This window comes from Empedobacter brevis (assembly GCF_965118635.1).
Classification (GTDB): domain Bacteria; phylum Bacteroidota; class Bacteroidia; order Flavobacteriales; family Weeksellaceae; genus Empedobacter; species Empedobacter brevis_A.
On the sequence record NZ_CBCPHV010000001.1, the window covers coordinates 346,029 to 403,699 of the forward strand.

Annotated in this window: 56 protein-coding genes and 1 pseudogene (2 of these 57 cut by a window edge); 33 read left to right on the forward strand and 24 right to left on the reverse strand. The window is 28.5% G+C overall.

The annotated features are described in order from the left end of the window. The 11 genes from ACMHJW_RS01595 to panB all read right to left on the reverse strand — a co-directional run. A protein-coding gene (locus tag ACMHJW_RS01595) for a TonB-dependent receptor (protein WP_413531681.1) crosses the window boundary here: on the reverse strand, positions 1-2,050 show its 5' portion. 698 nt of this gene lie to the left of the window's left edge; 2,050 of the gene's 2,748 nt are visible here — the first part of the coding sequence; its start codon is at positions 2,048-2,050; the stop codon falls past the left edge of the window. A gap of 95 nt (positions 2,051-2,145) precedes the next feature. After that, positions 2,146-2,922: a GLPGLI family protein gene (locus tag ACMHJW_RS01600; protein ID WP_413531682.1), complete on the reverse strand. Its 777-nt coding sequence runs from the start codon at positions 2,920-2,922 to the stop codon at positions 2,146-2,148. A 152-nt stretch (positions 2,923-3,074) separates the two neighbouring features. Further along, a complete protein-coding gene (gene pncA / locus ACMHJW_RS01605; RefSeq protein WP_413531683.1) occupies positions 3,075-3,677 on the reverse strand; it encodes a bifunctional nicotinamidase/pyrazinamidase in 603 nt (200 codons plus the stop codon). Between the two features lie 97 nt (positions 3,678-3,774). After that, the gene (locus tag ACMHJW_RS01610; protein ID WP_413531684.1) at positions 3,775-4,557 is read right to left on the reverse strand and encodes a GLPGLI family protein; all 783 of its coding nucleotides are present in this window, start codon (positions 4,555-4,557) and stop codon (positions 3,775-3,777) included. Positions 4,558-4,627: 70 nt separating this feature from the next. Next, positions 4,628-5,404, reverse strand: coding sequence for a GLPGLI family protein (locus ACMHJW_RS01615; RefSeq protein ID WP_413531685.1), 777 nt, complete (start codon positions 5,402-5,404; stop codon positions 4,628-4,630). 25 nt (positions 5,405-5,429) lie between these two features. Further along, positions 5,430-6,092, reverse strand: coding sequence for a DUF6624 domain-containing protein (locus ACMHJW_RS01620; protein ID WP_413531686.1), 663 nt, complete (start codon positions 6,090-6,092; stop codon positions 5,430-5,432). A gap of 105 nt (positions 6,093-6,197) precedes the next feature. Next, a complete protein-coding gene (locus tag ACMHJW_RS01625) occupies positions 6,198-7,190 on the reverse strand; it encodes a glycosyltransferase family 2 protein (RefSeq protein WP_413531687.1) in 993 nt (330 codons plus the stop codon). A 1-nt stretch (position 7,191) separates the two neighbouring features. Further along, a complete protein-coding gene (locus ACMHJW_RS01630) occupies positions 7,192-8,052 on the reverse strand; it encodes a lysophospholipid acyltransferase family protein (RefSeq protein ID WP_413531688.1) in 861 nt (286 codons plus the stop codon). Between the two features lie 24 nt (positions 8,053-8,076). Beyond that, positions 8,077-8,760: an RluA family pseudouridine synthase gene (locus tag ACMHJW_RS01635; RefSeq protein ID WP_413531689.1), complete on the reverse strand. Its 684-nt coding sequence runs from the start codon at positions 8,758-8,760 to the stop codon at positions 8,077-8,079. Positions 8,761-8,817: 57 nt separating this feature from the next. Then, entirely contained in the window at positions 8,818-9,177 is a 360-nt protein-coding gene (locus ACMHJW_RS01640; RefSeq protein ID WP_413531690.1) for a four helix bundle protein, read from the reverse strand. A gap of 127 nt (positions 9,178-9,304) precedes the next feature. After that, entirely contained in the window at positions 9,305-10,120 is an 816-nt protein-coding gene (panB, locus tag ACMHJW_RS01645) for a 3-methyl-2-oxobutanoate hydroxymethyltransferase (protein ID WP_413531691.1), read from the reverse strand. A 247-nt stretch (positions 10,121-10,367) separates the two neighbouring features. Here panB and ACMHJW_RS01650 point away from each other — a divergent pair, with 247 nt between their 5' ends. The 18 genes from ACMHJW_RS01650 to ACMHJW_RS01735 all read left to right on the forward strand — a co-directional run bounded on the left by ACMHJW_RS01650 (position 10,368) and on the right by ACMHJW_RS01735 (position 28,799). Further along, positions 10,368-11,534, forward strand: coding sequence for a nucleotide sugar dehydrogenase (locus ACMHJW_RS01650; RefSeq protein ID WP_413531692.1), 1,167 nt, complete (start codon positions 10,368-10,370; stop codon positions 11,532-11,534). Between the two features lie 16 nt (positions 11,535-11,550). Beyond that, positions 11,551-12,597 (forward strand): dTDP-glucose 4,6-dehydratase, encoded by a 1,047-nt coding sequence (gene rfbB, locus ACMHJW_RS01655; protein ID WP_413531693.1) that lies wholly within the window; start codon positions 11,551-11,553, stop codon positions 12,595-12,597. Between the two features lie 51 nt (positions 12,598-12,648). Continuing rightward, complete coding sequence (locus ACMHJW_RS01660; RefSeq protein ID WP_413531694.1) at positions 12,649-13,494, forward strand: ABC transporter permease; 846 nt, start codon at positions 12,649-12,651, stop codon at positions 13,492-13,494. A gap of 2 nt (positions 13,495-13,496) precedes the next feature. Beyond that, positions 13,497-14,687: a polysaccharide ABC transporter ATP-binding protein gene (locus ACMHJW_RS01665; RefSeq protein WP_413531695.1), complete on the forward strand. Its 1,191-nt coding sequence runs from the start codon at positions 13,497-13,499 to the stop codon at positions 14,685-14,687. Position 14,688: 1 nt separating this feature from the next. Then, positions 14,689-15,774: a DegT/DnrJ/EryC1/StrS family aminotransferase gene (locus ACMHJW_RS01670; RefSeq protein ID WP_413531696.1), complete on the forward strand. Its 1,086-nt coding sequence runs from the start codon at positions 14,689-14,691 to the stop codon at positions 15,772-15,774. Beyond that, complete coding sequence (locus ACMHJW_RS01675) at positions 15,767-16,240, forward strand: GNAT family N-acetyltransferase (protein ID WP_413531697.1); 474 nt, start codon at positions 15,767-15,769, stop codon at positions 16,238-16,240. Before ACMHJW_RS01670 ends, ACMHJW_RS01675 begins: the two co-directional genes overlap by 8 nt. A gap of 2 nt (positions 16,241-16,242) precedes the next feature. After that, positions 16,243-17,157 (forward strand): 1-aminocyclopropane-1-carboxylate deaminase/D-cysteine desulfhydrase, encoded by a 915-nt coding sequence (locus ACMHJW_RS01680; RefSeq protein ID WP_413531698.1) that lies wholly within the window; start codon positions 16,243-16,245, stop codon positions 17,155-17,157. A gap of 1 nt (position 17,158) precedes the next feature. Further along, entirely contained in the window at positions 17,159-18,106 is a 948-nt protein-coding gene (locus ACMHJW_RS01685; RefSeq protein ID WP_413531699.1) for an ATP-grasp domain-containing protein, read from the forward strand. Then, a complete protein-coding gene (locus tag ACMHJW_RS01690) occupies positions 18,103-19,044 on the forward strand; it encodes a glycosyltransferase (protein ID WP_413531700.1) in 942 nt (313 codons plus the stop codon). Before ACMHJW_RS01685 ends, ACMHJW_RS01690 begins: the two co-directional genes overlap by 4 nt. 375 nt (positions 19,045-19,419) lie before the next feature. Then, the gene (locus tag ACMHJW_RS01695; RefSeq protein ID WP_413531701.1) at positions 19,420-20,247 is read left to right on the forward strand and encodes a glycosyltransferase family 2 protein; all 828 of its coding nucleotides are present in this window, start codon (positions 19,420-19,422) and stop codon (positions 20,245-20,247) included. Between the two features lie 223 nt (positions 20,248-20,470). Further along, entirely contained in the window at positions 20,471-21,358 is an 888-nt protein-coding gene (locus ACMHJW_RS01700) for a glycosyltransferase (RefSeq protein ID WP_413531702.1), read from the forward strand. Then, complete coding sequence (locus ACMHJW_RS01705) at positions 21,358-22,479, forward strand: glycosyltransferase family 4 protein (RefSeq protein ID WP_413531703.1); 1,122 nt, start codon at positions 21,358-21,360, stop codon at positions 22,477-22,479. Before ACMHJW_RS01700 ends, ACMHJW_RS01705 begins: the two co-directional genes overlap by 1 nt. Continuing rightward, complete coding sequence (locus ACMHJW_RS01710; protein ID WP_413531704.1) at positions 22,476-23,348, forward strand: glycosyltransferase family A protein; 873 nt, start codon at positions 22,476-22,478, stop codon at positions 23,346-23,348. Before ACMHJW_RS01705 ends, ACMHJW_RS01710 begins: the two co-directional genes overlap by 4 nt. A gap of 576 nt (positions 23,349-23,924) precedes the next feature. After that, positions 23,925-25,292, forward strand: a complete 1,368-nt coding sequence (locus ACMHJW_RS01715) for a phosphoethanolamine transferase (protein WP_413531705.1) — start codon at positions 23,925-23,927, stop codon at positions 25,290-25,292. A gap of 8 nt (positions 25,293-25,300) precedes the next feature. Further along, on the forward strand, positions 25,301-26,092 hold the full coding sequence (locus tag ACMHJW_RS01720; RefSeq protein ID WP_413531706.1) for a glycosyltransferase family 32 protein: 792 nt from the start codon (positions 25,301-25,303) through the stop codon (positions 26,090-26,092). Then, entirely contained in the window at positions 26,089-26,760 is a 672-nt protein-coding gene (locus ACMHJW_RS01725) for an NAD-dependent epimerase/dehydratase family protein (protein WP_413531707.1), read from the forward strand. The genes ACMHJW_RS01720 and ACMHJW_RS01725 overlap by 4 nt, the downstream gene beginning before the upstream one ends. Continuing rightward, positions 26,753-27,679: a glycosyltransferase gene (locus ACMHJW_RS01730; protein ID WP_413531708.1), complete on the forward strand. Its 927-nt coding sequence runs from the start codon at positions 26,753-26,755 to the stop codon at positions 27,677-27,679. The genes ACMHJW_RS01725 and ACMHJW_RS01730 overlap by 8 nt, the downstream gene beginning before the upstream one ends. Further along, entirely contained in the window at positions 27,669-28,799 is a 1,131-nt protein-coding gene (locus ACMHJW_RS01735; RefSeq protein ID WP_413531709.1) for a glycosyltransferase, read from the forward strand. The genes ACMHJW_RS01730 and ACMHJW_RS01735 overlap by 11 nt, the downstream gene beginning before the upstream one ends. Here ACMHJW_RS01735 and ACMHJW_RS01740 read toward each other — a convergent pair. Next, complete coding sequence (locus tag ACMHJW_RS01740) at positions 28,787-29,797, reverse strand: glycosyltransferase family 2 protein (RefSeq protein ID WP_413531710.1); 1,011 nt, start codon at positions 29,795-29,797, stop codon at positions 28,787-28,789. The two genes, ACMHJW_RS01735 and ACMHJW_RS01740, sit on opposite strands and share 13 nt — an antisense overlap. A gap of 103 nt (positions 29,798-29,900) precedes the next feature. Here ACMHJW_RS01740 and ACMHJW_RS01745 point away from each other — a divergent pair, with 103 nt between their 5' ends. Genes ACMHJW_RS01745 through ACMHJW_RS01755 form a run of 3 tightly spaced genes read left to right on the forward strand, consistent with a single transcriptional unit; the run spans position 29,901 to position 32,294 of the window. Next, the gene (locus ACMHJW_RS01745) at positions 29,901-30,458 is read left to right on the forward strand and encodes an acyltransferase (RefSeq protein ID WP_413531711.1); all 558 of its coding nucleotides are present in this window, start codon (positions 29,901-29,903) and stop codon (positions 30,456-30,458) included. A 1-nt stretch (position 30,459) separates the two neighbouring features. Beyond that, positions 30,460-31,269 carry a glycosyltransferase family 2 protein gene (locus ACMHJW_RS01750; RefSeq protein ID WP_413531712.1) on the forward strand — a complete coding sequence of 270 codons (810 nt, stop codon included), beginning with the start codon at positions 30,460-30,462 and terminating at the stop codon, positions 31,267-31,269. Continuing rightward, positions 31,266-32,294 (forward strand): glycosyltransferase family 2 protein, encoded by a 1,029-nt coding sequence (locus ACMHJW_RS01755; RefSeq protein ID WP_413531713.1) that lies wholly within the window; start codon positions 31,266-31,268, stop codon positions 32,292-32,294. The genes ACMHJW_RS01750 and ACMHJW_RS01755 overlap by 4 nt, the downstream gene beginning before the upstream one ends. Positions 32,295-32,365: 71 nt before the next feature. Here ACMHJW_RS01755 and ACMHJW_RS01760 read toward each other — a convergent pair whose 3' ends face one another. From ACMHJW_RS01760 to nusB, 6 genes are all read right to left on the reverse strand, one after another. Next, positions 32,366-33,061 carry a response regulator transcription factor gene (locus ACMHJW_RS01760; protein ID WP_019974263.1) on the reverse strand — a complete coding sequence of 232 codons (696 nt, stop codon included), beginning with the start codon at positions 33,059-33,061 and terminating at the stop codon, positions 32,366-32,368. A gap of 4 nt (positions 33,062-33,065) precedes the next feature. Next, on the reverse strand, positions 33,066-34,619 hold the full coding sequence (locus tag ACMHJW_RS01765; RefSeq protein ID WP_413531714.1) for a sensor histidine kinase: 1,554 nt from the start codon (positions 34,617-34,619) through the stop codon (positions 33,066-33,068). A gap of 77 nt (positions 34,620-34,696) precedes the next feature. Then, positions 34,697-35,302, reverse strand: coding sequence for a dephospho-CoA kinase (gene coaE, locus ACMHJW_RS01770; RefSeq protein ID WP_413531715.1), 606 nt, complete (start codon positions 35,300-35,302; stop codon positions 34,697-34,699). A 70-nt stretch (positions 35,303-35,372) separates the two neighbouring features. Next, positions 35,373-35,729: a preprotein translocase subunit YajC gene (gene yajC / locus ACMHJW_RS01775; protein ID WP_413531716.1), complete on the reverse strand. Its 357-nt coding sequence runs from the start codon at positions 35,727-35,729 to the stop codon at positions 35,373-35,375. A gap of 24 nt (positions 35,730-35,753) precedes the next feature. Next, positions 35,754-36,245, reverse strand: a complete 492-nt coding sequence (locus tag ACMHJW_RS01780; protein ID WP_413531717.1) for a DUF1573 domain-containing protein — start codon at positions 36,243-36,245, stop codon at positions 35,754-35,756. A 44-nt stretch (positions 36,246-36,289) separates the two neighbouring features. Next, positions 36,290-37,312 carry a transcription antitermination factor NusB gene (nusB, locus tag ACMHJW_RS01785; protein WP_413531718.1) on the reverse strand — a complete coding sequence of 341 codons (1,023 nt, stop codon included), beginning with the start codon at positions 37,310-37,312 and terminating at the stop codon, positions 36,290-36,292. On the opposite strand from nusB, the gene ACMHJW_RS01790 reads away from it, so the two are divergent. Further along, entirely contained in the window at positions 37,303-39,060 is a 1,758-nt protein-coding gene (locus ACMHJW_RS01790; protein ID WP_413531719.1) for an ABC transporter ATP-binding protein, read from the forward strand. The genes nusB and ACMHJW_RS01790 overlap by 10 nt on opposite strands. 116 nt (positions 39,061-39,176) lie before the next feature. Beyond that, positions 39,177-39,557 carry a PUR family DNA/RNA-binding protein gene (locus tag ACMHJW_RS01795; RefSeq protein WP_413531720.1) on the forward strand — a complete coding sequence of 127 codons (381 nt, stop codon included), beginning with the start codon at positions 39,177-39,179 and terminating at the stop codon, positions 39,555-39,557. Positions 39,558-39,771: 214 nt separating this feature from the next. Here ACMHJW_RS01795 and sucC read toward each other — a convergent pair whose 3' ends face one another. Continuing rightward, positions 39,772-40,965 (reverse strand): ADP-forming succinate--CoA ligase subunit beta, encoded by a 1,194-nt coding sequence (sucC, locus tag ACMHJW_RS01800; protein WP_413531721.1) that lies wholly within the window; start codon positions 40,963-40,965, stop codon positions 39,772-39,774. Positions 40,966-41,261: 296 nt separating this feature from the next. On the opposite strand from sucC, the gene ACMHJW_RS01805 reads away from it, so the two are divergent. Both ACMHJW_RS01805 and ACMHJW_RS01810 read left to right on the forward strand, forming a co-directional pair. Continuing rightward, positions 41,262-41,936 (forward strand): ABC transporter ATP-binding protein, encoded by a 675-nt coding sequence (locus ACMHJW_RS01805; RefSeq protein WP_413531722.1) that lies wholly within the window; start codon positions 41,262-41,264, stop codon positions 41,934-41,936. Next, positions 41,937-42,701, forward strand: a complete 765-nt coding sequence (locus ACMHJW_RS01810; protein WP_413531723.1) for a TIGR02757 family protein — start codon at positions 41,937-41,939, stop codon at positions 42,699-42,701. A gap of 96 nt (positions 42,702-42,797) precedes the next feature. Here the strand turns inward: ACMHJW_RS01810 and ACMHJW_RS01815 are convergent, their stop codons facing one another. The 4 genes and pseudogenes from ACMHJW_RS01815 to ACMHJW_RS01830 form a co-directional block, all read right to left on the reverse strand. Further along, positions 42,798-44,051 (reverse strand): efflux RND transporter periplasmic adaptor subunit, encoded by a 1,254-nt coding sequence (locus ACMHJW_RS01815; protein ID WP_413531724.1) that lies wholly within the window; start codon positions 44,049-44,051, stop codon positions 42,798-42,800. A gap of 1 nt (position 44,052) precedes the next feature. Beyond that, positions 44,053-45,342 carry a TolC family protein gene (locus tag ACMHJW_RS01820; RefSeq protein WP_413531810.1) on the reverse strand — a complete coding sequence of 430 codons (1,290 nt, stop codon included), beginning with the start codon at positions 45,340-45,342 and terminating at the stop codon, positions 44,053-44,055. A gap of 42 nt (positions 45,343-45,384) precedes the next feature. After that, a pseudogene (locus tag ACMHJW_RS01825) lies at positions 45,385-48,316 on the reverse strand (efflux RND transporter permease subunit); the annotation flags it as partial. A 222-nt stretch (positions 48,317-48,538) separates the two neighbouring features. Then, on the reverse strand, positions 48,539-48,859 hold the full coding sequence (locus ACMHJW_RS01830) for a DUF6660 family protein (protein WP_413531725.1): 321 nt from the start codon (positions 48,857-48,859) through the stop codon (positions 48,539-48,541). A gap of 257 nt (positions 48,860-49,116) precedes the next feature. Here ACMHJW_RS01830 and ACMHJW_RS01835 point away from each other — a divergent pair, with 257 nt between their 5' ends. Further along, on the forward strand, positions 49,117-49,767 hold the full coding sequence (locus tag ACMHJW_RS01835) for an alpha/beta hydrolase (RefSeq protein ID WP_413531726.1): 651 nt from the start codon (positions 49,117-49,119) through the stop codon (positions 49,765-49,767). 10 nt (positions 49,768-49,777) lie between these two features. On the opposite strand, the gene ACMHJW_RS01840 is transcribed toward ACMHJW_RS01835, so the two are convergent. Next, positions 49,778-50,293, reverse strand: a complete 516-nt coding sequence (locus ACMHJW_RS01840) for a hypothetical protein (RefSeq protein WP_413531727.1) — start codon at positions 50,291-50,293, stop codon at positions 49,778-49,780. Between the two features lie 105 nt (positions 50,294-50,398). Here ACMHJW_RS01840 and ACMHJW_RS01845 point away from each other — a divergent pair, with 105 nt between their 5' ends. The 7 genes in view from ACMHJW_RS01845 to ACMHJW_RS01875 are tightly spaced (at most 36 nt apart) and all read left to right on the forward strand, a layout consistent with a single transcriptional unit that may run on beyond the window. Continuing rightward, positions 50,399-51,583, forward strand: coding sequence for a glycosyltransferase (locus tag ACMHJW_RS01845; protein ID WP_413531728.1), 1,185 nt, complete (start codon positions 50,399-50,401; stop codon positions 51,581-51,583). Beyond that, positions 51,570-52,484 (forward strand): glycosyltransferase family A protein, encoded by a 915-nt coding sequence (locus ACMHJW_RS01850; protein ID WP_413531729.1) that lies wholly within the window; start codon positions 51,570-51,572, stop codon positions 52,482-52,484. The genes ACMHJW_RS01845 and ACMHJW_RS01850 overlap by 14 nt, the downstream gene beginning before the upstream one ends. After that, positions 52,484-53,518, forward strand: coding sequence for a glycosyltransferase (locus tag ACMHJW_RS01855; protein WP_413531811.1), 1,035 nt, complete (start codon positions 52,484-52,486; stop codon positions 53,516-53,518). The genes ACMHJW_RS01850 and ACMHJW_RS01855 overlap by 1 nt, the downstream gene beginning before the upstream one ends. Beyond that, positions 53,505-54,650, forward strand: a complete 1,146-nt coding sequence (locus ACMHJW_RS01860; protein WP_413531730.1) for a glycosyltransferase — start codon at positions 53,505-53,507, stop codon at positions 54,648-54,650. Before ACMHJW_RS01855 ends, ACMHJW_RS01860 begins: the two co-directional genes overlap by 14 nt. Before the next feature lie 36 nt (positions 54,651-54,686). Beyond that, positions 54,687-55,739, forward strand: a complete 1,053-nt coding sequence (locus tag ACMHJW_RS01865; protein WP_413531731.1) for an acyltransferase family protein — start codon at positions 54,687-54,689, stop codon at positions 55,737-55,739. A 1-nt stretch (position 55,740) separates the two neighbouring features. Then, on the forward strand, positions 55,741-56,616 hold the full coding sequence (locus tag ACMHJW_RS01870; protein ID WP_413531732.1) for a UbiA prenyltransferase family protein: 876 nt from the start codon (positions 55,741-55,743) through the stop codon (positions 56,614-56,616). Beyond that, positions 56,606-57,671, forward strand: the 5' portion of a protein-coding gene (locus tag ACMHJW_RS01875; RefSeq protein WP_413531733.1) for an FAD-binding protein. Its footprint extends 257 nt past the window's final position; 1,066 of the gene's 1,323 nt are visible here — the first part of the coding sequence; its start codon is at positions 56,606-56,608; its stop codon lies off the right edge, out of view. The genes ACMHJW_RS01870 and ACMHJW_RS01875 overlap by 11 nt, the downstream gene beginning before the upstream one ends.

The window sequence follows — 57,671 nt, forward strand, 5'->3', positions numbered from 1 at the left end:
ACGTATAACTCAAATTCGCGAAAATATTGAAGAAAGTGAACGAATTAAAATGATTAAAATTAATACTTGCAGTATGCGTTAAAGCTTGTCTTAAATTTCTATTTCCGTAGAAAATCGATTGGTAACTTTGAATTGTGTACGAATCATTAAAATCTTTTGTGTAAGGATAGCTATAGTCTTGTGAATAACTTGCACGAACACTTGTTGCATTGTTAAACTTGTATTGTAAAACAGCATGTGGTAAAACTTTAGTTTCCGAACGATTTAACTTTTCTCCATCTTGATATTTTGACTTTTCATTGAAGAACGAAACTCCTGCACCTAAATCGGCTTGAAAATTACCGAATTTCTTTGTGAATGTTACATCTGCAAATGTTTCATTGTAATCTAAATCTGTATTGCTGATTAATGAATTATCATTCATTAAATTTTTGAAATCATAGATTTTATTATCAAAATCTTGCGTACTAAAACTTGTTCCAACTTTTATTTTAAGATTAGATGTATTTGTCAATAAGTGATTATAAATTCCGTATAATTGAACTGTATTTAAAACAAAATTTTGATCTTGATTAATATTAAATTGATCATTTATTTTTGATAAATTTTTGAAAAAATTGAAAGATGAGAACGGATTAGCTGTTGATAAAACATTGTAATCTGGCGTATCTTTTTGATATTGATGACGGAAATATAGCCCAACATTATCATCGCGCCCAACTTTTCTGATGTAAGATAAAGTTTGTGACAATGAATAATTCTTTTGATCCGAATTTACATTTCTAAAGCTATTTTTTTGATCGTTATAATAACTATCAACCAATTGTTCGTTTTGGCTATCTAAATAATTAAAGTTTAAACGATATTTAATTTGTCCTTTATCATTTGGATTATAATCCATACGAAAACGCGACATTCCCATTAAAACATTGCTCTTATTTTGTTCTTGATCGACAGTTGTATAAGGTGTTGAAATGTTGTTATAATATCGTTCGGATTTAGAATCGTAACGAATATTATTTGTGTTAAGTAAACCAAATCCAGAGATTTTTAGTTTCTTATTTGGTTCAACACCAAAATGAATTGCACCATTATATGTATTCATACTCGGCGCATCATTTTTTGTCATTAAGTTCAAATTATTCGAATTTCCTCTTAATGAATAAATACTTCCTTCAGAATTAAATTCAGAATATCCACCAAAGAAACTGATATAATCATCTTGATCGAAAACTTGTTTTCCGAATGTATTAAAATCGTTGATTAATGTTGCATCTGTTTTTTCTGAGAAGTAAAAAATCTTAGCTTGCGCATCTGTATGTTTATCTGCATCTCCACCTAAAGTAACATTCCCAAAAGCAAGACGTTTCATATCATCTTTCAATTCGATGTTTAGCGAGAATTGTTCGTCATCTTCTTGTAATGAAGAAGCAAAAGGATTTGATTTGAATTTTGTGTTTAGTTGAATTTTAGAAACGGCATCCGAAGGTAAATTCTTATTCAATAATTTTTCATTTCCACCTAAAACTTCACGTCCACCAACAGTAACTTGTGCCATTGGTTTTCCTTTGTACATTACTTTTCCGTTTTGTACTTCAATTCCAGGAAGTTTTTTTAAGATATCTTCTAATGTTTCTTCATTTCCAACTTTGAAAGAATCTGCATCAAACTCAATTGTATCACCTTTTACTTTGATAGCTTGTTGAGCTTTTACAATTGTTTCTTTTAAGGAGATTTCTTTTCCTTTTGCAAGTTTTATTTTTTTGTTGATATTTTCAGTTAACTCAACATTTTCAACATATGTTTCGTAACCAGCTTGTTCAATTTCGATGTCGTATTTTTCACCACAAGGCAATTTGAATTCGAATTCGCCAGTGTTACTTGTAAATACGAAACCTTTTCCTTCGTTTTTGCTATCAAAAATAGAAACGGAAGCATCTGTTACAGGAATACCGCTGTCATTTGCTACAGAACCTTTTATTTTACATTCTTGTGCAAAAGAGATTTGAGCGCTGGAAATAAATAAAATAAGATAGAGTAATTTTTTCATATGCATTTTTGGTTGATGCCTTAATAGAGATTTTTGTAAAAACACATCTGTTTATGTGTTAATGACAGATGTGTTTTATGTATTTTTTTGATGAACTATTTGGTATCTATACCGCTGTTCATTTGTTCTTGCATTTTTTTCTGAATATCCATTACGATTTTCATAAATTGTTCTTGCGTAACAATTTCTCCTTTTGAAGGTAGATTAATTTTTAATTCTTTGTCAGAAATTTTTATATCCTTCAATGTATAAATTAAATGAGCTCCGTTGGCTTCAAATTCAGCTTTAATGATTAATCCTGGTAATCCTGCCAAAGAAGTTGGTCCATCTTTTACAGGAATTTCTGGTGCGTACCATGCTGTTACAGGAATAGAATCCATCATAACGCCTTCTGCTTTTGTAACTTTGTATCCTGCGATATCTGTTTTTTCACGAGATATTTTCCATTTATAATCTGGAATTTGATCTTTAATCAAGTATTGTTTTACTCCTAAGTCAACTTCTTTGTAATACAAATTTGGTGTTGAGGTAAAATCTTTATAGGTTGGTTTGTTGTCCATAGCAGCCATTTGTTGTGCTATAAATCCTAAACCACCTTGTCCGTTATTTACTTTTTCTTCTAATGTGAAGGTTGAATATTTAGAATTACTTTTAAAGAAATAAGTCATAAAAATTCCAGCATCTATTTCAGCTTTTAGCATTCCACCAACTTGAGCACGATATGCTTCTGGAATTGTTTTCATGGTTTTTTCGTAATCCATTTTTACTTCCATTACATAAGTTGCATCAATGTTTTGTGTTTTATTATCTTGTGCTAGAGAAATTGTAGTTGTGATAATTCCTAATGCGAATGTTAAGATTGCTTTCTTCATAATTTTTGTATTTAATAAGTTAGTCTACTTTTATAGATGAATGTTACAGATTATTTCAAAATTTATTGAAAAAATAAAATGTCATTCAAAAAGTTAAGGCTTTTCAAATGACATTTTTAGGTATCGATTTATTGTTCAATTATATTATTTGATTATAATAAATACGTTGATACATTACCTCCTTTTTTAATAAAATCTTCTTTCAATTCATCAAAAAGTTCTTGGTTAATTGCCTTTGTTGTACCTTCTAAAATATAGGTTGCGTAACCCAATGATAAAGCATCTTTTGCTGTGTGATAAACACAATAATCAGCAGCTAAACCACAAACATATACGCTTGTTACATTATGATCTTTTAAAAATCCATTTAAACCTGTTGGATTCTTCTTATTGACATCGAAAAAAGCACTGTACGAATCTACGTCGGGATTCATGCCTTTTCGGATGATTGCACTTATTTTGTTTTGCTTAATATCTTTGTGTATTTCTGCACCTTTAGTACCTTGAACACAATGATCTGGCCATAAAACTTGTTGATTTCCGTCTAATTCGATTACATCGAAAGGTTGTTTTTCTGGATGTTGAGAAGCAAAACTTTTGTGATTTGCAGGATGCCAATCTTGTGTGGCTACAACAACATCATATTTCTCTTGTAATTTATTTATACGTTCGATAATTTTATCTCCATCATTCACAGCCAAAGAACCTCCTGGTAAAAAATCGTACTGCATGTCTACGATGATTAAAGCTTTCATAATAATTTATTTCTAAGATTAATTTTAATTAAATATAAGTGTTATTATATGAAATCAAATCAATTATTTAGGAAAATTAATTGAATTTTAAGAAAGGTTAATCACGTTTATTTACGCCTGAATTTCGCATTTCTTCAAAACGAGATCGTTGATCTTGCATTAATTTATTAAATTCTGTTTGCGAAATACTATTTTTGTCTTTTGGTTTTTCGATTGGTTTTGTATTGGTTGATGTTTTTATATCGGTCAAAGAAATAATTTTTGAACCTTTAAACGTTCCTCTGTTTATTTCTGTTTCTACTTCGGCAATCAAGCCTGGTAATCCCCAATAATTTTCTGGTCCTGTTTTATATTTTAATGTCGGAATGTACCAAACGGTTGTTGGAATACTGTCAATAATAGCTGTTGCTTTTTTGGCTTCGTTTCCTAATATTGTTTTTGTTTCGCGTGTTAATTTCCAATCAAAATTTTGCAGAGAATCTTTTACAACATAGTTCTTTCCCATCATGTTTTGATCTTTTAATAAGAGATGAGTTGTACTATTTTTATAAATATTATCTCCATTCATCGACATTGTTCGCATTCCACCTCTCATTCCTCTTGAGTTTTGGCTTTGATCGTTAGAGATTTTTTCGATCATTTTATACAAAGATTCATCTCCCAAAATTGTCAATGTTGCTTTTTGTGGTTCTTGAATATTTTTCTTGAATTGTTTTTGCATTTCTTTTGACATTGTACGTCCATTTCCTCTATTAGAAGATTGAAAACTAAAATCGTCTGGCAAAATAATACGAGTTGTGTAAGAAACTTCTACTTTTTCTTGTTGTGCAAAGGCTATAAAGCCAAATAATAAAACAAAAATTGAAATTATTTTTCTCATCTTAAATGTGATTATTGCCTTTAGACAAGAAATAATTGAAAATGTTTAATGAGGGATGAAAATATTTTCTTTAATCCTTACTTACTCCTTCAGAAGTCATTTTTTTATAATGCTCAAGTTCTTTTTTATTAAGAGCCTTATATTCATCATTTGTAATAATATTTTTATCTTTTGGTTTGTCAAAAGGTTTAACAGTAGGAACTTCTTTTACTTCGATAGCGCTGATAGTATGACTTTCAATACCTTTTCTCTTTGTGTTTTTTATATCTAATTCTAAAATTAAACCTGGTAAACCATTGAACATCGAAGGTCCGTCTTTTACAGCGATACTTGGGGCGTACCAAGCTGTAACTGTTGTTGTACTATCGATAACTGCTGTTGCTTTTTTGACATCAAAACCAATAATTTTTTTAGAATCTCTTGTTAAACTCCATTTGTATTCTTTTAATTTATCTTTTATAATGTATGGTTTGCCCATCACTCTTACATTTCTGAAATATTCTTTTGTTGTTAAGTTTTTAAACAAATCCTTTGTAGTACCGCTACCATCAAAATAAAAAGACGAGTTTACCTGTTTATTGTTTAGCTTTTCAATTTTTTTGTAGCTTGTTTCATGATTATAAATCGTTAAAAGATAATTTTTCGGTTCAGTCACACTTTTTAGCAACTCAGAAAATATATCATTAGGAATCGTGCTTTCTTTTCCATCAGCCGAATATTTAACCGAGCTTTTATATTCATCAGGATTTACTTTTAGGGTTTCTTGGTACATAACTTCTAATTTTTGAGCGAATACAATACCAGAAAATATTGTGCAGTAGCTAAGTAATGTAAATAATGTTTTCATTGTAGTTTGATTTTTAAAAAGTTATTTAATATAGTTTTGGTTCGAGAATTCCGCTTTTGATTAATGCTTCTTTATTCATTTCAAAATGCATTTCTGTCATTTCATTATAGTATTCCTTAAAAGTTGGTAATTCATATTCTTTTCGCAAAGTTTCAATATTTAGACTATCTATAAGACCATTTTTAGGAATTGCTTGCCCATATTTATTATACGTTACTTGACTACCAAAGCGCTGTTTTTTATTTTGATTTACATTCACTCTATCTTCTAGCATTGCATATTGAGATTTTATAGCATTCTCTTTTTTGATTTGCTTTCTCATTTTAGTGAGAACTTGTTTCTGGAATTTAATATCATTATCTGCATGTTGAACAATTATCCAAAAATTTCCTGATGTTCTTCTGTCAAAATCTTTTGATCCAATATAACCATATTTTTTGAAATAAGATTTTGCAATTTTTTGATTTGTTAGATTAACACTATCTCTTTTCTGATAGAAAATTTCCCATGCTTTCTTTCTTCCATATTGCTCCATCATTTCTTTGGGCGGAATGCCTGCATAAACTTGATCTATATTTCTCATTGCTTCAAATTCTGCTTTTATCCTAGTTTTATCTTCTTCATTTATTTTTGAAGTTTGGCAACTTAAAGTGATTGATCCTAAGATTATAAATAAGATTTTTTTCATTGTAGTTTGATTTTATTCTACAATTATAGTAAAAGATTTTAATTCTATTATTGTAGAATTAAAAGTTTATAGAAATTTTAAGAAATGATTTAATTTGAGAAATAATTATTTCAAATCTTTAAAATATTGACGTTTTTGTATGAAATATTGAAAAGGTAATAATTCGATATTCGAATAATTTTTGTTTTGATTTTTTTGGCGCTTTTTATACATTTTAAATAAACCACGATAAAAATGCATATGTGATATAAAAACAGCCCAAACATGAGAAAAACCTTGCTTTGATAAAAATGCAATCGCTGCAATTCCATCCATAGAAAGGCGTGTGAAAATTATTGGGAAAAGTTTTTTCGAAGGAAGATTTTTTAGTAGCATCCACAAACTATTACGATAATTTAAGTACCATTTTTTTGGATTTGCTTTATCTAAAGTTGCTCCGCCTAAATGGTAAACAGCCGATTCTCCACAATAATAAATTTTTCGTCCAGCGTTATTTAGTCGCCAACATAAGTCGATTTCTTCCATGTGAGCAAAAAAATCTTCGTCAAAGCCATTTTGTTCAAAGAAATCTTTTTTACGAATAAATAAACTTGCGCCAGTTGCCCAAAAAATTTGTGTTGTATCGTTATATTGTCCGTGATCTTTTTCGAGAGTTGAAAAAACACGTCCACGACAAAAAGGATATCCAAATTTATCGATGAAACCTCCTCCAGCTCCGGCATATTCAAAATATTCTTTGTTTTTGTAATCTAATATTTTGGGTTGAATTGCTGCAATATCGGGATGATGATCAAATAGTTTTTCAATTGGTTCTATCCAATTTTCGGTTACTTCAACATCCGAATTTAATAAACAGAAATATTCTGCATCAATTTCTTTTAATCCTTCATTATATCCTTGTGCAAAACCAAAATTTCTTTTGTTTTGAATAATTTTAACTGAAGGAAATTGAGTTTTCAACAATTCGATTGAATTGTCAGTTGATGCATTATCAATGACATAAATGGTTGCATTTTTAGAATTGTTAATAACTGAAGGTAAAAATTGTGGCAATAATTTTTCGCCATTCCAATTTAAGATTGCAATTGCTGTTTTCATGTTATAAATCGGCATATTTCCAGCGTTTATGGCTCCAAAGCCAATTATCAGGATATTGTTGAATGGTTTGTTCTAAATGATGAAAAAATTGATGAACAATTTCATTTTCTTCAAATTTCTCTTGCTGAGGTTGTATTCGCATAAAAGTTGTGTGATAATATCCGCGTTTTATTTTTTCTGTTTTACAATATACAACACCCATATTTTTGCGTCGCGCAATTTTATCAAAACCGTTAAAAACAGGAGTTCTTTGGTTTAAAAAATTGATAAAATAATGAACGGCAGATTGTTTCGGACTTTGATCGGCTACAAATAGATAGGTTAATTCTCCATCATTTGGAGCTTTCATCATAAATCGTAATACTTCTTTCATATCCAATGCTTTTGTGCCAAAACGACCACGCATTGCATTGATTTTTTCATTCCAAAAAGGATTTCGTATTTTGTGATATACAGCAGCACTTTCTTTCGTAGGCAAATGTTTTACAGTTCCAATAAACCATTCCCAGTTGAAAATATGGCCGCACATCATCATAACATCTCGTTTTTCGGATTTTATTTCATCAAAAATTTCAAGATTAGAATAGGTAAATCGCTTGTCTAATTCTTCTTGGGAAATGGAAAAACTTTTTAATGTTTCAACCAAATAATCACAAAAATTGACATAGAATTTCTTGTGAATATCCTTGATTTCTTCTTGAGATTTTTCGGGAAAAGAATTTTCTAAATTTGTTCTAATTACACGTCTTCTATAACCAATAACAGTATATAACAGAAAGAATAGAAAGTCTGAAAATCTGTATAAAACCGAAAGTGGTAAACGCGAAATTTGAAAAATTATGAAATAAAATAGACTGTTCATTTGAGAAACAAATAAGTGACAAATTTACGAATTAAATTTGTTCGTTGCTTGCCAAATTGCATCTTTCGGAACTGGAGCCACGATTGTCATTTCTTCTTTTTTAACAGGATGTTCAAAAGTAATCTTATGTGCATGTAAACAAATGCTTCCGTCAGGATTAGAGCGTTTTGCACCATATTTTAAATCGCCTTTAATAGGAGAACCAACGGCAGAAAGTTGTGCACGAATTTGGTGAGAACGACCTGTAAATAGTTTTACTTCTACACAATGAAATGTATCCAAAGCACCTAAATAAGTATATTCTAAAATAGCTTTTTTTGCATCGGCAGTTGGTTTTGAATAAACTGTTGTTTTATTATTTTTCGGATTTTTCTTTAAATAATGTTCTAAACGTTCAAAATCTTTTGGCGGTTTGCTTTGTACAATGGCACGATAAACTTTGTCAATATTTCTTTTTTGAAATATTTCATTCATTCGCGTCAAGGCTTTCGAAGTTTTAGCAAAAATTAATACGCCAGAAGTTGGACGATCTAAACGGTGAACCAATCCTAAGAATACATTTCCAGGTTTATTGTCACGTTTTTTTATATAGTCCTTTAGACTATCGATAAGTGGAATATCACCTGTTTCGTCTCCTTGAGCTAGTTCGCCAGCTTTTTTGTTGATAATTAATAAATGATTGTCTTCGAATAAAATTTCTGGATTCATGTTATTGAGAATAAGGTTAAGGCTTAGGGAAAGTCAACCTAATTAATTAGAGTTTATTTAATTTTTTAATGCTTTTTTGAGTTTATTAATCTCAAAAATTGTAGCATTTAATTCTTCAAGAAGAAGATTTATTGAATTTTCGTTAAAATATCCAACTTTCTGACCATAATACAAATGAGATTTTGTTTCGAAAGCAGAACCTTTTGCGATTTCATAATATTTAACTTTATCATTAATACTCGATTTGCCAAAACCTTCAGCAATATTTGCTGATATACTTTCTGAAGAACGTCTTATTTGTGATGTTAATCCATAATCTTCAGTTCGTGGTAAGTTTGAAGTTAATTCAAAAATTTGAACAGCAATATTCATAGCTTTTATCCAAATTGGCATTTCTGTGAAATCGTGATAAGGCATGAGTTAAGATTTAGATTAAGAAATAGACTGAGATAAAAAAAGTTTAGAATCAGGCTAAGATTGAGTTTTGTCTTTGTCTTTGTCTTTGTCTTTGTCTTTGTCTCAACCTTAACCTCAACCTTAACTTCTAATATTGTTCATTCATATTTGGAAAATCACCTGATTTTACATCAGCAACATATTGTCCAATTGCTTGATGAATTTGATCTTCTAAGTTTAAATATTTACGAACAAATTTTGGTTTGAATTCATTATTTAGTCCTAACATATCGTGTACAACTAAAACTTGACCATCACAACCAGAACCCGCTCCAATTCCTATTGTAGGAATATTAACAGAAGCTGTTACTTTTGTTGCTAAATCTGCAGGAATTTTTTCCATTACCAAAGAAAAACATCCTAATTCTTCTAATAATTTAGCATCATTGATTAATTTTTCTGCTTCCGTATCTTCTTTTGCACGAACTTTATATGAACCAAATTGATAAATAGATTGAGGAGTTAAACCTAAATGTCCCATTACAGGAATACCAGCATTTACAATTCTTCGGATAGATTCTTCAATTTCTTTTCCTCCTTCTAATTTTATTGCATGTGCACCAGATTCTTTCATGATTCGAACTGAAGATTCTAATGCTTTTTGTGGATCAGATTGATAAGTTCCGAAAGGTAAATCAACAACGACTAAAGCTCGTTTTGCACCACGAACTACACATTGCGCATGATAAATCATTTGGTCTAAAGTAATAGGTAAAGTCGTTTCGTGACCAGCCATTACATTTGCCGCAGAATCACCTACTAGAATCACTTCTGTTCCAGCTGCATCTACAAGAGAAGCAATGGTATAATCGTAAGCCGTTAACATCGAAATTTTTTCTCCAGTAAATTTCATGTTACGAACAGTTTCGGTAGTGATACGTTTGATTTCTTTATTTACAGACATTACGTTTTATATTTATAACTTTTGTAAAGTTAATTTGAATATTAAAGTAGAACTAATTTTGTTCCATTTTTTTCGAGAAGACATTCTATTTAGATTTATAATTGATTCGCTGAAAATGAAATAAAAGTTTTTTAATAAAATTTGATTTACTATTATTGTTTATTTACTCATTTTTAGTAAATTGATATTCTTATTGAGAGAATTTTATTAAATTTGTTCTCTTAAACTAATTTATAAACAACCATAAATGAAAATAGCAATAGTAGGAACAGGCTATGTAGGTCTGTCTAATGCCATTTTATTAGCTCAACATAATGAGGTAATTGCGTTAGATGTTGTTCCAGAAAAAATTGCACTACTCAATGCAAAGAAATCTCCTATAGAAGATGCTGAAATTGTAGATTTCTTGCAACATAAAGAACTTCATTTTCGTGCTACATTAAATAAGTCAGAAGCTTATGAAAATGCTGAATATGTTATTGTAGCAACGCCAACAGATTATGATCCAAAGACGAATTATTTCAATACGTCAAGCGTAGAATCTGTTATAAAGGATGTTAAAGAATATAATCCAACAGCAATAGTAATTATAAAATCGACAGTTCCGGTGGGTTTTGTTGAAGATTTAAAATCACGATTAGATTATCAGAATATTATTTTTTCTCCAGAATTTCTGAGAGAAGGAAAAGCATTGTATGATAATTTATATCCATCTAGAATTATTATTGGTGAACAAAGTGAAAGAGCTGAGATATTTGCTAATTTGTTGAAAGAAGGAGCAATTAAGAAAGATATTCCAACATTGTTTACACATTCAACAGAAGCAGAAGCTATCAAACTATTTTCGAATACTTATTTAGCCTTGCGCGTTGCTTATTTTAATGAGTTAGATAGCTATGCACAAACCTTCAATTTAGATAGTAAACAAATTATCGAAGGAGTTGGTTTAGATCCTCGTATTGGTTCGCATTACAATAATCCATCTTTTGGATATGGAGGTTATTGTTTACCAAAGGATACGAAGCAATTGTTAGCTAATTACGATGCAGTTCCAAACAATATTATTCAAGCAATTGTAGATGCAAATAGAACACGCAAAGATTTTATTGCAGATTCTATCATCGCCAAAAATCCAAAGAAAGTTGGGGTTTACCGCTTGATTATGAAATCTGGATCAGATAACTTTAGAGCATCAGCAATTCAAGGTGTGATGAAACGAATCAAGGCCAAAGGAATTGAAGTTGTCGTTTATGAACCAGTTTTGAAAGAAGATACTTTTTTTGGATCAACAGTTATAAAAGATTTTAAAGCTTTTAAACAAGAATGTGATGTGATTATTTCGAATCGAAATGCTCCTGAGTTAGCAGATGTTAAAGAGAAAGTTTACACACGCGATTTGTTTGGAAACGACTAATAAAAAGACCAATACTATGAAAACTATTTTAATTACAGGTGGAGCCGGGTTTATCGGTTCTCATGTTGTAAGAGAATTTGTACTGAAATATCCTGAAACAAAAATCATCAATCTTGATGCTTTGACATATGCAGGAAATTTAGAAAATCTAAAAGACATTGAAAATAATGCAAATTACGAATTCGTAAAAGCAGATATTACAGATGCAAAACATATTTTAGAGATTTTTGAACAATATCAACCAGATGGAGTTATTCATTTAGCTGCCGAATCTCATGTAGATCGATCTATTACAAATCCATTGGATTTTGTGATGACAAACGTAATAGGAACAGTAAACTTGCTGAATGCTGCAAAACATATTTGGAAAGATAATTTCGAAGGAAAACGTTTTCATCATGTTTCAACAGATGAAGTTTTTGGAGCTTTGGGCGATGAAGGCTTTTTTACAGAAGAAACTTCTTACGATCCACATTCACCTTATTCAGCATCAAAAGCTAGTTCAGATCATTTTGTAAGAGCGTATCATGATACTTATGGATTACCAATTGTAATGACGAATTGTTCGAACAATTATGGTCCAAATCATTTTCCAGAAAAATTAATTCCATTATGTATTCATAATATTTTGAATGGAAATCCACTTCCAATTTATGGAGATGGAAAATATACGCGCGATTGGTTGTTTGTAATCGATCATGCCAAAGCGATAGATTTAGTTTTCCATGAAGGTAAAAATGGAGCATCTTACAATGTAGGAGGTTTCAATGAATGGAAAAATATCGATTTGGTAAAAGAATTATGCAAACAAATGGATGAAAAATTGGGTAAGGAAGCTGGAACTTCAGCTCAATTAATCACGTTTGTAAAAGATCGACCAGGACACGATTTACGTTATGCAATTGATGCCACAAAAATCAATGAAGAATTGGGATGGAAACCAAGTGTGACGTTTGAGCAAGGTTTGAGCCAAACAATTGATTGGTTTTTAGAAAACCAAGAATGGCTAGACAATGTAACTTCTGGCGATTACCAAAATTATTACGATAAACAATATAATTAAAATAAGCTTAGGTTCTATTAGAGCCTAAGTATTTTACAACCTAAATTTATTATGAACTTAAAAACAGTTGTTTATACTTCAGATAAAAAAACACATTTTTTTAAAGAAATAAAAGATATTTTCAACGATATAAAAAATTCAAATTTCTTAGCCTATCAAATGGCAAAAAGGGATATTCAAGCTCAATATCGTCAATCTTTTTTAGGGTTAATATGGGCTTTTGTACCAATTATTATAAACTCTGTTGTGTGGATATTCTTAAATTCTTCAGGAGCAGTAAATATAAAATCTCCAGAAGGAATTCCATACAATTTATATGTGGTTATTGGAGCAACTATTTGGAGTGTTTTTGTTGAAAGTTTACAAAGTCCTATAAATTCAATTAATTCAGGAAAAGGTATTATTTCTAAAATTAATTTTCCTAAAGAAGCACTTTTAGTTAGTGGACTCTATAAACTAGGATTTAATTTAGCATTGAAAATTTTAGTCATTTTTGGATTTTTGCTATTATTTGATATTAGTCCATCATTATCTATTGTATATTTTCCTTTTTATCTTATAGTTATTACGATATTTTCAATGGCTATTGGTACTTTACTCACGCCTGTAGGACTTTTGTATACTGATATTGGAAGAATGATAACTATGGGAACTCAGTTTCTTATGTATGTAACACCAGTTGTTTATATGATACCAAAAGAAGGAGCTTTAAAGTTTATATTTGAAATAAATCCATTAACTTATTTAATTACAGACACTAGAAATTCTCTTACAGGAGCACCAGTTCAACATGTCTTATTTGCAATAATATTATTAATAATTAGTATTTTGGTCTTAAGTATTGGTCTAGTTGTTCTTAGAAAATCAATGAACATTTTAATTGAAAAAATATCTTAGAAATGGAAAAAGAAATACTTGTAAAAGTGGAAAATGTTTCTAAGAAATTTACCACGAAATTAAAAGATTCTTTAAAATATGGATTTACAGATATTTTTAAAAGTACGTTTGGATTTAAAGTTTCAACTGAACTTCGAAAAAATGAATTTTGGGCTGTACAAAATGTGAGTTTTGAGCTAAGAAGAGGAGAGTGTATTGGTTTGATAGGTCATAACGGAGCTGGAAAAAGTTCTTTATTGAAAGTTCTAAACGGTCTTTACGCTCCTGACAAAGGAACTATTGTAATGAAAGGAAAAGTTGGAGCTTTAATAGAATTAGGAGCAGGCTTCAATCCAATTCTTTCTGGAAGAGAAAATATATATAATAATGCTGCGATATTAGGTTTTACTAAGGAAGAAGTCAATAAAAAAATGCAATCTATAATAGATTTTGCTGAAATAGATGAATTCTTAGATATGCCAGTACAAAACTATTCCTCAGGAATGCGAGTAAGATTAGGCTTTGCTGTGGCAGCACACTTAGAACCTGATATTCTTATTGTCGATGAAGTATTAGCAGTAGGAGATTTAGGTTTTGTTTTAAAATGTTTTAAAAAAATTGATGAACTCTTACCAAATACAGCTGTTATTTTTGTTTCACATAGTATGCCAATGATTTCTAGAATTTGTAATCAAATTATTTTGATGGATCATGGAAAAGTAGAATATCAAGGAACAGTTATTTCTAAAGGAATTGAATTGTATTATAATAAATTCTCTAATAATGAATCTAATGTAGTTTTAGATGATAAATCTATTGAAATTATTTCTTGTAGTACTGATTTAGAAAATCAGACCTTAGATAGACATCAAGACTTTACGATAGATTTAGAAATAAGAATCTTGAATTCTAAAATAAAAGAAATTCCTAATGTTTATTTTGAAATTAAAGATAAAGATTTAAGACCTATTGCTGGTTTTTCTGCTCTAGGAAAAGATAGTTATAATCAATCAAGTATTCATTATAAAGTAAAAGTTAAGAATTCACTTCTTACATTAGGTAATTATGTGATTGATGTTGGTATTTCAGATTATAAGAATAACGAACCTTATTATCGTGCCAATAATTTAATTAGTTTTATAAGTAAAGGAGAGCGTCAAAAATGGGTTCCATTTGAATTAGAAACTGAAACACAAATCTTAGAAAAAAAATAATATGATTCTCGTAACCCAACCTTTTCTTCCTCCCAAAGAGGAATATGAAAAATATCTTTCTGGTATATGGTCTCGTAAATGGTTGACCAATATGGGACCTTTAGCAAGTCAATTGGAAATAGACTTAAAATCATATTTAGGCTTAAAACACTTGTTATATGTTACCAATGGTACAATAGCATTACAGATGGCAATCAAAGCATTGGACTTAAAAGGTGAAATTATTACAACTCCTTTTTCTTTTGTAGCTACAACAAGTACAATTGTTTGGGAAGGATGTAATCCTGTATTTGTAGATATTGATAAAGATTCTTTAAATATAGATCCGAAAAAAATTGAAGCAGCTATCACTGAAAAAACTTCAGCGATTTTAGCAACTCATGTTTATGGAAACCCTTGCGATGTAGAAGCTATTGATAGAATAGCAAAAAAACATAATTTAAAAGTAATTTATGATGCCGCTCATGCTTTTGGTGTAGAAGTGAATGGTAAATCTATTTTTGAATATGGTGATATTTCAACATGTTCTTTACATGCGACTAAATTATATCATACTATTGAAGGAGGATTAGTGTTTACCCAAAAAGCAGACTTACTAAAGAAATTAGCTCATATCAGAAACTTTGGTATCTCAGGATTTGATTCTTTTTCAGAATTAGGGTTGAATGGTAAAAATTCTGAATATCATGCAGCGATGGGTTTGGTTAATTTAAAGTATATTAATCAAATCATTTGGAAGAGAAGAGAATTAACAGCTCGTTATGATGAAAATCTAAAAAGCTTGAGAGCTTTTCGACCAAAATGGCATAATAATTCTGAAAACAACGCAGCTTATTACCCAATTGTTTTGGAATCTGAAGAACTTCTTATAAAAATTATAGAAAAATTAAAAACTTCCGAAATTGGTACAAGAAGATATTTTTATCCAAGTTTAGCGACGGCTTTACCATATACAAAGTCAATAAAAATGCCAATTACCGATGATATTTCTAAACGAGTTTTATGTTTACCAATGTATTATGATCTTAGTTTTGAAGAAGTAGATTTGATTTGTAGGTTAATATTAAGAATACAAAATAATGAGTAGTCCGAATATTGAATATCAATTAATAATTGGAGATTCTAATTATTTCGATACAATTTTCAATTTATTAAAGGATACAGATCAGGATTTTATTCCTTCTATAACAAGTAAATTTTTCTTAGAGGATATTACGAAAAAATATATTGATCGAGCTTGTCTATATATTGCTTATTTTGATTCTATTCCTGCAGGATTTGTTTCTTTTTATGTTAATGAATACCCAAATAATTCTTATTTAAGTTTAATTGCTGTAAAGTCTGAATTTAGAGGTTATGAAATAGGAAAGAATTTAGAATTAAATTGCATTGAATATTGTCGAAAAAAAAAATCAAAGGGTCTTAACGTAAATATGAGAAAAAGTAATGATCGTCTTTATAGATCTAGGATAAAATTAGGATATATTGTTACTAAAGAATATAAACTAGAATATTCAGATGAACTTATTGTTGATATGTATTTAGAATTTTAATAATGGTAACACATTTCGATTTTTCCCCAACACCTTTAACAAAAATTGAATCTTTATCTTCTCATTTTAATTGTAACTTTTATATGAAAAGAGACGATTTATTTGAATTTGGAGGAGGAGGAAGTAAAGCAAGAATGCTTCAATACATACTTTTCAAAGCAAAGATTGAAAATTATAATTATATTCTTACGGCTGGAGGACCGTATTCAAATTTCAATAGATCTTTAGCTTTGTTGTGTAAGAAATATAATTTCAAAATGAGATTAGTATTATTTGATAAAAATCTACATATTCAAAAAGATTCTCTAAATAAAAGAATTTTAGAATTATGCAATGTTGAGATTGTTCATTGTCAGTCATATGAAGTTGAACGCCGTATTGAAATTGAGAAAAAAAGTATTATAGAAAAAGGGTTTAAACCATTTTATATTTGGGGAGGTGGTAAATCAAATGAAGGAGTTGAAGCATATAAAGATTGTTTTTTAGAAGTTTTAAAATCTGTTTCACCTGATTATATTTTCACGGCCTTGGGTACTGGTACAACCTTTAGTGGATTATTATGTGGTAAATTTAAAACTAAATCAAATACAAAAATAGTAGGTGTTTCAGTTGCAAGAGAAAAAAAAGTTTGTGAATCGGTAATAAGTGAAATCTTAGAAGAATTTGATTCTTCAATTTTTTTAGAAAATAGTTCTTTCGATATTATTGATGACTATCTATTTGGTGGATATGGTTATGTTTCTGAAGAATTAGAAAATTTTATAAATGAATTTATAAGAAGTGAGGGAATAATCCTAGATAATATATATGTAGGTAAAGCTTTGTTTGGAACTGTTGAATATTTGACAAACCTAAAAGAAAACTATAATAATAAAACTATAGTATTTCTAAATACAGGAGGAATTTATAATTTTTGATATGGAATTTAAAGTTTTAGTGACAGCAATAGGGTCTTTTTCAGCACAGGCAGTGGTAGATTCTTTAAAAAGAAATGAAGTTGTAAAGGCTATATATGGTTGTGATATTTTTCCAGCACAATGGCATCATGTTTCTAAAGAATTTGACGATGTTTTTTTGGCACCATATGTTTTTAATGAAAAAGAATATTTTGATTTTATAAATAGAATTATCAAATCAAAAGAACTAGATATAATAATTCCTTTAACAGATATTGAAGTTGATTTTTTTAATAAGTATAGAAGTGATTTTTCTAATATTTTAGTTTGTATTGCAGATGATAATTTCTTAGGTTTTGCAAGAAATAAATTCAAGCTAACAAAATTCTTAGAAATGAATAATTTTAACTTTCCTAAAAGTTATTCTATAGATTTTATCAAAGAAGCTAACTATCCATTAATAGCCAAACCTAAAAATGGAAGAAGTTCTGAGGGGGTTTTTTACCTGAATTCGATTGATGATTTGAATAAAGATTATGACTATTCAAATTATATATTTCAACAATTTATAGAAGGAACAATATGTACCATTGATGTATTAAGAAATAAGTTTTCGGATGAAATTGCAATTATATCAAGAAAAGAGCTTCTTCGTACTAAAAATGGAGCTGGAATGACAGTTGAAATGTTCTATGATGAATATCTAATCTCTGAAGTTATTAAGATATCTCAATTATTAGATGGACATGGTGTGTACAATATGGAATTTATAAAAAGAGGTAATCAATATTATTTGATAGATGTTAATCCACGTTTTTCAGCAGGTATAGGTTTCACAATATTAACAGGATATGATATTGTAAAAAACATGGTAAATGTATTTATGGAAAAACCGATAGATAAAGTTTTAGGGTATAAAAATATGATACTTCAAAAGCATATGGTTGAGGTTATTAATGAAGTTTTATGAATAATGTGAATAAAATAACAGTTTCTATATGTTGTATTACATATAATCATGAACTTTTTATAGAGCAATGTATCGAAGGTTTTTTGATACAGAAATGTAATTTTAATTTTGAAGTTTTAATTCATGATGACGCTTCTACTGATAGTACTCAAAAAATTATAAAAGAATATCAAAAAAAATATCCAGAAATAATTAAACCTATTTTTCAAACTGAAAACCAATATTCCAAAGATGTAGGCGGAATAAACGCTAGATATAATTTTTCCCGAGCTAAAGGAAAATACATTGCCTTATGTGAAGGTGATGACTATTGGACAGATCCGTTAAAACTACAAAGACAGGTAGATTTTTTAGAGGAAAATGAAGAGTATGTAATCCATAGTGCAAAAGCACAAGTTTTGAAAAATGGAAATTTAGAAGAAACTATAGGGAATCCTCTCAATAAAAGTACTTATGATATTACAGACTTTTACACGAAAAATAATTTAATAACATGTACGATTCTCTTTAAAAATATTATTCCAAAATTTAGAGAAATAAATATTAAAGGTCTTCTTTTTGGTGATTGGATGCTTTATCTTCAACTTTTAGATACTCAGAAAGATGCTAAAGCCTATGTAAGTAATGATGTTGTTTCTATATATCGAATACATTCTGGAGGTGTAACTCAATCAATTAAAAAGAAATTTGATAACTGTAAGACACATTTTAAACAAATAATAAGAATAAATGAGTATTATAATCCTAAATATTCGTTGGGTGATATTGAACAAATTAATGATTATGCTATTTTCATAGCAAAACAATATATTGGAAAACGACAGTTTTTTGATTTTATCAAAACAATTTACCAAAATTATAAATTAACAGGTGAGAGTACATACATTAAAAAATATCTGTTTTTAATAAGATATTATAAACAGATAAATATTAATTAATAGAAATTGTAAATTATAATAATTAATTGATGGTATTTATGAGTAATTTTGAGCCAATCAGTATATAATTATAAAATAGGAATAAAGGAAATAACTTTTAATACTTTTGCAATATTTCGTTATAATTCAAGTTAGCTAAATAAAAAAAATAAAACTTTCTAATTCTTATTCAATCAATATACAATTATTGTTTTACGATGCTTTATCGATAACATTTATTTAGATATGAATGTATTAACATGAAATTTAGTATATTTGCTCTTACTTAAACGCTATGTTACTATATAACAAAATTTACCTTAATGTTCTAGTAATAGATTTTTACATATTGATTGTATCTAATAGTTTAAGAATAAAACAAAATAAATAATTGTAATGAATACCAATAATAGTTTGATTTCAGTTATTGTCCCTTGCTACAATCAAGCGCAATATATGGACGAATGTTTACAATCTGTTTTAGACCAAACTTATCAAAATTGGGAATGTATTATTGTAAATGATGGTTCGCCAGATAATACAGAAGATATAGCATTAAAATGGACAAATAAAGATAAACGTTTCATTTACTTGAAAAAAGAAAACGGAGGTTTATCATCTGCACGTAATGCTGGAATCGAAATATCAAAAGGTGAATGGATATTACCACTTGATAGCGATGATAAGATTGGAAACAAATATTTAGAATTAGCGGCGGAACAATTTGGTGAAAATTATACGATTATTTATTGTCAAGCAGAATTTTTTGGAGATAAAAAAGGGAAATGGCAATTGCCAGAATATCAGTATGATAAAATTTTAATAGATAATTTAATTTTTTGTTCTGCATTTTATAAAAAATCCTCTTGGAAAAAAGTAAATGGTTATGATATTAATATGGTCTATGGATTCGAAGATTGGGAATTTTGGTTATCAATTATTGAAGAGGATAGTAATGTCTATCGAATAAATGAAGTCTTATTTTATTATCGAAAAAAGAATGTTTCTATGGTTACAGAATTATATTTAGATATTAATAAAAAAAAGTATTCAGATAGTTATATTTACAAAAAGCATTTACCAAAGTATTTGATATCGAATGATAATCCGATTGAAAATTATAAAAAAAATATAGAAAATTTAAATGCATTAAATCAACAAAACTATATTTTAAATAAAAATATACTAACACGATTATTATTTAAAGTAATAAAAATATTTTAATGTATCATGGGAATGAAAGTGCGCATTATTATAATTTTTGATTAGGGTTAAAAACCTCTTCAGTTATGTGATTTTTCTTATTTAATTCTAATTAGTAAATACTAGTAACATATAAAATTTGAAAGAAAAAGAAGCAAACTATGTAAATAAACAGATTTCTTAAGGTAGATATTCAAAGCATTTTATATTTATTCCCTAATAGTTTTTTCAAAAAATGACTAAGATGAAAAAAATATCCATTATAGTGCTTTCTTATCAACATGAGAAATATATTTCTCAGAACTTGGAAAGTATTTTTATGCAAAAAATAAACTTTCCTGTTGAGCTAATCATTTGCGATGATGCGTCTAAGGATGGTACAGATGCTATTATTAAAAAATGTATATTAAAAGCACCAGAAGGTTTTACAATAAAATATACTCGTCATAAAAGTAATAAAGGAGCCACTCCAAATTTTTACTATGCTTTACAACAGGTTACAGGAGACTTTCTTTCGTTATGTGAAGGAGATGATTATTGGACAGATCAATATAAATTAGAAACTCAATACAATTTTCTAATTAGTCATCCAGAATATGCAATGTGTTTTCATCAAACTATAAATATTTCTTCTATTCCAGAATTGAATGGTAGTCTTTTCTCAATAGTCGAAGACAGAGATTATAGTGCTTTTGAAATTTATAAACATTGGCAAGTGCATACTACAGGGGTTATGATGAAAACTGAAGTATTAAAAGGAAAAGTTCTTAATGAGATGCTTAAGCATCAAGATTTATTATATTTTGATACCATACTATATATGTCTGCCTCGAATTACGGAAAAATAAAAGGTATTCCTCAATTGATGAGTGCTTATCGCAGACATGACATAGGAATTTCTCATGGAATAAATTATAAACGAGACTTAAAACATAATGAGTTAGATGAAATTATTGGAGAGTTGTTTGATATTGATATAAAACATCTCAGTGATTGGTTGATTTTTTCTAGAAGTAGAATAGCTTTTTTTAAATTATTAAAATTAAGGAATTTTTCTTTGGCTTTTAATCATCTAAAATGGATGATTAAGAAAAAAAGAAATCTTAAAATATATCTAAAATCACAATTGTAATGAAAATAGCTTTTTATAGTAATACTCCTTTAACTGATAAAAAAAATTGGTCAGGTACAATTTATAAAATGTATGAGCAATTTCTAAGGTTAGGTTTTGAAGTGATTTGGATAAAAAAAATAGAATTCACGGCAAAGGAGCAAAAAAAATTTACTCTTTTAGAAAAAGTTTATAATAAAATATTCAATAGGGGATATAATAAGCATCTGTTTTATCTAAAAGCAAAGATTGCAGCAAAGAAATTACAAAATCAACTTGAAAAAATTGATTATGATTTGTTTTTCGTCCCTACTTATGTAAATGATACAGTATTCTTGAAAATAAAAAAGCCAATTGTTTATTTGAATGATGCAAATATAGGACAGTTATTAAATTATTATCCATATTATTCTGGATTTGGAATACTTTCTAAAATAGAAACTAAGTATCTAGAAAAAAAAGCTTTAAAAAATTATTCGAAAATTATCTATTCATCTGATTGGGCTGCAGATTATGCTCTTAAAAATTATGGTATAGATAAAAACAAAGTAGAAGTTATTAAGTTCGGTGCAAATTTAGAAGTTCCTAAAAACTGGACTTTTAATAAAGAATTTTCAAATAAAATAATTTTTTTATTTCTAGCTGTCGATTGGGAAAGGAAAAGAGGAGAACTAGCTTATAAAAGTTTAAAGATTCTCAAAGATAAAGGATATAATGTTGAATTATTAATATTGGGTTGTAATCCAGATATTGAAGAAGATTGGGTAAAAATTATTCCCTTTCTAAATAAAAATGAACCTAGCGAATTGAAACAAATTCAAGAATATTTATTAAGTTCTCATTTTTTGTTTGTTCCAACAAAGGCAGATTGTACTCCAATTGCTTTTTGTGAAGCAGCGGGTTATGGATTACCTATTATAACGACTAATACAGGAGGCGTGTCAGCTCATGTTGAAAATAATAAAACTGGAATATTGTTATCCGACAATGCTTCTGAATTAGATTATGCTCACAAAATAGAAAAATTATTTACTCATGATAAAATTAAAGAAATATCAATACAATCAAGGATGAAATATGAAAATGAATTGAATTGGGATACTTGGGGAAATAACTTTTTAAAGTTGATCAAAGGTCTATGATTACTATTTTTACTCCAACTTATAATAGAGCTTATATTTTAACAAATTTGTTTAAATCTTTAAAAGATCAAACTTGTCATGATTTCCAATGGCTTATTATTGACGACGGTAGTACAGATAATACAAAAGAATTAGTTGATTATTTTATAACAACATCAGATTTTAAAATAAAATATCTTTATCAAGAAAATCAGGGAAAACATATTGCTATTAATACAGCTCTGGAAAATATAGAAACTGATTTTTTTGTTACCGTAGATAGTGATGATATTATGCTTTCATATGGAATAGAAATAATAATGCATAACTTACATTATATAAATGAGAAACAAAAAATAATTTGTCTAGCTTTCCCTCGTAAGAAAAAAAATAGTGAAGATTTTCAAGTAAATAAGAAATTACCATTTACTAATATTATTTCAACACCATATGAAATTTTAAATAACTATGGTGTGTTTGGAGAATTTTCGTTCGTTTTCTTGCATCGAATTCATCATGAATTTAAATATCCTTATTTTGAAAATGAAAAATTTATTAAAGAATCTGTCGTTTATAATAGGATATTCAAAAAATATAAATTAATGTATTTTAATACAGCAATTGTCGAATCTGAATATTTAACTGATGGTTTAACAAGTCATTTTAGAAAATTACTTTATAATAACCCAAAAGGAGCATCTCTATCACATATAGAAAAAGCCAATACGAAAAGTTATAGTATAGATTTCAGATTAAAAGAATCCCAAATGTATTGGGATTTTGAAAGCGTTTATAATAAATCTTTTTTTAATAAACTTTCTAAAATAAAGAGTATTCGATTAAAGATTTTAATTATAAAAAATATGTTTGCGAGATATTTTATTAAATAAATTTAAAAAAAAATAAACCTGTTGTGATATAATTTTATATTTTCACTGTTAAATGTAATCTTTTATTAATGATTTAAATATATATGTAAAAAATTATAATAATAAAATACAAGATTAAAAAATAAAACCTCTACCTACCTAATGAGAAATCTACTAATTAACTATTGGTATATGATTGTGAATACAATTTTATACCTTTTCTACTACTTCAAATTCGACCTTTATACACAACTAATAATCTAATTTTATCAAAGACATTATTTAATGTCTTTGATAAAATTATGTAATTAATTCAATCAATTTACAGCTGTTTTTTATTTATAAAAAACAATAACCTCTACCTACCTAATGAAAAACCTATTATCCAACTATTGGAGTATAATAGCAGTTATACTTCTATATTGTATTAGCTATTTTATAGCATATCCACACGTGCCACGTGCATTTATTTATTTTTATTCCTTATTGGATACGTTTATAGATATTTTTGAAAAATTATTCGTAATCGTAATTCTTTTAATTTTCACAGGTATTTTATTCAAAAATAACTATTTAAAAATTATAAGCTTTATGCTTATGTTTATAATTACAATTAATTTTGTATTATCGCTCTACATTCGATTAATCTTTAAAAAAGATTTTGATACAGGATTAGCCTTAAGTTTTGTAGGAACAAATAGCAATGAAGTTCTAGGCCTATTAAAAGAACCAACTATTTATCCCTTCATTTTTATAGCAATACTTTTTTTTGGACTATTAATTAAAGCAGTAAAAAAGATTTCAACAATAAATTTTTCAAGAAATAATTACATTCTTTTTTCCATAAGTTTTTTAGTTATTATAATTTATCATTTTGTAGGATATAAAACAGTATATTATGAAAGAAATATAGAAAAATTCAGAGATGATAAAAGAAAGTACTTTAGTAACTTATATCCAATTTATTATTTAAATGAATTTATAGTTTCAAAAATATTTGTTGAAGACTTAAAGGAAATAAAAAGTACAAAAGTCGATTTTTCAAAAAGAAAATATATAGAAAATGATCTTGAAACATTGGTTTTAGTTATTGGAGAATCTGCCAGAAAAGAGAATATGAGTTTGTATGGATATAAAAGAAATACAACTCCAAATGAAGATAAAGAAAGAGAAAATATGCTTATTTATGAAAATGCGGTATCACCTGGTCCATTGACTTTGATTAGTATTCCTATGATCTTGTCTAATGCAATGCCAGATGATTATTCTTTTTCATCTCCAAAGTATGCAGATAATGTTTTAACATTAGCAAATTATCTTAAATTTGATACATATTGGATCACAACTCAAAAGTTTCCAGGTCAAGAAGTAAGTTTAATTTCAATTTTTGAAAATTATGCAAAGAATATAAAACGAGTTGATGGCGTTTATGACGAGCTAATTCTTCCTGCTTTCTACAAAAGCTTAGAGAATAAGAAGAAAAAATTAATAATATTACATATTAATGGAAGTCATATGACATATTGTGATAAATATCCATCGACAGAAGCTTATTTTGAAGGAAATCCTAATAATATAGATTGTTATGATAATTCAATTCGATATACTGATAAAGTATTAGGGAAGGTATTTGATAAGCTAAGAAATTCAAAAGCTGCAGTAGTCTATGTTTCTGATCATGGGACTTCATTTTTTAATAATAAGATGTCTTTTTCAAACACTAAAGATCAAACGAAAATTCCTATGTACATTTGGTATTCAAATGCTTTGAATCATGAGAAGGATAAATTTAAGACCGGAAAAATAAATGAATTAACCCAATCAACAATTATTTATGAAATTATTTCTAATTTATTAGGTGTTGATAATCATGATTTATTAAATGATAAATACACAGATAATTTAAGATTTGTAAATTCAGATTTGAGCGTGACTAATTATGATGATTTAAAAGATAAATTATAAAAAGAAAAATGATACCCAAAATAATCCATTATTGTTGGTTTGGGAACAACCCAAAACCAAAAATTGTAGAAGATTGTATCTTAAGTTGGAAAAAATATTTACCAGATTATGATATAATAGAATGGAATGAAAATAATTTTGATGTATTTCAAAATGAATTTGTTAAAACAGCTTATGACAATAAAAAATGGGCATTTGTTTCAGATTTTGCAAGAGCTAAAGCCTTATATGAAAACGGGGGGTTTTATCTTGATACAGATATGGAAGTGAAAAATACATTGAATGATTTTCTTCACCATAGAGCTGTTTGCGGTTTTGAAATAAAAGGAATTCCATATTCAGCTTTTTGGGGAGTTGAAAAAGAGCATGTTTTAGCAAAAAAAATAATGGAATATTATACAACTTCTGAATATAAAGAAGAACCTAATACAGCTATTTTTTCAAGAATGTTAGTGAAAGATTTTGGAGCTGATGCAGACAGAGATGAGTATCAAGAATTAAAAGAAGGAATTGCACTATATCCATCAACTTATTTTTCTTTAGATTTACCTATAAATTATGTAACTCATCATTTTTCTGGCTCATGGCATGACAGTTGGACATATGAGAGAAACACTTATAAAGAAATGGTTAATATGTATGGTTTGTTAAACCGATTACTTGAAGATAAATATTCTAAAGAGAAAATAAAAAACGTGGTTTATAATCACCAAATAATAGGAATTAACGAAGTTTTAGATAAAATTCCAACGCGTTACATATTTAACTATCTTGTAAATAAAATTCTGAAAAGAAAATGATAATAGGTAAAGGTTTAATAGCTTCATTATTTACAGAAGTAAATTCTGATGAGGTTGTACTTTTTGCTTCTGGGGTTTCTAATTCTTCTGAAACTAGAGAAGAAGAGTTTCTTCGTGAACAAAATTTGGTAGAAAAAACTTTAACGGAAAATGTTGGTAAATTATTTGTTTATTTCAGCACATGTTCTATTTACGATTCATCTAAATACAATTCACCATATGTGCTTCATAAACTTCATATCGAAGAAATTATAAAACAAAAAGCTAAAAATTATCTTATTCTTCGCGTAAGTAATGCTGTAGGAAAAGGAGGGAATCCTAATTTGTTAATGAATTATTTGCATCATCAAATTATTGATAATAAAGAATTAATAGTACATAAGAATGCAACTAGAAACTTGATAGATGTTGAAGATGTAAAGAATATTACGCTGAAATATATTGCTTCAAAAGATTGGAATAAAATCATCAATGTAGCATACACAGAGAATTTTAATATCCCAGAAATTATAGAAGCTTTTGAACAAACTCTAAATAAAAAAACTAAGAAAAATATTCAAAATAAAGGAGAACATTATTCAATTGATACTCATGAGTTAGATTATGAGTTTATGTTAAAAAATAAGAAGGAATACTTGAAAAATTTAATTGATAAATATTATGAATAATAAATTAGCAATTGTAATTCCTTATTATAAATTAACATATCTTGAAGAAACACTGATTTCATTAAAGAATCAAACAGATCAAAGATTTAATTTATATATAGGTGATGATTGTAGCCCTGAAAATCCATCTGAATTAATTGAAAAATATTCAGACATTATAAAAATATATAAAAGATTTGATACAAATATAGGAGGTATGTATCTTACTAAGCAATGGGAAAGATGTATTGATAATCTTGTTGAAGATGAAGAATGGATAATGTTATTATGTGATGATGATTTATTGGATGTAAATATTGTTGAAGAATTTTATAATCTAATATCTAATAGACCATCATTGAATGAAAATGTTATAAAATATGCTACTCGTATTGTAAATGAAGATGGGTCTAAAATTTTAAGTGAAAATATAAATAATAATTTAGAAAATTCGATCCATTATTTAGTAAAAAAAATATTAAACCAAAAAAGAAGTACACTGAGTGAACATGTATTTAAAAATGAAGTGTATAAGATAAAAAAATTTAAAGAATTTGAATTAGCTTTTGGTTCTGATGATGTTGCATGGGTAGATTTTACATCTGGAGGTAATTTTTATTGTATTAATAATGCCTTTGTTAATTACAGGAAGTCAATATTATCAATTAGTAATAATCAAGATAATAAAATTAAGAAAATTAAGAAAAGGAAAATGAATGGTATAATAGATTCATATACTTATATTTTAAAAAAATATTCAAGAAATATTGATATGTATCAGAGATTAGTAATCTCAAAAAAAATATACCATTATAATAGAGCATTGAATTCAAAAAAATATCAAAACCAATTACGTTTTATTGTTTTTTTAAGTAGAATAATTGGAATGAAAGAAACATTGAAAATTATAATGAATAATAAATTCTATTATGAAAAATGATCAAAAAAGAATAGCAATATTAACATATGGAAAGGATAAGCCTTTAGGAAATTTTTCTAAAGGATATATAGAGGATCTTCCGTATAAAAAAATAGTATTGTTTGGTGGGATTGTACCTTTTCTAGTTTTAGGAACTCCTAAGTGGAAGCAAAAGTTAATTAGATATACAATTACTTTATATGCATTTAATAATCAGCGTAAAATAGATAAATTAATTGAGAAAAGATTAGATTATTTATTAAGAAAATATAAAATAGATTGTGGTTTAGCAGAGTTTTTAAATACTGGAGCTTCTGTATTTGAAATTTTTAAAAAAAATAATATACCTCTTGTCTCTAATGTTTTAGGTTATGAAATTAATGATGATCGTTTTTTTAAGAAGTTTAAAAATAAATACGAAAAATTGAGTTCTTATCAAAGTTTTACAGTTCCTGTAGCAAAAGATATGATACCTAAATTAATCAATTTAGGTTTTAAAGAAGATTCTATTGTATACTCTCCTATAGGTCCTTCGAATGTTTTTTTAGATATTATACCAAATTATAAAAGCAATCAATTTGTATTTATTGGGAGAATGACAGAAACTAAATCACCTTTGAATCTTATTCGTGCATTTAAAATTGTTGTAGATCAATTTAAAGATGCAAAATTAATTATGGCTGGAGATGGAGAATTGATGAAAGAAGTGAAAGAATTAATTGAAAAATTAGATTTATATGATAATGTTAAATTACCTGGATGGATTACAAAAGAACAGCAACTATATTATTACAAAGAATCATTCTGTTATGTGCAACATTCAGTTGTAAGCTCTACAGGAGATAAAGAAGGTACTCCTGTATCAATATTAGAAGCATCTGGAGCAGGTTTACCAGTTGTTTCTACTTACCACGCAGGTATACCAGATGTTATATTTAATAATGAATCAGGCTTTTTAGTTCAAGAAAATGATATAGTAGGAATGGGAAATTACATGTTAAAATTATATAAAGATAGAAATTTAGCTAGAAAATTTGGAGAAACAGGTAAAACGATAGTAACCAATGAGTTTTCTTTAAAAAAACATTTATTTATTGTGGAATCTTTAATTAATAAAGCAATCAATAATCAACCTTCGTAGCGCTTTTTAAAAATTATAAAACCAATATTTGTAGGTAGATTTAGTAATAAATTTTCCTTTTTTTGTTGTTTTGAAAAATCAGATGAAAAATAATCAAATAAAGTAAGAGATGGTGCTTTTTTTAAACGAGTATAATTTTTTTTCCAATATTCTACATCGCTTTTCATTGATTTATATTGCATTTGTAAGGTTAATTTTTTAAAAATAACAAGTTTTTTACGAATTAATTGTTTCTTCTTTTTATTAGCTTCTTTATATGACTTTGTAAACCATTCAATAATAGTTTGATGATTTTCAAAATTAATTTTCTTTTTATTAAAAATCGTTGAAGCAGAATTCATAAAATAAATATAGGTTATATCTTTTATAAAACTAATTGAATCTAAATTCTCTGCACAATGAAATGCCCAAAGTTCATCTTGAGAATAAAGCCCTTTTATAAATCTTAAGTTGTTATCATTAATAAAACTTCTTAAATATAATTTATTAGGCCCAATAACAGGATAAACACCATTTACAAAAGCAAAGAATATATTATCATTACCCTTAATAAGATTTTTACTACTACTTATTTTGAACATTTGTTTTTTTTCCCCAGTATCTTCAAATTCACAAATAGATTCTCCTACGGTTATTTGACAATTATATTTTTCAGAGTTGAGAACTAATTTTTCAATACAATCATTAGTTATATAATCATCACTGTCTAACATGTAAATATATTTACCTGTAGACTCATCAATTCCTTTGTTTCTTACTACAGATAAACCTTGGTTAGCTTCTAAATGAAAAAGTTGAATATTTAAAGTAGAATTCTCTTTTACAAACTGTTCGATAATTTCAACACTATTATCTGGTGTACAATCATTGACTAAAATAATCTCTAAATTTTTATAAGTTTGATTTTTGACAGATTCCAAACATCTAATAATGTAGTTCTCACATTTGTAAACAGGTATGTTAATACTAACAAGAGGAGAATTAATGTTCACATGCATAAGTTTAAGTAATTGGTAATTTAAGAACAAATTTAACTATTTTTGATAAATAATATCAGTGAAAATTTCCAACTTAGTATATTTGTACAATAAACCTATATATATGATAAATAAATTGTTATTACTTCTTGAAAAATTAATACAAAAAGCAAAAAAAAATGAAGCTTATTCTTTTTTTCGAGCGAATAAACAATCTGTTATTCATAATAATTTCAGATTAGGGAACAATAATTACTATGATATTTCTCCAAAAGCAATAATCAATATTGAAGAGAATGTAACTATTAACGAATCAAATTATTTGACAATAAAAGGAAATTCCAAATTTTCTGTAGGAAAGAATACTTACATTACTCGAGCAACTATTTCTTGTTTAGGTTCTATAGAAATCGGTAAAAACTGTATTTTAGGTGAAGGAATGAAACTATTCGATCACAATCATCAATACGAAACAAATCCCTTTTCAGTTTCTAAAACAGATTTTAACATTGGATTTATTAAGATAGGAAATAATGTTTGGACAGGAGCAAATGTTGTTATCCTAAAAGATGTAACTATTGGTGATAATGTAATCATTGGTGCTGGATGTGTCATTCATAAAGATGTTCCAGCAAATTCGATTATTATAAGTAAACAAGATCAACTTATAAAATCAATTTAGGATGAAATTCTCAATATTAATTGCACATTACAAAAACTGGGATTATTTTCAGGAATGTTATCAGTCAATCTTAAATCAAACCTATCAAGATTATGAAATTATAATTGTTGATGATTGTTCAACGGATGACTCTTATGAAAAACTTTTAGAATTATCAAAACAAGATAATAAAATTAAACTTTTTAGAAATCCTGAAAATAAGAAAGTTGGTTATACAAAAAAAGAATGTGTAGAAAAAGCTTCGGGAGAGATTTGTGGTTTTGTAGATCCCGATGATAAAATAACAACTACAGCTTTACAAGAAGTAATAGATGTTTATAAAGCTAATCCAACTTGCATTGCAACTTATTCTAAAATAAAATTGATCAATAAAAACTCTGAAGAAACTGGTAATTTTAATTTAACACGAAGAATAAAAAATAATCAAAAAACTTTTTTTAATATAAATTTTGAAATAGCTCATTTTTTTACTTTTAAGAAAGATGTTTATAATCAAACAGAAGGAATTAATCCTATGCTAACTTCTGCTGTGGACCAAGATTTATATATGAAATTATACGAGAAAGGAACATTTTATTTCATCGATTCTTTCCAATATTTATATCGTTTACATGATAAAGGTGTTTCTCAAGATAAAACTAAAAAAGAAAAGCTAAGCCAGAACTGGAATAAAGTTTTAATTCATACGTGTGAAAGGAGAAATATCAAATTGCTTTATGGGAAAAAAGTGGAGGACATAAAGTCTCTTCCTCAATATATTTTCGCAAAAGAAAATACATTAATTAAAAAGCTTTTACGAAAACTCCTATGATAACAATAATTATCAAATCCTTCAATCGTCCTTATTATTTGGATCGATGCCTTTCTTCTATTTATAACTATGTAAATGGAGATTTTGAAGTAAAAGTTTTAGATGATGGAACGCCAAAACAATATTTAGCTATCATTCAAGATAAATTTCCAACCGCTAAAATTATAACTTCTAATCAATATCAAGAAAAAATACAAGCAATTTCGGATAATATCAACCAAGGCAAAAAAATAGATGGTTTTAAAATACCAACTGATTTATGGTACAACGAAGTCAAATCTTCTTCTGATTATGTGTTAGTTACAGAAGATGATGTTTGGTTTACAGAAACTTTAAATATCGATGAGGTTGTTACTGAAATGAAATCTTTTTCAATTCCATTATTGAAATTAGGTTGGTTAGGTAATTATTCTGATGATAAAAATTTAATCATTAATGATTTAACTAATTATCTAAACAAAACTCAACCGAAAAAAATATTTACATCGAATAAATTTGTGATGGATTTGTTTATGTACAACAAATACAAGTTTTTTACAATTTTGTATAAATTAGGATTGGTCGATAATGGGACTAAGCGTAAATATTTGGCACTAAACTCTATTTTGATGGGATTGTATCAAAAAGAATATTGGCTTTCGATTTGGGAGGATGCTAAAGGAAAAGTTGATGAAAAGCAACAATTAAGAAATGCAGCAGCTTGGTATAACAAAAATAAGAAAGCAATTTTTGCAAGAACTAAACAAGAACTTTTGAAGACAACTTTCAAATCATCTGCAACTGGCTCTTATCACGAATATGGAAATCATTTTGATGTCAATCGAATGAATCACATTCTAAACGAAGCTTGGTTAAACAATGAATTTGATGCAATGCAAAACTATCCGAAAGACTTTTCTGATGATTATATCAAAATCTTTTTAGATAAAGCAAATCACGCCGATGCTCAATATACTGAATGGTTTAAATGGGCTGAAAAATTTCGTCAACAATATAGAAATTTAGGCGCTGAAGTAGATAATTAGAAAATAAATACACAAAAAAAACCTCAACATAAGTTGAGGTTTTTTGTATATTTAAAAAGAATGTAACTTGTTTATTCTTGAATTAAAAGACGGAATCCTTCTCCGTGAATATTCACGATTTCTACTGCAGGATCTTTCTTCAAATACTTACGTAATTTAGCAATGTAAACATCCATCGAGCGCGATGTAAAATAATTATCATCGTGCCAAATACGTGTTAAAGCAATCTCACGAGGCATTAAATCGTTTTTGTAAACAGCTAATAAACGTAATAATTCGTTTTCTTTAGGTGAAAGTTTTTGCGATTTTCCATCGTAAATTAATTGTCTTAATTTCGCATTGAATGTGAATTTTCCAATTTTGAAATCTTCTTGTTCAAATTTTTCTTCTTCACCAGAATTACGTTGTAAAACAGCTTTTATTTTATACAATAAAACTTCTGAATCAAATGGTTTTAAGACGTAATCGTCTGCTCCAATTTTGTAACCATTCAGAACATCTTCTCGCATATTCTTTGCTGTTAAAAATATAATTGGTTGTTCACTTTTTAGTTCTTTGATCTCTTTTCCTAATGTGAAACCATCTTTTTTAGGCATCATTACATCTAGGATACATAAATCATAATCACTTTCTTTAAACTTTGCAAGACCGTCTTCACCGTCGATTGCGTGTGTTACGTCGAAATCGTTTATAACTAAATAATCCTTTAATACACTTCCAAAGCTTGGATCATCTTCTACTAAAAGTAATCGTTGTTTATCACTCATTGATCTATGATTTTAAAGGGATTTTAATGAAAAAAGTACTTCCTTTTCCTGGTGTGCTTTCTGCCCAAACTTGTCCGCCATGTAGCTGAACTATTTTTTTGACATATGCTAAGCCAAGTCCATGACCTTTTACATTGTGTATGTTTCCCGTTTCTTCTCTATAAAATTGTTCAAATATTTTTTTCAGAACATTCTGCGACATCCCCATTCCTTTATCAGAAATCTCTATAAAAAAACTGTTGTCTTTGTTATACGTCTTTACTCTAATTTCTGGTGTATTCGGAGAATATTTTCTAGCATTATCCAATATATTGATAACGATATTCTCTAAATGGAAAGGATCGCCGTTGACAAATGATTGTTCCGCGTTGTATTCTTCAAATATTGTACCATTTCTTTCTTCTACAATAAATCTTATCGGCTCAATACTTTTTTGAACTACACCGTTTAAATTTACTTCCTGGAAATGCATCTCCATTTGATTACGTTCAAGCTTAGACATTCGTAGAACCATTTCAACATGAGCGTTCATACGTTTATTCTCTTGCTTAATCAAATCAGCATAATATTTTACTTTCTCAGGATCTGTATATATCTTTTCATTCCTCAAAGCATCAGATGCAATATTAATAGTCGCAATTGGTGTTTTGAATTCGTGTGTCATGTTATTGATAAAATCTGTCTTGATTTCCGAACTTTTTCGCTGCAATTGCATGTAATAAATTGACAACGAAAAAACCGTAATAATAATCATTGTTAAGATAAATGTCAATGAAATAACAGGAACTGTTGGTGCTACAATTGCTAATTTTCTGTTGACAAAATTCGCAGCTAAATAATATTCGATATGGTCTTTTCTATCCAAAAATAAAGGAACCATGAATTCTATTTTATTACGATCAAAATCTTTCGATTTGATATTTGTTTCAGTTGAATCTTTCTTCAAAACTGCCAAAATAGGAGTTGCTTGGTTGATTCCTCTGTTACGCAATTCATTTTTCAGGATCGAATCTAACATTTCATAAGAGACACGTTTGTCGATAGGTGTTGTTCCTGCATCCCAACGAGCAGCACTTTCTAATGTGAATGTTCCGTCTTGTAAAGCATGTTCAAAGTTTAAATTAAGATTAGGAATTCCTTTTGCCGAAGAATCTTTATCGATCTTGAAAACGCGTTCTTGTGAATAAATATTAGCTTTTGTTAAACTGTCATTATATTTCCCAGAGGAAGGCGACATCGATTTTTCTACGACATAGCGCGTAACATAAGCATATGTAACGCCAAGAGAATCTTTGATCACTTGATTTGTTACAACTTGTGGCTTATCCTTATTCGATTTTAAATCTGACTGAATGTTGTTGAATTTCTTATAATATAATTCTAATTCATTTTTATTTATCTTTTCAGTCGTGTAATTCATCGCTTGGTACACATTGTTGTTGAAACTTTCTGTACCATTCTGAATAGTCAAGTTTAGCCAATAGAATTGAATTATAATCAAGCCTATAAGCGCGACACTCATGATAACGATTAAGATTTTGTAAAATCCTTTTTTCATTTATTTTTTTTATTGAATGATTAAAAATAGTTTAATCTTTTCTATTTTTTTTGATCTTCATCTTAAAGTTTGGACGATTAAGAAATCATTTTTTTTATTTTGATTAATGTTTGTTCTACTTCATTTTTTAAATGAGCTAAATCTCCATTGTTATCAATAATAAAATCTGATTTTTCAATTCGCTCTTCGTCCGAAATTTGATTCTTTATTCGTGCAAGAATTTCTTCTCGTGACAAACCATCTCTTTCTATAGTTCTTGTGATTCTCGTCTCTTTATCGACTATTACACTAATCACTACATCGCAACCTTTGTAACTTCCGCTTTCTATTAAAATAGCAGCTTCTTTCATTACAATGCTAACTTTTTGAGCGTTTTTCCAATTTTCAAAATCATTAAAAACAGCTGGATGAACAATTGAATTTAAAATCTTCAATTTTTCATTATTCTGAAAAACTTGTTTTGCTAAAAACGGTTTATTCAAACCATTTTCATTATAAGCTTCTTCTCCAAAAATTTCTATAATTTTAACTTTTACTTCAGAATTTTCATTCTGAATAGCTTTCGCTCTTAGATCAGAATTATAGACAGGAACGCCTAATTCTTCAAAGAATTTTGCTGCTGTACTTTTTCCAGAGCCTATTCCGCCTGTAATTCCAACTACAAAAGGTTGGTTGCTTTTCATGGTTTGAAGTTAAAAAAATGCCGAAGAATAATTCCTTCGGCAATTAGTTAAACATATGTTAACCTTAAGTTTATTTCTTTTCTTCTACTGCTTTTTCAGCTTTATCAACTTTGTCAGTAGTTTTTGAATAACGTGCAGCTGTTAATTCACGAGAAATAGCAGCTTTTTCGAATTTCATTTTTCCAGCTCCAGTTTCAATAATTACAGCGTCGTCATAAATTTCGTTGATTTTTCCATGAATACCAGAAGTTGTTACCACTTGATCTCCACGTTTAATATCAGTTTGAAATTGTTTTTCTTGTTTAGCTTTCTTTTGTTGAGGACGAATCATGAAAAAGTACATAATTACGAACATTCCTCCGAACATCAAAAGCATAGACATTCCTCCGCCTTGTGCACCGGCTTGTAAAAAGATTGTTTGAATCATTTTTATATTTTATCGATTTAATATTTATTGTCCAAATGCTTGTTGTGCATTTTGCTCATTTGCAGTTGCTCCAATAACGTTTGCAGAAATGTCAAATTTTTCGTGACCGTTTGCTGTGTTAGTGACTAAAGTTACTGTTTTTTGTTGTTTCCCGTTCATGTTTCCAGCTGTATAAACAACTTTGATAGAATCTGTAGCGCCTACTGCAATTGGAGTAGAAGGGAATTCAGGAACTGTACAACCACAAGTTGCAGAAGCATCACGAATAACTAATGGAGATTTTCCATCGTTTTTGAACTTGATATATGTTTCAACTTTATTATTAGCTTGTACATCTCCAAAATCGTGGTTCGCTTCAGCTAAAGTTAAAACTGGAGCAACAGAAGGATCTACTACATTTTCAGCTTGTTGAGCTGATTCTTCTGCTGTAAAGTTATCGCTAGCTTTTTTCTCTCCACAAGAGCTGATTGCGAATGATAATGCAAATGCACCTAAAATAAATAATTTACTTTTCATTTTTATAATTATTTGTCTTAGTCAAAATTAAGAAAAAATAGTGATTATAATAAACCTCTTCCGTATTTTGGTAAATTATTATTGTCTTTTAACTCTTTTAATGTTTTATCTAAGATTCCGTTAACAAAAACACGCGATTTTTCTGTTGAATAACTTTTAGCTAATTCTACATATTCGTTGATCGTAACTTTTGCTGGAATATTTGTGAAATATAAAAACTCTGTTAAAGCCATTTCTAAAATAATCAAATCGATTGTAGCAATACGATCTAGTTCCCAGTTTTGAGCTTTTTCGTCAATAATCTTTCTTGTTTCTGCTTGATGACGAATTGTTTTACGAAATAATTCTTCTGTAAACTTTTTGTCATCCAAATCTTTATAAACTTTGAATAAAGAAATTAAAGGAGAACTGTTTTGACGAAACGATTTTATCGTTGTGTGTACCATCGCATTTGCAATATGTACATCGTCTGCCCAAGTAATTTGAATTCCTTCTAAGTAATCGTGTAAATCTTCATATTCAGCAATAAATTCTACGAAAAAGTTTAAAATAAATTCTTTGTCTTCTTCGAAAGAGTTTTTTTCGCTGCTCATGTATGTTTTATACAATTCGCTTTCTGTCAAGTTTTTAAAGATATTGTTTGGATAAGAATCATAAATATCCCAAAGTAAGAATTTGTTGTCGTTTGAATAACGAGATAATTCAAGATTTTCTTCAATAATTTTGAATACTTTGTTATGAACAAATTTTAAATTTGGATTTAGATCTTCTTTGGTTGGAAAGTTTTTTGATTTTGCAAGTTCAATCTTATGCTCTGCAATGTCCTTTTGAACTTTAATCAAATTTAGGAGATAAATGTACAAATCATAGATTTGATCGATACTTTTCATCATATTTTTCTCGACCGCTCTTTCTTCGCCTTCAGTTCCTAAACTATTGTAAGCATAGATATTCTGCATTACTTTTTCGCGTAGTTGTCTTCTTCCCAACATAATTTCAATGATATAACGTCTAATAAATTGATGCAAAGGTAAAAAAAAGAATGTAATTTTGTTTTGTGAAATCATTACAAAAATTAAATAAATTTTTATGGAAGTATAAATGGAGAATCTTTTTAGGCTTCATTTTTACGATTTGTGCCAATTGGGTACAGGTTTATTCCGTTACATATATCAGAGAAGCAATTAATACCGTTGAAGAATTGCTTCGAAATTTTAAGAAGGAAGGAAATGATAACCTCGATCTTTTGAAAGATGGTTTGATGTATGCCAGCTTGGCTTTTTTCTTTTTTAAAGTTTTGGGAGGAGTTTTAACAATTGGTACACGACAAATGATTATTGTAGCATCGCGCTATGTTGAGTTCGATTTGAAAAACGTAATTTACGATAAGTATCAAAAGTTATCATTGTCATTTTACAAAAAGAACAAAACGGGCGATTTGATGAATCGTATTACAGAGGATGTCGGTTTGGTCCGTATGTATCTTGGTCCAGGAATTATGTATCCTATCGATTTGGTATCAAGAGTAGCGATCATTGCTTATTTTATGCTGCAAATAGATCAACAATTAACGATTTATACATTGGCACCTTTGCCAATATTATCGTTGTTGATTTATAGTGTTGCACGTAATATTAGTAAGAAAAGTAAGCGTGTACAAGAACAACAATCTACAATTTCTTCATCGGTACAAGATACTTTTGCAGGAATTCGTGTGATAAAATCATTCAATTCGGAAGAATATGTAAAAGCTAAATACGAAGTAGAAGCAGATGAATATCAACGAAGAGCACTTAATTTAGCTCAAATTCAAGCAGCTTTTGGTCCGTTGATGGTTGTTGTAGTTGGAGTAAGTAATTTGGTTATTTTATATTTAGGTGGAGTAAAATATATTCAAGGAACAATGGATATTGGTTCTATTGCGCAATTTTTCCTTTACTTAAATATGCTAATCTGGCCATTTACTTCATTAGGCTGGATTACAATGGTTGTACAACGTGCAGAAGCATCAATGTATCGTATCAATGAATTTTTAAATGCTGAAACGGATGTAGAAGAAAAACAATTAGAAAATCATCAAGTTGGAGGAACAATCGAATTTAAGAATGTAACATATATCTACGAAAATACAGGGATTAAAGCATTAGATAATGTTTCGTTCAAAATTGATAAAGGAGAAACTTTAGCCATTCTTGGTAAAACTGGTTCGGGAAAAACAACAATAGCTTTATTGATTGCTCGCTCGTTAGAACCTACTTCAGGAGAAATTTTAATTGATGGAAAAAATATTCATGATATTAATGTTGCATCTGTTCGAGAGGAAATTGGTTATGTACCGCAAGAAGCTTTCCTTTTCTCAGATTCGTTAACAAATAATATTTTATTTGGTTCTGATACAATAGATGAAGAAATAGCTGAGATTTTTGCGAAGAAAGCCGTTGTTCATGACAATATTGATCGATTTAAAGAACGTTATGAAACAGTTGTTGGAGAACGAGGAGTTACACTTTCAGGAGGACAAAAACAACGTGTTTCTATTGCTCGAGCTTTGGTTAATGATCCGAAAATATTAATATTTGATGATAGTTTATCAGCAGTAGATACCGAAACTGAAGAACAAATTTTGAATAATTTATCATCTGAAATCAATGGTAAAACAACAATCATTATAACACATCGTGTATCTTCTGCAAAACGAGCCGATCAGATTCTGGTTTTAGAAGATGGACATGTTTTAGAAAATGGTTCGAACAATGAATTATTAAATAAGCATGGTTATTATTATGATTTGTTCAATAAACAACTATTAGATTAAGCTTATTATTACTGATTGAATAAAATATCAGAAAATATTTGTATAAAATGTTGTTCTTTTCTTAGTTTTTTTTAGATTTGTTAGCAAACATTTAACAATTAAACTCTATTAGACTAATGAATGAATTTGAAAACCGTGAGAAGGTTGATGCAGAAGGAGTCTTTTCTAAGGTATTAAGAGCCGGAAGAAGAACTTATTTTTTCGATGTACGAGAGACGCGAGCTGGCGATTATTATTTGACAATTACAGAAAGTAAAAAAAATACACAGGAAGACGGAAATGTGTATTACAAAAAACATAAAATCTATTTGTACAAAGAAGATTTTGTAAGTTTTAAAGAAATGCTAGATGAAACTACTGATTTTGTTTTTGCTCAAAAAGGACAAGAAGTTATCTCGGAAAGACATCAAAAAGATTTTGATCCAAAGAATAAAGTTGAGACTAAAGATGATACAGAAGTGGAATCTTTTACGAATATCGATTTTGACGATATATAGACTTTACTAAATATGCGTAAAAGGAAAACTCCTCTCAATTATTGAGAGGAGTTTTTTATTTTGAATTCATAATATTAATAATCGAATATTTTTTTGATCTTCTTAATAATATATTATAAGAAACCTTTTTAGAAAATTTATTTATTAATAAATAAAAAAACTCCCAAAGTTACCTTTGAGAGTTTTTAGATATTGTGATTAAACTAATTAATTATTAGTTTAATAATTCTTTTACTTTATCAGCAGCATCTTGTAGTGTAATAGCTGAATGAACTTGCAATCCAGATTCGTCAATCATTTGTTTAGCGATTTCTGCATTTGTTCCTTGTAAACGAACAATGATTGGAACATTGATTGCGTCTCCCATGTTTTTGTAAGCATCTAAGATACCTTGAGCAACACGGTCACAACGTACAATACCACCAAAGATATTAACTAAGATAGCTTTTACATTTTCGTCTTTCAAGATAATACGGAAAGCTTTCTCTACACGCTCAGCATCAGCAGTACCACCAACGTCTAAGAAGTTTGCAGGGTTACCACCAGATAATTTGATGATATCCATAGTTGCCATTGCTAATCCAGCTCCGTTAACCATACATCCTACGTTTCCGTCTAATTTTACAAAGTTTAATCCAGCTTCACCAGCTTCAACTTCTGTAGCATCTTCTTCTCTTGTATCACGTAAAGCAGCAATATCTGGATGACGGAATAATGAGTTGTCATCGATAGTTACTTTAGCATCTACAGCGATAATTTGATCGTCAGATGTTTTAAGAACTGGGTTAATTTCGAACATAGAAGCGTCAATCGCAACATATGCATTGTATAAAGCAGTGATAAATTTAACACCTTCTTTAAAAGCGTTTCCAGATAAACCTAAGTTAAAAGCAATTTTACGTGCTTGGAAACCTTGAATTCCTACAGTTGGATCAATTTCTTCTGTAAAAATTCTGTCTGGAGTAGATTCAGCAACTTCTTCGATATCCATTCCACCTTCAGTAGAATACATAATCATATTTTTTCCTGTTGCACGATCTAATAATACAGAAACATAATATTCCTCAGTTTCTGATTCTCCTGGATAATAAACATCTTCAGCGATGAATACTTGGTGAACTTTTTTCCCTTCTGCAGAAGTTTGTGGAGTTACCAATTGCATTCCGATGATATCATTAGCTCTTTCTTTAACTTCGTCTAAGTTTTTAGCAAGCTTAACACCTCCACCTTTTCCACGACCACCTGCGTGTACTTGAGCTTTTACAACGTGCCAACCTGTACCAGTTTGTTCAGTTAATGCCTTAGCTGCTTCTACAGCTTCTTCTGGTGTAGTAGCAACGATACCGCGTTGTACTTTCACACCATATTTACTAAGAATTTCTTTTCCTTGATATTCGTGAAGATTCATTTTTTTTGATTTTTCAATTACAAAAGTAAAAATATTGTTGATGTATTCTAAATTTTGCCATATTAATTTTATCAGCTTATGTTAAATAAGTAAATAAAATTATTCATTTCAATGCCACAATATACGAATATTATGATATAGAAAGTTAAAACAAATATTATAATAATTTTAAATTTTGCTAAAATTACTAAAAACTAAATAAGTAAAATAAAGATGCTCCAAATAATTAAGAATGATTTAGTAAAAACTTGAAATTTATAACGAAAGACTTACGACTTAATTTATATCTTTACCTCATGATAAAAGCAGAAAATATTGTTAAGAAATTTGGAGAATTAGAAGTTCTAAAAAGTGTTTCTTTATCTATTGCCGGAGAAGAAATTGTTTCTATCGTTGGTGCTTCTGGAGCTGGAAAAACAACTTTGCTTCAAATTTTAGGAACGTTAGAAAAAAGTTCTGAACCCCAAAAATATAATACATCTATTGAAATAGCTGGACAAGATATTACAAAGCTGAATGATCGTGATTTATCTAAATTTCGTAACGAAAATATTGGATTTATTTTTCAGTTTCATCAATTGTTACCAGAATTCAATGCAATAGAAAATATATGTATTCCTGCATTTATCAAGAAAACAAAAAAAACTGAAGCCGAAAAACGAGCTAAAGAATTAATGTCTTATTTAGGACTTTCGCAACGCTTGACGCATAAACCTAATCAACTTTCTGGTGGAGAACAGCAGCGCGTTGCAGTTGCAAGAGCGTTAATTAATCAACCAAAAGTAGTTTTTGCAGACGAGCCTTCGGGAAATTTGGATTCTAAAAATGCTGAAGAATTACATGAATTGTTTTTTAATCTTCGTAATGAATTTGGACAAACTTTTGTTATCGTTACACACAATGAAGAATTAGCGAATATGACTGATCGAAAATTGGTTATGGCTGATGGAATTTTTCAAACAGAAATATAAATGAATCAGCATGAATTAAAGAATTTTTTAGACGAAAAAGTTCTTCAATATAATACATTAGATTTTATTGATTCTGATCCTGTTCAAATTCCTCATCGTTTTTCATTAAAAGAAGATATTGAAATTGCAGGGTTTTTGGCTGCGACAATTGCGTGGGGAAATCGAAAGATGATTATCAATAATGCGGATAAAATGATGCAGTTGATGGAGAATTCGCCTTATGATTTTGTGATGAATTTCTCTGAAGATGATTTAGAAAAATTTGATGGATTTGTTCATCGAACATTCAATAGTGATGATTTGAAATTTTTTATGCAATCGCTTCGTAATATTTATCAACATCATGGCGGATTGGAACAAATTTTTGCAAAACATCAAACAGCAGATTCAATGCAAACTTCAATTTCGAATTTCAAACAAACTTTTTTTGAAATAGAACATCTTCCTCGAACAACCAAACATATTTCAGATCCGCTGAATAATTCGGCTGCAAAACGTATCAACATGTATTTGCGTTGGATGATTCGCGATGATAAACAAGGTGTTGATTTGGGAATTTGGAAATCAATTCCAACTTCTATTCTTTCTTGCCCTTTGGATGTACATTCTGGTAATGTTGCACGAAAAATTGGAATTTTAACTCGAAAACAAAATGATGCAAAAGCATTGAAGGAACTCGATACAAAATTAAGAGAAATGGATGCAAATGATCCGGTAAAATATGATTTTGCTTTATTTGGATTGGGCGTTTTCGAAAATTTCTAAGACAAATTTATTTATATATAAAAACGAAAAAACGCTTGCAATTGCAAGCGTTTTTCATTTTATAATGACTTTTCTCAAACTTAAGATTGAGTTTTATTAATGTTCGTGTCCGCCTATATTGCTCAATTTAGCATTCACAAAAAATGCACCTTTTACAACAATTTGAGCTGTAGGATTGATATCTTGTACAGTCGTTATTGCTGTATAACCCATGTCTGATGTTCCTTTTATAACTTCTATCTTTTCAAAATTCATTGTTTTTTGTTGATTTTGAGAATGATTATCAGCTTCTTTTTCATTTTGATGATCGTGTTCTTCTTCGTTATGTTCTGTAGCTTTTTTATCTGTTTTTACGAAAATGTAAAATTTTCCGTCCGCTTCTATAATTGCTTCATTTGGAACAGCTGGATTTGTCGTGTTACTCAAGCTTACAGCTCCTGTAATATTCATTCCATTTATCAATCCAGTTTTATTTCCTCGAACTTTGCTATGTACAGCAATTGTTTTACTGTCATTTTCAAAAGAAGAACCAATGCTGTAAACAACTGCTTCGTAATTGTTTCCTGGATTATTTGTTAATTCAAATTGAATTACTTGACCAATTTTCATTTTTGGTAAATCTTTTTCGAAAACTTGTAAATCTAAGTGAATAGAACTATTGTCGATAATTTCGGCAACGGGAGATGAAATGTCGACATAGCTTCCTATTTGAGCCATAATTTTACTCACAGTTCCGCTAATTGGAGCAGTAATTACCATTCCATTTCTCAAATTTGTATTGGTTACTTTGGATGGATTAATTCCCATCATTTGTAATTGTCGTGATAAAGAAGCTTTTTGTGAACGTAATGTTTTCAATTCTGAAGATGCATTCTGAAGATTTTTCTTAGCACCAGCATCGTTATTAAACAATTCATTTTGTCGTTTAAATTCTTGTTCAGCAAAAGTAATTCTACTTAAAATAGTTAAATATTGCTCTTGAGCAATTACAAATTCAGGATTAGAAATTGTGGCAATTACTTGTCCTTTTCTCACATAAGAACCTTCTTGTACAGGCAAAGATTGTACAACTCCGCCAAACATAGAAGCAACATTTGCTGTATTGCTATTGGGAACGCTTAAAATTCCGTTTCCTTTGATTATAGAAGTTAATTCTTTTGTTTCGATGTTTCCTAATTTTACTCCAACAGCATTTATCTGTTCTTCTGTTAGCGTAGCAATTGTTTGTGGAGTTTCTTCATGCTCGGCTTCTTCTTTTTCAGTTGATTGTTCTGTTTTTTCTTTTTTAGTACAATTTGTAAGTAATAAAAGAGCGAAAAAACTATAAATAATGATCGTTATTTTTTTCATTTTATTGATTGATGATAGCATTAATATTAACAACAGTTTGATTAACTTGTTGAATTGATTCCAAATATTTCAGTTGAATATCCGTTGCAGTTTGCAAAGCAAAAAGATATTCTACATAAGAAATTTCACCTGATTTATAACCTAATTGAGCGGCTTTTACAATTTTTTCTGCATTTGGAATCGCTTGATTAACGTAATAATTATATTGATCCAAATCTTGCTGATATTGATTAACGGAATTATCTAGTTGAACTTTTAGTTGTTGTTTTTGATAATTGGCAGTGGCTTGTATGGCTTGTTTGTCATATTCTAATGCTTTTATTTTTGCTTTTGTTGCGCCAAAAGTGATCGGAATTGCCACACCAATATTAACCGAAGTAAAGAGATCAAGTCCGTTGTAATATTTTTCGCGTCCATTTTTTTCGTGAATTCCAATCATTGATACGCTACTTATTCCAAGTGAAAATTCTGGTAAACCTTCGGCTTTTATAACTTCTTTATTTCGTTCTGCAATTTCCATTTGTTGATAAAGATTCTTAATTATTGGATGATGATCAATTGTAGAACTTTCCAAAATATCGCTTAATTTTAATGGAATATAACTTGCTTCTTTTGTTATAGTAACTTCCTCATCTATGTTTAAAAGTACATGTAGATTTTTGTACGCATTTATTAAATAAACTTTGTTTTGGTTCAATAATAAATTTATTTCACCTTGTTGAGTTTCTGCTGTACTAATTTCGATTTTCTTAATATCACCAGCATTAAATCGAACAGTAGCAATTCGAATAAATTCTAAATACAATTTATTTAAACTTTCTAATTGCTCTTGATTATATTCTAGATATTGAATTTGATAAAAATACGTTCGCACTTGTTTCAATAACTCGTTTGTCGTTATTTCTTTTTCAATTTTTCTGCTATTTACTTCTTCTTGTAAAAGGGCTTTTCGATGTTTAAAAATTGTAGGAAACGGAATTGTTTGTGAAATGGTTAAACCATAATCAAATTTTGGTCCTCCAGTTTGTCCAAGTTGTGTTTCAGCATTCAATTTTGGTAATTCATTCGCTGTGCCTTGCATAGCTTCGCTTGATGAAATGCTTAAATCATTTGAATTGATTAAAGGATTATTTTCAATTGCAATTTGTTGTGCTTCTTCCACGTTGATAGATCGTATTTGAGCTTGTGAAAATTGTCCGATTAAAAACATTCCTATAATAAGGAAAGGAAGCGCATTTTTAGGTTTTAGTTTAATCTTTGTAAACTTTGAATTGAATATTAAATATAACATTGGTAATACAAATAAAGTTAAGAAAGTGGCTGTAATAAGCCCTCCAATAACTACGGTTGCTAAAGGTTTTTGAACTTCAGCGCCAGCGCCTGTTGAAATTGCCATTGGCAAAAATCCTAATGAAGCAACTGTTGCTGTCATTAAAACTGGACGTAATCTGATATTAGTTCCTTCCATTATACGTTTCAGAATATTTTTTTCTCCTTCTTTTTCCAATTGATTGAAAGTTCCTATCAATACAATTCCGTTTAAAACGGCAACACCAAATAAGGCAATAAATCCAATTCCTGCACTAATACTAAATGGCATATTTCGGATAATTAGTGCATAAACACCGCCAATTGCACTCATCGGAATTGCTGTAAAAATTAATGCTGCTTGCTTGAAAGAATGAAATGTGAAATACAACAACATAAATATTAACAACAAAGAAATTGGAACTGCAATCATTAATCGTTGACTTGCTGCTTGAAGATTTTCAAATTGACCGCCATAGGTGAAATAATAACCAGAAGGTAATTTGATTTCGTTATCTAACTTTGTTTGAATATCTTTTACAACAGATTGTACATCTCGATCTTTCACGTTAAAACCGATTACAATTCGTCGTTTTCCTTCTTCGCGACTAATTTGTGAAGCGCCCAATTTATAACTCACATTTGCTACTTGAGACAATGGAATTTGATAACCTGAATTTGTGGGAATCATTAAATTATTTACATCATCAATATTTTTTCGATGAAGGCTATCAAATCGAACAACTAAATCAAAACGGCGTTCATTTTCGAAGACTTGTCCTGTTGTTTTTCCAGCAAAAGCTGTACTCAACATATCATTTACATCTTTTATATTTAGGCCATAATTTGCCATTCGGATTCTGTCATATTCAACATTTATCTGAGGTAAACCACTTACACGCTCCACTTGAGGCGGAGTTGCGCCTTCTACGGTTTGTATTATGTTGGCTGTTTTGTCTGCATAATAAGATAACGAATCTAAATTTTCTCCAAATATTTTAACCGCAACATCTTGCCGAATTCCTGTCATCAACTCATTAAAACGCATTTGAATAGGTTGATTTTTTTCGAAGAAAACACCAGGAATAACTTCTAGTTTTTCCATCATTTCATCGCCTAATTCTTCATAGGAAATTTTTCTTTTCCATTCATCTTTTGGCTTTAATACGATAATCATATCGGTTGCTTCTGGCGGCATAGGATCTGTAGGAACTTCGGCTGATCCGGTTTTTCCAACAACCATTTTCACTTCATCAAATTGTTTGATGATACGAGAAGCTTGCATAGAAGTTTCTAAACTTTGGCTTAAAGAACTTCCTTGTGGCAAAATACAGTGAAAAGCGAAATCACCTTCCTGTAATTGAGGAATAAATTCGCCTCCCATATTTTTGAATTGGATAATTGAGAGCGCAAAAACGGCAACTGTAATTCCAACTAACCAATATTTAATTCGGATTGCTTTTTCTAATAATGGTTCGTAAATCTTGTGAATTTTAATCATCATTTTATCTGAAAAAGAAGCTTTGAGAGTTGTTTTTTTTGATAAAAAACAAAGCGCTCATCATTGGAATGTACGTTAATGAAAGAATTAATGCTCCCAAAATTGCGAAACCAACTGTTTTTGCCATTGGAGTAAACATTTTACCTTCTACGCCAACCAATGTAAGAATAGGAATGTAAACGATAAGAATGATAATTTCTCCGAAAGCTGCAGAATTTCTAATTTTTGAAGCTGAAAGAAAAACTTCTTCGTCCATTTCTTTTTGTGTTAATCGATGCGTTGATTTTCTTAAACCGAGATGATGTAATGTTGCTTCTACAATAATAACAGCTCCATCGACAATCAATCCGAAATCAATTGCTCCCAAACTCATAAGATTTGCACTAACTCCAAAAACCTTCATCATTCCTAATGCAAATAATAAGGATAAAGGAATTGCTGAAGCTACGATTAATCCTGCGCGAAGATTTCCAAGAAATAAAACCAATACAAAAATGACAATCAATGCACCTTCTATAAGATTTTTTTCTACAGTGGAAATTGCTCGATCAACTAAATTTGTACGGTCAAGAAAAGGCTCGATGACAATGTCATCTGGTAGCGATTTTTGTATAGTTGGTATTTTTTCTTTAACTAAATTTACTACTTCATTACTATTAGCTCCTTTTAGCATCATCACAACACCACCAACAGCATCTACTTCACCATCATAGGTTAATGCTCCGTATCGAATTGCATGACCAAGTCTTACATCAGCGACATCTTTTATGAAAATAGGAACAGTTCCTGTTTCATTTTTTACAGGAATTAATTTGATATCCTCTAAAGAAGTTACCATTCCAATTCCTCGAATAAAATAAGCATTTGGTTTTTTGTCGATGTAAGCACCTCCAGTATTTTCATTGTTTTTTTCTAAAGCGTCAAAAATATCCAATATACTAATTCCCATTGCGCGAAGCTTATTCGGGTCTAAAGCAACTTCATATTCTTTTAATTCTCCTCCAAAACTATTAATCTCTGCAATACCTGGTGTACCGTTTAATTGTCTACGTACAATCCAATCTTGCATTTCGCGCAATTGTTTTGAATTGTATTTTTTTTCGCTTCCTTTTTTAGGATGTAAAATATATTGATAAACTTCACCAAGTCCTGTACTTACAGGTGACAACTCGGGAATTCCTACTCCTTCTGGAATATCTTCTTGCGCTTCTTTCAATTTTTCGTTGACTAATTGGCGCGCAAAATAAATGTCAACATCTTCTTTAAATACTACTGTAATTACGGATAAGCCAAAACGAGAAATACTTCTTGTTTCTTCTATATCAGGAATGTTGGCAATACTTTGTTCAATTGGGAAAGTTACCAACTGTTCTACTTCTTGGCCAGCTAATGTTGGGCTGACTGTAATAATTTGGACTTGATTATTGGTGATATCTGGAACCGCATCTATTGGCAATTTTGTTGCACTCTATACGCCCCAAATAATCCATAATAAAGTCATTATTCCAATAACAATTTTGTTTTGGATACTGAATTTTATGATTTTATCTAACACAGATAATTTGATTAATTGCATTAATATTACTCATTTATCTCTTCGTAAATGAGCACAAAAAAAATGTAATTTCAATTTAAGTGAATTGAAATTATATGTAGACGATAAAAAGAAATCGTCCTATTAAGCAATATTTATTTTGGGAGGTTTCCAAATATCGGCATACAATTGATTTTTAATTGTATTCTCTTTGAATTGTATTTTTGTTGAAATTATAGGATCAAAAACTTTAGGAGTTTTTATTAATTGTATAAACTTCATTGATGAAATTGTAATTTGACAACAATTACAAGCGCACAAAGGACTACATTGATCTTTATGCTCTGAATTATCTTTATCATTATGCACCATAGAAGTCTGTGTTATACTATTATTCGTATCCTGACATGGTACAAATGATAGAACATTGACATATAATGCGATTATGAGAATAATAAATTTCATTCAGACAAAAATAATAAACTTTTTTGTTTCAAGACATATTTTTGATTAAAATTGGAATAACATATGAAGATTACGTTAATTCTTGATCGTTATTGAAGGATAGAATTAAACAAGATATAATATGAATATGTTAAGAGTATTCTCGGAACAAGTGAATAATTATTTTAAATTGTATGAATGTTAGGTTTTCGATAACTTCTGGATTTTATTGGATTATATAAATGAATAGAATTAAATTCGCTAAAAATAAGATTTGTATGAAAGAATTAAATGGAATAAAATATATAGAACGTTTGCCTGTTGTTTCGACAGAAAAATCACCACTTTTTGTATTAATACATGGATATGGAAGTAACGAAGAAGATTTATTTTCGTTTGCTCCAGATTTACCACAAAATGCACATATTATAAGTGTACGTGGATTGTATGATATTATGTACGGAGGTTATGCGTGGTATGACATCAATTTTGTGAATAATGAAAAATGGATGGATGAATCGCAAGCAATAGAATCTCGAAATAAATTGGTTGGTTTTATAGATGCGATTGTTCAACAAGAGAATCTAGATGCTTCGAATGTAACATTGATGGGCTTTAGCCAAGGTGCAATTTTGAGTTATGCGATTGCACTAAATAATCCTGAAAAAATTAAAAATGTAGCTATTTTAAGTGGTTATCCAGAAAGTAAAATTATTGGAGATTTTGATCAATCAAATGATTTTTCGAACTTAAATTTCTTTGTTTCGCATGGAACCGAAGATGTTGTTTTGCCAATTGAAATGGGAAGAATGGGAGAAGAACTTTTAAAATCATTGAATATTAATTTCGAATATCACGAATACCAAAGTCGGCACGGAATTGTTCCTCAAAATTATTATGATTTGATGGATTGGATCAAAAGATTTTAATTCAATAAATTTATATAAACTTTACTTCTATGGCGTCGCCGTGATATTCCTTAAACGAGGCGTCATAGAATTCTATATTCGTATAACGATACAATAATTCGATAATTTCTTTTTTTAAAATTCCTTTTCCATATCCATGGATTAAAATTAACCGAATTTGACTTTCGAACATAGCACGTTCTACTTCGTTTCTTGCAACATCTACTTGCGTTTGTATAATTTGTGCATTATCTAAATCGCGCCAATTATCAACCAAATTCTCAATATGTAAATCAATTTCTCGTGTTAAATAAGGATGATGATGAGATTTTCGAAAAGTTTTAAATTTTGGTTTCGAAAATTCTTTGATTTCATCATCGCGATATTCTTCATAATCGATCTCGATATCTTTTATAATTTCATCTTGATGATATTCATATTCAAAACCGAAAGCATCATTAAAGTAGACAAAATCACCTTTTAATTTGGTAATTGTACCTGAAATATTATCATCAATCACTTTAACTTTTGTTCCAATTTTGAACATTTCCTTCTTTTTTTTACAAAATTAAGAATTATTTTATGAGTTTTTAGATTATTGTATTATTCAATTAAGATTCAATGTTGTACTTTTGTCAACTAAACTAACCAAATGTCAAATCAACCTAGAAAAATAAAAGTACTTTTTAGGCTTCGTTCGTTGGAAATGGGTGGAGTGCCAAGAGTAGTTTTAGATTTATTGCGAAACTTACCAAAAGATAAATTCGATTTTACTTTGATGCTTAATTTGTATCAAGGAGAATTGATCAAAGACATTCCTACAGATATAAAATTAATTATTGTAGAAAAAGGAAAAGAACAAATGAGTTCGAATTCTTTTGTACAAAAATTACAATTAATTTGGCGACGATTGAAATTGGAAGTTTATGACAAGTTTCCCTCAATTTTATACAAATTAAAAGTTCCCGAAAAATACGATATTGAAGTTTCGCCTGGTTATGCAGAATTTGATATGGTACTAAGTTCTCCTGATAAAAAATCAAGAAAAATAGGTTGGTTTCATACTGATGTTGGTTATGATAAAGATCAAGAACGTGTTTTAAGTAGAATTGAAAAAATGAAACGTTTTGATTTTATGATTTTTGGATCAAAACAAACACGCCAAGTTATTGATGATTTATACAATGTCAAATATCCAAACTCAACTGTTATTTATAATGTAATAAAAGTTGATGAAGTTCTGAAGAAAGCTGAACTTTTTGATTATTCTTTTGAAACAAATCTTCCTGTATTTTCTTCAATGGGGCGTTTGCATCATCGTAAAGGTTATCATACGTTGATGAAAGTACATAAGCAATTATTAGATAATGGTTTTAATCATAAAATTGCAGTAATTGGTGGAGGAAATGAAATGGAAAATTTGATTAATCAGCGTAAGGAGTTAAATGTTGAAGATTCATTCTTATTGTTAGATTCTCAAACTAATCCTTATCCTTATATCAAAGCATCTGATTATTTTATTTTACCGACAAAATCAGAATCTTATCCTCTTGTAATAGGTGAAGTAATGTGTATGCGAAAACCAATAATTTCAACAAATGTAGGCGGTATTTCAGAAATGATTGATGATGGAGTGGATGGTGTTTTAATTAAATATGATGAAGATGAAATGTACGAATCAATGAAATCTTTTATGACAAATCCAGAGATGGTTCAGAAAATTATAGATGGAACTGTAAATGCGTACAATAAATTTGATGAAAAGGAAATTTATCGTCAAGTTTCAGAAGTTTTTGAACAGCAATATCAAATCAAACTTGAAAATGAGCGAGGTTAAAATTACAATTGTTACACCTTCATACAATCGTGCACATACGTTGATACGCGTTTATGATTCCCTAAAAAATCAGACATTCAAAGATTTTAAATGGATTATTATGGATGATGGTTCTACTGATAATACCAAGGAAATTGTTGAAAATTTCAAATCAGAAGGTTTAATTGATATTGACTATTTCTGGAATAAAAATCAACATAAATTTATTACCGTTTTTGAAGGAATAAAAAAAGTAACTTCAAAATATTTTATGGTTGTAGATTCAGATGATTCATATCCAACAGATTCTTTGCAAACATTATTTGATGAGGTTGAAGAGATTCCAAATCAAGATGAATATATTTCTGTAATGGGATTATCTCAATATGTAGATGGTAAAATAGTAGGAGATAAATATCCGAACGGAGGATTTGATGGTTCTATTTTCGATATGCGCTACAAGTATAAAGTGCGTGGTGATAAGTTTGGAATTTTTATAACAAAGACTTATCAACAATTGTTGAAAAACTTTAGTTATTCTGAGTATAAAGATAAAGGTTATATTCCACAAGCTGTGTTTTTTAATACGTATGATGCTGACGGAGTGAAAACTAGATTTGTTAATAAAGTTGTTCGTAACTATCATTTAGATGAAGCGGATGAGAATTCTGTTTCAAACACACGTTGGAGTGGGAAAAATACATTTGGATTGATGGAAGGTTATCGTTCTTTTCTAAATTCTTATGGAACAAAACTTTTTAGTTATCCAAAAGCTTTACTTCGTAATTTAATTGGTTATCAGGTTTATTCTATCGTTAATAAACGAGATTTATCAGAAATAAACAAAGGATTGAAACATTTTAAATCTTTATCTATTATGCTTTATCCGTTGTCATTTGTTTATTTAAAATATAAAAATTGATGAAGATATTGTGTTTAACTCAAGGCGGGAAAGAAAGTCCTTCTGCTAATTTTCGGATTAGACAATACAAGGATTTATTTAAAAAGGATGGATGGAGCATTTCAGAATTTAAATTGAAAAATTTATATTATCCGCAGTTTAGCAGAAATATATATATTCATTATTTAATAAAGCTTTTAGGTATTTATTATGTTTTTAAAAAGATTAGTAAATTAAAGCTGAATAAAAAAATACACAACTCTGATATTATTTGGATTAACAAATATGCTATAAAACTAGTAGAGCTACATAAGTATAAAAATAAAATAATTATCCAAGATATAGATGATGCTGTATTTTATAATGCATCTGATAATTTCAATTATACTTTGAATTATGCAAATCACTTACTTGTCGGAAATAATTTTTTAGCTCAAGAAATTGAAAAAATAAAGAAGGTGAATTATGATGTTATTTCCACAGCTATTGATTTGGACTCATATCCAAAGAAACAATCTTTTGGTGATAAATTTATTATTGGTTGGATTGGTTCTCCCTATACTAACAAATATTTAATTGAAATTAAAGATTCAATTAACCAATTTCTAACAGAATATGATAGTGAATTATATATTATTTCAGATAGATTCGAAGATTTTAAAGGTGTTTTTACTAAAAATTGTAAACTTATAAAATGGGAAGAAAATAATTATATTGAAAATCTAAATAAAATTACAGTTGGGTTAATGCCTTTATCAAATTCAAATTGGGAGAAAGGAAAGTGTAGTTTTAAAATGCTTCAATATATGGCTTGCTTTAAACCAGTTCTTGTAAGTCCTGTGGGTATGAATAAAGAAATATTAGAAAAATATGATTGTGGAATTTCTGCGAATAATGCCAAAGATTGGTATAATAATTTGTTGACCTTGTATAAAGATAAAAATTTAAGTGAAAATTTAGGTAAAAATGGGAGGCTAGCTATAGAGGACGAATATTCAGTAGAATCTAATTATAAAAAAATCAAACAAATTTTTGAAAATTATGGCAAATCATAAAAATAGAATTTTATTAATTTATTATAGATTGTTTAAGCCAGGAGGAGTTACAAAAACTTTGATAAACCTAGCAAATGAATTGGTAAAAACAAATGATGTAACGATACTTATTATGATTAAAAATCATGAAGTATATTTCAAATTAGATAAAAGAGTTAAAGTTATTTCAATTGACAGTTTTGATACTTTCGCATTTTCAAAAGGTTGCGTTTTTCTAAATACCAAGATAGGAAAAAAAGTACCGTTTAGATTATCTTTAAAATCTTATCTATATGATTATGGTTCCTACACATTATTAACGAAATGGATAAATAAAAATCATCGAAATTATGACACAATAATTCCATGTTTATATAAACTAAGTGCATATTTATCTTCAAATAAAAAAATATCTAATAAAGTTGTTACATGGGAAAAAAATAGTTTTGAGGGAGTAAATAAATTTTGGCAATTTTTTCCTAAGACTTTTTACAAGAACATAAAAGGTGTCGTTACATTGACTAATGCTGGTAAAAATTATTATTCTCTGTATAATAAGAATGTACACAAGATTTATAACATTGCAGGAGAGCCATATGAAAGTAATGTGTTACAATTTGATCTTAAAGAAGATTATATAACTTACGTAGGTCGCTTAAGTAAAGAAAAAAATGTAGATCATATTTTAGAAATATTCTCTAAATCAAAAATATCTAATAATTTTAAATTAAATATAATAGGAGATGGAGAATTGATGGTTTTTTTAAAAGAAAAGGCTAATTCTCTTAATATAAAAAATAAAGTTATTTTTCATGGAATGCTTACACCTGAAGAAGTAAATAAGATTTTATGTAAATCTAAAATTGTTATATTAAGTTCTTCTACTGAAGGGTTGCCTAATGTTTTAATAGAAGGAATGATGACTGGAAATATTTTAATTTCTTATGATTGTAAATATGGACCAAGTGAAATTATTAATCAAAATAATGGATTTTTAGTTGATATCTATGATAAAACGACTGTTATTAAAATTTTAGATCAGTTGTCAGAAAATAAAGAATTAATTAATGATTTATGTAAATCAAGTTATAAAGAATCAATTAATTGGAGAAAAGAAAATATTGTAAAACAATGGCTAAATATTATTGATTAGTATTATACTAAATTTTTTAAGCCAAACCTTCAACTTATGAATAATCCAAGAATAAAAGTTTTTGATGCAATACGTGTATTAGCTATAATAATGGTTTTTATGCATCATTTTTATAGTTCAAGTAATTTCCCGGAATTAGGACACTTAACTTATTTTGGTTTCTTAGGCGTTCCTTTGTTTTTTATGATTTCTGGTTTTGTAATAAATTTAACATTAGAACGAACTGATAATTTCAAAACTTATTTAAAAAATAGGTTTATAAGATTATCTCCAGCAATGATAATTTGTTCAACATTGACCTTTGTATTTTTTGCTTTTTTTTATACTGGAGAAGGTTATAATAATTCAAAAAATGTATGGAATTATTTAATAGCGAATACGTTTATAGATCCTCATGTATTTAATTTATATTCCGGAGAAATAAAATATTATTATTTAGATAATGCTTATTGGAGTCTTTGGGTAGAGGTTTGTTTTTACATTATAATAGGAGCTTTGTATTTTCTGAATAAAAAGAAATATTTATTATACTTTGTATTAATTTGTATGATAATGATGCCTTTACAAATAATTTTTTATTCTCATACTGCACGTCCATATTTATTAAACTATTTTTCAGAAAGCCAACTCAATTATTATAAACTTATAGCGAGATGCTTAGTTCTTTTTAGCGAATGTATTTGGTTTATAATAGGGATGCTTTTACTTAAACTTCATCAAACAAGAAATAAAAAATATTTATATTTTATTATGTTTTCTTTAGGTTTATGTTTTTTTAAAGAAAGGAGTATTGAAGTATTTATATTCGTCTTTTTTTTGTTTTTATTTATAATTGTTTTTATTTATAAACCTGAAAGATTAAAATTTTTAGAGCAACCTATTCTATTAAAAATTGGTACAGCTTCTTACTGTATGTATTTAATTCATTATCACTTAGGGACTGTTTTGATAAAATATTTAAATGCAAATTTTGGATTAGGATATTTATCTCCTCTTATTGTTATTGGATTAGTAGTTATTTTTGGTTTAGTTTGTTACGAATATTTTGAAAAAAAATTAATGAGAGTATATAAAAGAATATTCAAATAAAATGCTAAACTATCTAAAACTTATACGAGTAAATCAATGGGTAAAAAACTTCTTTGTTTTTTTGCCAATATTTTTTTCAGGAAAATTGTTCGAAATAAATCTGTTTATTCAATCATTTTATGGATTTCTAATATTTTCTTTTGTTGCAAGTAGCATTTATATTATAAATGATTATGTTGACATCGAAAAAGATAAAAAACATCCCGAGAAGAAAAATAGACCATTAGCAAGTGGAAAAATTTCAAAAACAAATGCTTTGATTCTATTCTTTGCACTAATTTTTATTACTTCGATCTTAACATGGTTCTTAGCAAATAAACAAGTTACAGCATTAGTTGCGATTTATTTCTTTATGAATTTAGCTTATTCTTTTAAATTTAAACAAATAGCTATTTTAGATGTCATCATTATTGCTACAGGTTTTTTATTAAGAGTTTTTGTTGGTGGATATATGACAGGGATTTTAGTGACAGATTGGACCATTTTATTAGTTTTTGATTTGGCACTTATTCTAGCTTTAGGAAAAAGAAGAGGAGAATTAATCAATGCAGATTTAGAAGGAGTAACTAGAAAATCGCTTGATGGTTATAATCTAAATTTTCTTAATTCTGCATTATCACTTACTTGTACTGTCGCGGTTATTTGTTATATGATGTTTATTGTTTCTCCTGAGACACAATCCAAATTTCATCACTATATTATTTATACTTTTGTTTTTGTTTTTGCTGCTGTTTTGCGCTATCTACAACAAACTTTTGTGTATATGAAAACAGAATCACCTACCAAATTAATTTTTAAAGATCATTTTTTACAGTTTTTAATTATAATGTGGGGAATTAGTTACGTTTTATTGATTTATTTTAACAATGGAAAATAAAAAATTAACCCCAGTTGCTAATTGGGGACTTTATCCATCTATAAAAGCCAATGTTGTTTCACCAACTACAATTTTAGAATTTCAAGAAGCAGTTCTTTCTAATCAAGAGTTAATTGCTCGAGGAAATGGACGTTGTTATGGAGATGCTTCATTACAAAATACAATTATTTCTACTTCCAAATGGAATAAATTTATTTCGTTTGATAGAGAAAATGGAATAATAGAAGTAGAATCTGGCGTTTTATTATCAGATATTTTAGAAGTTTCAATTCCTTCTGGTTATTTTATTTCCGTTACACCAGGAACTAAATTTATCACCGTTGGTGGAGCAATAGCTTCGGATGTACATGGGAAAAATCATCACATTGATGGTTGTTTTTCTGATCATTTAATTCATTTCGACTTGATGATCGATAATGGAGATATTTTACGTTGTTCTAGAAATGAGAACGAAGATTTATTTTGGGCAACAATTGGCGGAATGGGTTTAACAGGAGTTTTGCTTTCTGCTCGATTTATGTTGAAAAAAATTGAAACAGCTTACATTCGAAATGAAGCCATTCAAGCTAAAAATCTAGATGAAATTTTCGAATTATTTGAATCTTCTGAATCTTGGACATATAATGTTGCTTGGTTAGATTGTTTACAAAAAGGAACAAAATTAGGAAAATCAATTATGTTGCGTGGTGAACATGCAAGTTTAAATGAATTACCAGAAAAATTAAAGAAAAATCCTTTATCTATAAAGAAAAAATTAAAATTAAATATTCCTTTCTTTTTTCCAAATTTTGTATTGAATCCTTTATCAATTAAGATTTTTAATTGGTTGTATTTTAATAAACAAGGAAAAAAACATTTAAAGAATATAGTTGATTATGAAACTTTTTTCTATCCGTTAGATGCAGTTCATAATTGGAATCGTATTTATGGTAAAAATGGATTTATTCAATATCAATTTGTGATTCCAAAAGAAAAAGGAAAAGAAGGAATGCGAAAAATTTTAGAAACGATTGCTGCAAGTGGGAACGGTTCTTTTTTAGTTGTTTTAAAACTAT

Coding starts and splice junctions, on each gene's coding strand:
- ACMHJW_RS01600 (WP_413531682.1), bottom strand. CDS start 2,922: ATGAAGAAAGCAATCTTAACATTCGCATTAGGAATTATCACAACTACA.
- pncA (WP_413531683.1), bottom strand. CDS start 3,677: ATGAAAGCTTTAATCATCGTAGACATGCAGTACGATTTTTTACCAGGA.
- ACMHJW_RS01610 (WP_413531684.1), bottom strand. CDS start 4,557: ATGAGAAAAATAATTTCAATTTTTGTTTTATTATTTGGCTTTATAGCC.
- ACMHJW_RS01615 (WP_413531685.1), bottom strand. CDS start 5,404: ATGAAAACATTATTTACATTACTTAGCTACTGCACAATATTTTCTGGT.
- ACMHJW_RS01620 (WP_413531686.1), bottom strand. CDS start 6,092: ATGAAAAAAATCTTATTTATAATCTTAGGATCAATCACTTTAAGTTGC.
- ACMHJW_RS01625 (WP_413531687.1), bottom strand. CDS start 7,190: ATGAAAACAGCAATTGCAATCTTAAATTGGAATGGCGAAAAATTATTG.
- ACMHJW_RS01630 (WP_413531688.1), bottom strand. CDS start 8,052: ATGAACAGTCTATTTTATTTCATAATTTTTCAAATTTCGCGTTTACCA.
- ACMHJW_RS01635 (WP_413531689.1), bottom strand. CDS start 8,760: ATGAATCCAGAAATTTTATTCGAAGACAATCATTTATTAATTATCAAC.
- ACMHJW_RS01640 (WP_413531690.1), bottom strand. CDS start 9,177: ATGCCTTATCACGATTTCACAGAAATGCCAATTTGGATAAAAGCTATG.
- panB (WP_413531691.1), bottom strand. CDS start 10,120: ATGTCTGTAAATAAAGAAATCAAACGTATCACTACCGAAACTGTTCGT.
- ACMHJW_RS01650 (WP_413531692.1), top strand. CDS start 10,368: ATGAAAATAGCAATAGTAGGAACAGGCTATGTAGGTCTGTCTAATGCC.
- rfbB (WP_413531693.1), top strand. CDS start 11,551: ATGAAAACTATTTTAATTACAGGTGGAGCCGGGTTTATCGGTTCTCAT.
- ACMHJW_RS01660 (WP_413531694.1), top strand. CDS start 12,649: ATGAACTTAAAAACAGTTGTTTATACTTCAGATAAAAAAACACATTTT.
- ACMHJW_RS01665 (WP_413531695.1), top strand. CDS start 13,497: ATGGAAAAAGAAATACTTGTAAAAGTGGAAAATGTTTCTAAGAAATTT.
- ACMHJW_RS01670 (WP_413531696.1), top strand. CDS start 14,689: ATGATTCTCGTAACCCAACCTTTTCTTCCTCCCAAAGAGGAATATGAA.
- ACMHJW_RS01675 (WP_413531697.1), top strand. CDS start 15,767: ATGAGTAGTCCGAATATTGAATATCAATTAATAATTGGAGATTCTAAT.
- ACMHJW_RS01680 (WP_413531698.1), top strand. CDS start 16,243: ATGGTAACACATTTCGATTTTTCCCCAACACCTTTAACAAAAATTGAA.
- ACMHJW_RS01685 (WP_413531699.1), top strand. CDS start 17,159: ATGGAATTTAAAGTTTTAGTGACAGCAATAGGGTCTTTTTCAGCACAG.
- ACMHJW_RS01690 (WP_413531700.1), top strand. CDS start 18,103: ATGAATAATGTGAATAAAATAACAGTTTCTATATGTTGTATTACATAT.
- ACMHJW_RS01695 (WP_413531701.1), top strand. CDS start 19,420: ATGAATACCAATAATAGTTTGATTTCAGTTATTGTCCCTTGCTACAAT.
- ACMHJW_RS01700 (WP_413531702.1), top strand. CDS start 20,471: ATGAAAAAAATATCCATTATAGTGCTTTCTTATCAACATGAGAAATAT.
- ACMHJW_RS01705 (WP_413531703.1), top strand. CDS start 21,358: ATGAAAATAGCTTTTTATAGTAATACTCCTTTAACTGATAAAAAAAAT.
- ACMHJW_RS01710 (WP_413531704.1), top strand. CDS start 22,476: ATGATTACTATTTTTACTCCAACTTATAATAGAGCTTATATTTTAACA.
- ACMHJW_RS01715 (WP_413531705.1), top strand. CDS start 23,925: ATGTTTATAATTACAATTAATTTTGTATTATCGCTCTACATTCGATTA.
- ACMHJW_RS01720 (WP_413531706.1), top strand. CDS start 25,301: ATGATACCCAAAATAATCCATTATTGTTGGTTTGGGAACAACCCAAAA.
- ACMHJW_RS01725 (WP_413531707.1), top strand. CDS start 26,089: ATGATAATAGGTAAAGGTTTAATAGCTTCATTATTTACAGAAGTAAAT.
- ACMHJW_RS01730 (WP_413531708.1), top strand. CDS start 26,753: ATGAATAATAAATTAGCAATTGTAATTCCTTATTATAAATTAACATAT.
- ACMHJW_RS01735 (WP_413531709.1), top strand. CDS start 27,669: ATGAAAAATGATCAAAAAAGAATAGCAATATTAACATATGGAAAGGAT.
- ACMHJW_RS01740 (WP_413531710.1), bottom strand. CDS start 29,797: ATGCATGTGAACATTAATTCTCCTCTTGTTAGTATTAACATACCTGTT.
- ACMHJW_RS01745 (WP_413531711.1), top strand. CDS start 29,901: ATGATAAATAAATTGTTATTACTTCTTGAAAAATTAATACAAAAAGCA.
- ACMHJW_RS01750 (WP_413531712.1), top strand. CDS start 30,460: ATGAAATTCTCAATATTAATTGCACATTACAAAAACTGGGATTATTTT.
- ACMHJW_RS01755 (WP_413531713.1), top strand. CDS start 31,266: ATGATAACAATAATTATCAAATCCTTCAATCGTCCTTATTATTTGGAT.
- ACMHJW_RS01760 (WP_019974263.1), bottom strand. CDS start 33,061: ATGAGTGATAAACAACGATTACTTTTAGTAGAAGATGATCCAAGCTTT.
- ACMHJW_RS01765 (WP_413531714.1), bottom strand. CDS start 34,619: ATGAAAAAAGGATTTTACAAAATCTTAATCGTTATCATGAGTGTCGCG.
- coaE (WP_413531715.1), bottom strand. CDS start 35,302: ATGAAAAGCAACCAACCTTTTGTAGTTGGAATTACAGGCGGAATAGGC.
- yajC (WP_413531716.1), bottom strand. CDS start 35,729: ATGATTCAAACAATCTTTTTACAAGCCGGTGCACAAGGCGGAGGAATG.
- ACMHJW_RS01780 (WP_413531717.1), bottom strand. CDS start 36,245: ATGAAAAGTAAATTATTTATTTTAGGTGCATTTGCATTATCATTCGCA.
- nusB (WP_413531718.1), bottom strand. CDS start 37,312: ATGATTTCACAAAACAAAATTACATTCTTTTTTTTACCTTTGCATCAA.
- ACMHJW_RS01795 (WP_413531720.1), top strand. CDS start 39,177: ATGAATGAATTTGAAAACCGTGAGAAGGTTGATGCAGAAGGAGTCTTT.
- sucC (WP_413531721.1), bottom strand. CDS start 40,965: ATGAATCTTCACGAATATCAAGGAAAAGAAATTCTTAGTAAATATGGT.
- ACMHJW_RS01805 (WP_413531722.1), top strand. CDS start 41,262: ATGATAAAAGCAGAAAATATTGTTAAGAAATTTGGAGAATTAGAAGTT.
- ACMHJW_RS01810 (WP_413531723.1), top strand. CDS start 41,937: ATGAATCAGCATGAATTAAAGAATTTTTTAGACGAAAAAGTTCTTCAA.
- ACMHJW_RS01815 (WP_413531724.1), bottom strand. CDS start 44,051: ATGAAAAAAATAACGATCATTATTTATAGTTTTTTCGCTCTTTTATTA.
- ACMHJW_RS01820 (WP_413531810.1), bottom strand. CDS start 45,342: ATGTTATATTTAATATTCAATTCAAAGTTTACAAAGATTAAACTAAAA.
- ACMHJW_RS01830 (WP_413531725.1), bottom strand. CDS start 48,859: ATGAAATTTATTATTCTCATAATCGCATTATATGTCAATGTTCTATCA.
- ACMHJW_RS01835 (WP_413531726.1), top strand. CDS start 49,117: ATGAAAGAATTAAATGGAATAAAATATATAGAACGTTTGCCTGTTGTT.
- ACMHJW_RS01840 (WP_413531727.1), bottom strand. CDS start 50,293: ATGTTCAAAATTGGAACAAAAGTTAAAGTGATTGATGATAATATTTCA.
- ACMHJW_RS01845 (WP_413531728.1), top strand. CDS start 50,399: ATGTCAAATCAACCTAGAAAAATAAAAGTACTTTTTAGGCTTCGTTCG.
- ACMHJW_RS01850 (WP_413531729.1), top strand. CDS start 51,570: ATGAGCGAGGTTAAAATTACAATTGTTACACCTTCATACAATCGTGCA.
- ACMHJW_RS01855 (WP_413531811.1), top strand. CDS start 52,484: ATGAAGATATTGTGTTTAACTCAAGGCGGGAAAGAAAGTCCTTCTGCT.
- ACMHJW_RS01860 (WP_413531730.1), top strand. CDS start 53,505: ATGGCAAATCATAAAAATAGAATTTTATTAATTTATTATAGATTGTTT.
- ACMHJW_RS01865 (WP_413531731.1), top strand. CDS start 54,687: ATGAATAATCCAAGAATAAAAGTTTTTGATGCAATACGTGTATTAGCT.
- ACMHJW_RS01870 (WP_413531732.1), top strand. CDS start 55,741: ATGCTAAACTATCTAAAACTTATACGAGTAAATCAATGGGTAAAAAAC.